Source organism: Streptococcus sp. A22, from assembly GCF_043674215.1.
Classification (GTDB): domain Bacteria; phylum Bacillota; class Bacilli; order Lactobacillales; family Streptococcaceae; genus Streptococcus; species Streptococcus suis_V.
In genome coordinates this window covers 57,672-113,515 of the sequence record NZ_JBIMJQ010000006.1, presented here as the reverse complement: position 1 = coordinate 113,515, position 55,844 = coordinate 57,672, and the positions used below count along the sequence as shown (strand labels likewise).

Sequence of the window (55,844 nt, the reverse complement as noted above, 5' to 3'; positions counted from 1 at the left end):
ATGAGTTTCTGGTAGAATGAGTGTTGGACATGTTCATCTGCTTTCTATACTGAGTTGGGGAATTCTAGTATATCAGATGAACATGTCTTTTTTGTTGCACTTCATTTTACAACGCGGGGTATTAACATATTCAGCATTTTGTGGAAAATAAATACCATCTCTATTTTTTAAAATTATCTGTACTAGAAGCTCAGAAAGATTATCAATATGAAACATACTTCTCGAATTTTAAAATTATGGAAAGATTGAAGTTCTCTGGGCCAACTTTGACAATTTAGAATAATTTCCCTTTGAACCTTTTCCATATATCATTGGTGGTCTTATTATTACGACTTTAAATGTATTACCTGAAAGCTTATTTAGTTTTTGCTCTGCTTGCCACTACTATCTCCATAAAAATCAGAAGCGTTCGGTTTGGTTAGTTTAGTAATGACCCGTTCACCACTTGTACTATCCCCATACACAATGATACTCCTCATAAATATAAACTGAACTACACCCGCTTGCTTAGCAATCTATGCAACATATTTCAACTTTAATAGTCTAGCTAGCACGCCTCCATAAATAACTGGTTTGATTGTATATGAAATAACTAAATCTGGTTTGATTTGTCTTAACAATTTATAATAGGCTAAAACAGTTGCAATATCACGAAACGGATTTATCCCTCGTCTATCTATAGGTGTATCAATAAATTTACAACCTTTTTCAACTAATTTTTCGATAAGTTTTCCATATGGTAATGAAATGAATACTTCATTCTTCAATAAAAGATTCTCAATCAATTCTTTTCTAAATTTGTATAAACCAACATCGTTATTTGCTAAAATTAATATCTTCATACTTTTCTTTTTCTCGCTGGAACACCTAAATAAATTCCTGACTCTATACAGTCTTTAACAACTACTGCACCCGCACCTATAAATATCTCATTTTTGATACTTATATTATTTACTATAGTCGCTCCAGCACCTATCCAAGTACAGGTACCTATATTAACACTACCTGCCACATGTGCTCCAACAGAAACATGTACAAAATCCCCAATTATACAATCATGATCCACCGAAGAGGCTGTATTTATTATTGAACCTCTCCCTATTGTTACATCAGAATTTATTACTGCCCCCGCCATAATAACTGTCCCAGCATTAACAACAACACGTCTTGAAATTACCGCTGAGGGGTGAATCAAAGTTGCAATTCTATCCTGAGGTAGTAAACTTTGTTTAGTTGCTCTAACTTTGTTATCACCTATAGCTATGATGAATTCAAAATCAGACAATTCTTCAATATAATGTGACGTACCAACAATAGGATAGCCTGCACATTCACCAGTAAAATAATCATCTAAAAACACAATTTGATTGTAGCCATTTTTTTCAGCAATATCCGCAACTACCTTTCCATGACCACTAGCTCCAATAATCGCAAGTTTTTTCATTTGTTTCCTTTAAATTCTTCCATTGTTGCCGATTCGGTGGAAGAAATACCACTTCTTTTTAAAACAGTCCGAACTGTTTGAAGAATAATTCTAATATCACCAATAAATGTAACGTTATTTACATACTCAACATCCATCACAAATTTTTCTTCCCAACTTAAAGAATTTCGACCATTAGCTTGAGCATAGCCTGTCAATCCCGGTCTAACTTCATGTCTTCTTGCTTGCTCTTCAGAGTATAGCGGTAAGTATTTGGACAGTAACGGCCTTGGACCAACTATACTCATATCTCCCTTCAAAATATTAACGAGTTCAGGCAGCTCATCTAAACTAGTAGATCTAAGCCACTTCCCAAACGAGGTTAATCGGACTTTGTCTGGTAATAATTGACCATGCTCATCTTTTTCATCAGTCATCGTCCGAAACTTATACATTTTGAAAATCTTTTCATCTTTGCCGGGTCGTTCTTGCTTAAACAAGACTGGTGAACCTAATTTAAAATATACTAGAACACTGACCAGAGCAATGATAGGGGATAGCAAAATAATCGCTATTAAAGATAAGATAAAATCTATCAAACGTTTAAAATATTTTTCGTATAATCCTTTATTCATTTTTCCTAATTTCTATTCAAAGCAAGCTCTTATGGTCTCAATAATAATATTCTGCTCTTCTACAGTCATCTTATTATCACTCGGAAGACATAGTCCGCGTTCAAAAAGATCTGTACCTACCTCTGAGTAATTTCCCTCAATATAAGCATTGGTTTGTGCTCTACCATTTCCATGCTTTGTAATAAATGGATTCATTCTAAAAATTGGTTGTGAGTGCATTGGTTTCCAGATTGGGCGACCTTCTGCATTGATTGCATTTAGTGCATCTAGTATTTCTGACGGAGTTGTTTTCCCTTTCTCAGATGTGTAGAGGACATCATTATCCGAACGCACCTGTTTTGCCATGGCTTCTGGATTAATAGTTAAGCAAGATAACCAATAATTCGGTACTGAATTAGTTGAATCAAATGGATTCATTTTGATCGGTATATCCTTCAATCCTTCTTGGTAACGTTCATAAATAGCTTTTTTCTGAGTAATATGGTCATCTAAATAGGGCATCTGTCCACGCACAACACCAGCTATAACATTGCTCATTCGATAGTTGTAGCCAATCTCTTCATGTTGGTACCAAGCAGCCTGCTCACGTGCTTGGGTAGACCATTTTCTGACTTTATTTGCCGCCTGCAAATCACTGGTCAATAAAGCTCCACCACTTGAACCTGTAATAATTTTATTACCGTTGAAAGAAATAATAGAATGGCGTCCAAAGGTTCCTGTTTGTTTCCCCTTATAAGTCGCACCCAGAGATTCCGCCGCATCTTCAACAAGAATTGCTCCGTGTTTATCACAGATAGCTTGTATCTCATCTATTTTTGCAGGTACTCCATACAAGTGAACCAAAACAACAACTTTTACATCCGGATAAATTTCAAATGCTTTCTCCAATGCATCCGGATCCATATTCCATGTTTCATATTCCGAATCAATAAAGATTGGGATACCACCTTCATATGTCACAGGATTAACTGTGGCAGAAAAAGTAACATCCGAACAAAAAACAAAGTCACCCTTTTTAATCTCTGCTAACTTCATTGCCAAATGCAGTGCAGAAGTACCAGACGAAAGCGCAATGACATTTTCACTCTTAGTGTAATCTTTTATCTGTTCCTCTAATGCATTTATATTCGAACCAGCTGTAGTCATCCAGTTTGTATCATATGCTTCCTTCATAAATTTCAGCTCTTCACCATGCATTGTTGGAGAAGCCAACCAAACTTTATTTTCGAAAGGTACTACATTTTTTGAAAAATCAAATGCCATTTTCAATCTCCTTTTTCTTAAAACTAGTTAAGTATTTAATACTCAATCCTAAAATATTCCAAGTAGATTTTGAATCTATCTTGAGCGGATAGAAAAGTATCTAGCAAGAAACCATTTTGGTTCCCCTATTTCGAAAGACCACGATAGTAATAGTACTTCATATCATCGCTGATAATAAACAGAACATAGTTGTGTTTCAAATATAACTTGAACAAAATTAGTCGTCCAACCCTGCCATTACCATCTTAAAGAGGATGGATACATTCAAAACGAACATGAATGTGAAGACTATCCTCAAAATCAATCGCATTAGTCTTATAGATATACCATGTCTGGTCATACATCAGTTGACTTCCGTCTAACTGCTTAGAAGTGAAAGCCAGCTCTATCTGAACCTTATGGTAAAGGCTACCTTTGACACTGTTTTCTTTTCTCTCAATAACGTATGACCTACCTCATGAACGTATTTCAACCTTCCTAGAATTTAAATCCCATTTAAACTCTAGGAAAGTAAAAATAACTTTTACTTTCTTAATCCTGTCGTGCGAAGTCAATCAAGACATTTTTCAACTCGACCTTGTCCAGGGACAATAGGCGATCGATAAAGTCTTGGACTCGTTCCTTATCCTGATTGGTCACTCGACCAACGAAGATCTTTTCATGAACTTGTTCACTGATACGCTCTTCTGTTGACAAAAGCTCCTCGTAGAGCTTTTCACCAGGACGAATTCCAGACTCTACTATCTGAATCTCTTCTTCTGTGTGTCCACTGAGCTTGATGACCTTACGGGCCAAGTCCAAGATGTGTACAGGGTCACCCATGTCTAGGACAAAGACCTCACCACCATTGGCCATGTAGCCAGCCTGAATGACCAAGCGACTGGCCTCCGGAATGGTCATAAAGTAGCGGGTCATGCGGTAGTCCGTGACCGTCACTGGCCCACCTTTCTTGATCTGTTCCTTGAAGAGCGGAACCACACTACCCCGACTACCTAGTACATTCCCAAATCGGACAGCTACAAACTGGGTCTTACTGTCTCCGTTCAAGCCGGTTACAATCATTTCAGCCACACGTTTGGTCGCTCCCATAACATTGGGTGGATTGACCGCCTTGTCCGTCGATACCATGACAAATTTGTCAACGCCTGCTTCTTTTGCAGCCTCTGCCACATTCTTGGTCCCAAAGATATTGTTTTTAACCGCTTCATGTGGATTGTACTCCATCAGTGGAACATGCTTATGTGCCGCTGCATGATAGACAACGTGGGGCTGAAATTCCTTCATGACTGAGAACATCAAGTCTCTGTCTTGGATATCGGCTATGACAGGAATGAGTTCTATTTCTTCTCCATAGAGACTTACCATCTCCCGATGAATCAGATAGATCGAATTTTCCCCGTGACCCACCAAAATCAGACGGTCGGGCTTGAACCGTGCCACCTGTCGACACAGCTCCGAACCGATAGAACCTCCGGCTCCAGTAACCAAGACTGTCTTATCCTTAAAATAGCTGCTTAATTCTTCCTGATCCAAAACAACCTCAGGTCTGCCCAACAAATCCGCAATATCAATCTCCTTGAGGGAGCTGACAGAGATATTGCCCGCAATGATATCTTCAATACTAGGCATGGAATTGACCTTAACGTTCACTGAATTACAGATTTCGACTAAGGATTCTCGCTCTTTACCGGATAATGATGGAATAGCGATGGTGACCTGCTCAATCTCCAAATCCTTGACCAAGGCTGGTATGTCGTTGCGATTTCCGATTACCTTGACATTGCGAATATAGCTATTGAGCTTACTTGGATCCGCATCCACAATACCTACCAAATCAAAATCCAATTTGCGTTCGATAACGGTATTGATGAAAAGCTGTCCTCCGTCACCGGCACCAACAACCAGGGTCCGAACTGGCCGTCGTGTATTTGACTTGGACTTGGATTTAGACTTTCCATCATGGATGGCACGCCAAGTTAGACGGGGTACCACCATCAAGACAAAGGTCAAAATACTTGAAGTGAGAATAAAGCGATAGGAAAACGTTTGCCAAAGGAAGAAGGATGAAAGCAAGAGAAAGCCATAGGCCATCACTACGCTCAATCCAATCTTAAAGAGTGACTCATAGTCAGTGTAGCGTGTAATGAGTGAGAAGACCTTCAAGTAAATAGATAGGGCTAGGTAGACAATGGTCACTAGAACAAATCCAACTTTCAGCTGTTCATTCGGCAAGTCTATAATAACCCCTAAAAAGAGATTACTCAATACAAAGGATAGGGCAATCGACATGAGATCGAATCCCAATAAAATGATTCGTTTTACTGATCGTGACATATCTCTGAATTACCGATTGATTCGGTCTATTTCTTTCCGTAATTTCCATAATTGCCATAGGCACCGTAAGCACCGTATGAACCGTATTTTTCCAACTTGGTGTCAAATTTATTTAAGATAACACCAAGGAATGGAGTCCCTGTTTGCTCGAGTTGCTCTTTGACCTTTTGTAGAGCTTTCCGTTTGATTCTTCCAGCTTCTGCCACTGTCAAAACGGCATCACACTTTTGAGCAATAATAGCTGCATCAATGACTACACCAAGTGGGGCACAGTCGACGATGACATAGTCAAAATATCGACGGAGGGTCGCAAGGAGGTTTTCGAAATTCTTGCTTTGCAAGAGGGCTGTGGGGTTAGGCGACACCTTCCCTGCCTCGATAACAGTCAGATTTGGAATGTCTGTATCACAGAGTCCTTGGGAAAGGTCCGTCGTTCCTGCCAAATAGTCTGTCAAGCCCGTAATCTTGGTTTTTGGCTTAAAGAAGCCAGACATGACGGAATTTCGAATATCGGCATCCACCAATACAGTCTTATAGCCCGCACGCGCATAGGCCACCGCTAAACTGGCTGATGTGGTCGACTTTCCTTCATTGGATTGAGCAGACGTAATGGCCACTACCTTGATATCCTCCCCACTCAACTGGATGTTGGTTCGGATTGCATTGAAATACTCTTCCGTCTTTTTTAATAATACTTTTTTATCTCTAGACGTTTCTAATACTGCCATGGTTCTCTCCTATTTCAATTTGGCTACATCTGGTACTACACCCAGCAATGGCAAGCCCATCTTTTCTTCAATGTCCTCTGGGCGTTTGATGCGGTCATCCAAGACTTCTTTCACCAGAACCAAGGCCACTGCCAGAAAAGCACCAACCAAAAATCCGAGGGCAATATTGCGTTTTGTATTTGGAGTCGACGGTGTTTTTGCTGGTCGAGCCTCTTCGAGTGTTGTTACATCACTAACCTTGGTAACGTCGATGATTTTCTGGGCAGCTACTGTACGAAGGCCGTTGGCTATGCGCGCCGCTTCATTGGCATCCTCATCACGTACTGTGATCGACACAATACGCGTATCAACTGGGATGCTGACAGAAACCTTGCTGGCCAAATTTGATGTGAGTTTTAGTTCTTCTGTTACCGTAGAGAGAACATCCTGGGATAGGATAATTTCCTTATAGTCTTTTACCAGATAGGTACCCGCTTGGAGTTCTTGTGCCGTCAAGTTTTGACCACCATCAGCCACCTTATTGACCACGTAGATTCGAGTGGTACTAACATACTGAGGTGTCTCTACGAAAACGGAGTAGGCAAATGTCACGGAAACCCCCAACAGGGCACTCAAAAGGATTAAAAACTTCTTCCGCCATAGATTTTTCAATAGATATAGAACGTCAATTTCCATAACATTCGATTCTTGGTTGTTCATACTGTCTCCTAAAGTTTAAAGTTTATTTTGCATAAGGGCAATTGGGTTTTCTATAAGCAAGGCCTTGGCACGGTCGTGTCCGTACTCTTTCTCAATGAGTTGGAAGGCCTGGTCCATATAGGGTGGCCGACTGCTTGTATTGTGCATATCACTTGCCACAAAGTGCACCAGTTCGTTGTCTAAGAAGTACTGGGCCCGTTGTTTATAGGTTTTGTGCCGATCTCCAAATAGTTTGGGTTTCAAGACACTAGAACTATTGATCTGCATATAGGCACCCATGGCGATGAGATCTGAAACTTTTCCACCTTCACCCGCCAAAACATCGTAACGTTCGATATGAGCGAGAATGGGAGTCAAGCCCAACCGCAAGATATCACGCACAGCTTCCTGAATTTTTTTGTAGCTAGTTGACCCGCTAAATTCAATCAAGACACTGCTAGAATTTCCATAGGTTGGTAGTTCTTTTCGTTCTAACTTACCAATGACATCATCGGTAAAGTAAATCTCCGCCCCGTAGAAGATAAAGAAATCTTCTGATATTGTTTTGGCCAGGGCCTGGACCTGCTTGAAGTTCTCTCTAATGACCGCCTCCGGAGTCTCAAACATGCCTTTTCGGCGATGAGAGGTGGCTACGATACCGCGCACCCCTTGTTGATAGCTAATCTTTAAAAGGTCCAAACTTTCTTCTGCAGTTTTTGGACCATCGTCCACACCAAATATGATATGTGAATGAATATCTAACATCCTATTCTCCTGACATGACTTCCTGCATAGCTGCTTTCATTTGGTTGAGGCTATCTGGATTGACCTCCATCATATACAATTGATAACCTGGCATTGCATAAGAAGGCAAGAGACCTGTACTTCCAGTACCCTGCAAGGCTTGGGATTGAACTGTGTAACTGCCACTGCTTTCCATCTGGGTATTGACCAATTTCATTATGGTTTCCAAACTCATATTGGTCTGGATCGAATCTTGTAGGTTGTTGATGATGGATTGGTAATTGGTTAAATTTTCAGGTCTGCTTAACTTTTGAATGAGAGCCGCAATGACTTTCTCCTGGTTTTTTCCACGGTCATTGTCGCCGCCCTGTAGCGAATAGCGTTCGCGTACAAACATTAAAGCTTTTTCAGAATCCAAATGGATGGTTCCGACAGGGAAATCATGACTTCCTTTGGTAAAGGCCTGGTCATTGACGACATCCACCCCACCTACGAGGTCAATTAATTTTAGGAAGGAGGTAAAGTTCACACGCGCATAGTAATGGATATCGATGTCATAGAGATTTTCCAAGGTATGCATGGAAGCTTCTACCCCGTAAATCCCTGCGTGGGTCAATTTGTCTTTTTGATTTTGCCCACCATCTGCAATCGCAACATAGCTATCACGAGGGGTGGTGGTTAAGAGTACCTGTTTGGTCGCCTGATTGATGGTCATGATGATATTGACGTCCGAACGGGAAACGGTCGAGATTGGTCCATAGGTGTCAATGCCGCTAATATAGATGTTCAAGACATCGCCAGTCGGTTGGTTGACTGCTGTTTCAACCTTTTTTGTCAAGGTGAAACTGTAGATCTTTTTGACCTTGGTGTCAAAGTCTGGGTCTTCCGCAGACAGGATATCTGCAAATACTCCGTTCAAGACCATGGCCTGACTCTCACCAGCAAGCATCTTCTGATAAGCATCCAGATAGGAATCCGTTTTAGTTGGTGTCAGAGATAGTTTTTTTGTCAGAGACAGGTTGTCCAACAAGGCTTGGATATTGTCGCCGTCATTTCCGGTAGGCGCCAACAATTCTGTCACTTGACTGATATCCGAGACCTGGCTATCTGCAGGAACCAGAACACTCATCTCATATTCAGAATAGGTGGCGTTTGAATTCAACTTGTTCGAAAGGTTGACGATACTCTGGACTCCATAGAGACCGACAGAACTAACGACAAGGCCTAGAATAAGCAGGAATGCGGTCACTACTTTAGCTCTTTTTCCTAAAATAAGGAACAAACAAACAAGTCCCAAGATAATGGCCAACCCAGCCAGGACCAGGTTGAGATTGCGAAAGGCAAGAATGTCATACCGAAACACTTGATACAGTAGGAAACCAACTGCTCCTGTGTAGAGGATGAGCAAGGTTAGGTTTGCCCAATGCAGCTGGTTTCTTCGGGATGATGTTTTTGTTCGACTCATGGTAATTTAACCCTTTCATTCAAAACTGTAACATTACTATTATATCACAAGTTCTGTGCCTCTTCTAACAAATTACTGCCCTAAGTTAACATTTTTGTTACAAAAGGCACATGTAATGGTTTTCAATTGGTCTTTCTGACAAAAACAAGATTCAATTGATCGGAAAGTTCTGCCTGATAAGAAAATCCATCAACGGTAACCTGTTGAAGAGCTTCCAATTCAGTAATCCCTTCCTTGGCCATCACAGAAACAAGGCGTCCTCTGCCCTTTTTTGAAATGGTTGAGTGTACCCTTCGTTTGCCATCCTTTTCCTCCATAAAGGTCACCCGGACTAGTTTTTTCTGAATCTGGGGAGAAAATACCTGTTCAAATTCAGAAGAAGCGAGGGATAGGATCCAGTCTTCTTCTTCAACGACTTTGTCAAAGGCCGGTCGCCAGTATTGCTTGAGGGATTTCCCTTCCACTTTGATCCCTGCTTGAAAATCAAGCCGATGGGGAGAAATAAGGTGGTCCGGGCTGATGAGCCCATACAAGGCTGTAGCTAGGAGGACATGTTTTTTTAGATAGACCTCCTCATCTATTGTCAGGTCTCTTCGGTCCATATACCGGTACATCAATCCGTCGTACAACAACCAGGCTGGATAGGTTTTAGCTTGCTTAGCTTCAATCCGCTTCCAGCGATCCAACTCCAATCCAGCACGGTCATGAGAGATTTTATAAAAGGAAGCTAATTCTTCCTGCTGGAATTGGCTACAGGTTTGAGCGACCGCTAAACTGGTTGGGTCCAAGGAGCGAAAGGAATGGTTTTCAATAGTGGTATTGAGTTCTTTTGCATTTGGAAGTATGATTTTCATAGTTCTAGTATACCACGAATGCTAGGGGCTGACACTTGAAAACACGCGCCACTTGTTCACAGAACAGTTTTATACTATACTAGGACCATAGATCTGTAGGGGGACAGTTGATGAGTAAATACAGGGACATCGTTGAAGACATCCTAGACGGAATCGAACGACAAGACTATAAGCGAGGAGAAAAACTACCTTCCATTCGCCAATTAAGTCTGCAGTACGAGTGCAGCAAGGATACTGTTCAAAAGGCTATGCAGGAACTCAAGTATCAAAACAAGATTTATGCGGTCGAAAAAAGTGGCTACTATGTTTTGGATGACCGCGACATTTTAGAAGAGTCCATTGATCTGGATCTGACTGATTTTGAAGAACTGCCTTATGAGGACTTCCGTATTTGTTTACACCAAAGTTTGATTGGCCGTGAAAATTACCTCTTCAATTATTACCATCAGCAAGCCGGATTGACAGAATTAATCACTTCTGTTCAACAGCTCCTAATGGACTACCATGTCTATAGCCGAAAAGACCAATTGGTCATCACTGCTGGCAGTCAACAAGCCCTCTATATCCTGAGCCAATTGGATTTCGGTCCCGACCGAACCCATATCCTCATCGAGTCTCCTACTTATTCTCGTATGGAGGAATTGATTCGCCAACAAGGCCTGCCTTACCTGACCATTCAACGCAGTATGGAAGGGATTGACTTGGACCGACTGGAAGGTCTTTTTCAGACTGGAACGATAAAATTTTTCTATACCATTCCACGTTTGCATAACCCACTGGGGACAAGCTACGATAGAAAAACCATGGAGAGGATCGTTCACCTTGCCAAGCGCTATCAGGTCTATCTCATCGAAGATGACTACTTGGCTGATTTTGATGGAAACCGTCAACTACCCTTACATTACCTTGACAAGAACGACTTTGTCGTCTATATCAAGTCATTCTCACCAACCTTATTCCCAGCTCTACGGATAGGTGCCGTTAGCCTGCCTCCCCGTCTCCTCGATGCTTTTTTAACCTATAAAGGATTGATTGACTACGATACCAACCTGATCATGCAAAAGGCACTTTCTTTGTATATCGATAATGGGATGTTCACTCGTAACACGCAGCAGCTGCGGGAGCAATCCTTAAATGAAGAAGTTCAAATACAAGATTTGATCAAAAAATATCCTCTTGCTTATCCCTATCAGGTAGTGCGTGACCAGTTAATCGTTCAATTTCCAGATAATCCGAGAACTGCAAGACTTGAAGGACGATACCAGCTTATCCGTAACGGTACCTTTGCCTATCTTCTCCTCCGTCTCCATCCACATCTTGAAGACACACTAAAAGAGCTTAGCACCTTCTACAAGGACTAAGCTCTTTATTCTTATTTTAAAGGATAGCTTCCTGCCTTTCCATCAAGGAAATCCAGTTAGCAATAAGCTGGCAAGTAAGATGCACTCTCTCTTGCTTAACCACCTACACATATTGTCCAGTGCTTCTATCTCTCATACCCCATCAAGAGGCCGCCCTCTTCTGCATAGAAAGAGCAAAGGCCGGAAGTCGCAACTTCTTCGATACTGGCTTCTGGATAGGTTTCCTTCACCAAATCCGAAAATTGTTGGAAGAACTTATCGTTATTACGATGAGCCATAATGATGCGTCCGCCCTTATAGCCAGCCTTTTTCATTTCTTCCCAAGCTGCGGTGACCGATTTTTTGTGACCACGAGCCTTTTGTAACAATTCCAACTTGCCTTCGCTGCTGGCTTCACCGACCATACGGATGTTCAACAAACCAACGACTGCTCCGACTAGCTTGCTGAGACGGCCATTTTTAACCAGATTGTCGACCTTAGCAAGGACAAACAATAATTTACTATTTTCTTGGTAGGTGGTAATAGCTGATACGACTTCTTCAAACTCTAAGCCTGAGGCAATCAAACGATTGATTTCCGTAACCAGTAAGTCCATCTCGCCTCCAGCTGATAAACTATCAAGCAAATGAATCTTAGCATCTGGATGCTCTTCCAAATACATATCGCGGGCAACACGAGCCGCATTAAAAGAGCCAGACAAACCACCGGTAATCGTCACAACGATAACATTTTCTGCACCTGCAAAAGCCTCCTCATAGGCCTGAGTGCTAGGACAGGCAGATGTCGCTGCCTCAGAAGTTGACTGCATGACAGAGACCATCTGATCAATATCTAGACTCGCATCATCAACAAAGGTCTGGTCCCCTATCTGAATACTCAGGGGAACACTGACAAACTCCGTACCCGGCGCAAGCTGAGCTAGTTGACGGTAATCACAGCCAGAATCCGCAACAATTTTCCATTTTGACATTTTCTTATCTCTTTTCTTTTGAATGATTTAATTAGTTGACAAGGTGCTCTATCTTACTCTACAATTATATCATTAAATCATTAGTTATGAAAGCATTTCCAATCGGATGTCACAGTAGAAAGGAAGAATATGACCGAGCGTAAAATTTCACCAAAATCCTTGAAAAATCTCTATCAATCCAACAAGGAGGCCAATCAGCTGACCAAGGAATCTCTCGAGACCGCTCTGCTATTTCTCCTTGAAAAAAAGGAACTCAAGCACATTTCCGTCTCTGAATTAGTGCGCAAGGCAGGTGTTTCGCGCAACGCCTTCTACCGCAACTACAAATCCAAGGAAGAAATTTTGGAAATCTACTACGAACGGACTTCCAGCAACCTTAAAAAGAAATGGCATGATTTGCAAGATAAGGTTCAAAAAGATGGCGTCAAACAAAGTTTTGCAGATTTTGTCCAAGAACAAAAACGCAAGGCAGAGCAAAGCAAAACCTTTTCCAATGTCAGTCAATGGATCAAAGACAAGACCAAACGAGATTAATGTCTCGTTTTTTCTTTCTCTCAAACGCAAAAAAACTTGACCAATTAGCCAAGTTTTTAAGGAGATTATGAAAAATATTTAGGATTGACTATAGTATACCCCAACTGCCAACCGTTTCCATCGGTCTTAGGACTGAAAAATACGTTGCAACCAAAAATTTTCTATATCTAATCTATTTTTTGCCTAATTTTCTAGTCTTTTTGAGGGCGGCGGCGACTGCCTTGATAATGGCGTAACGGAAGCCTTCTTTTTCAAGAGCCACTACGCCTGCAATAGTCGATCCACCTGGCGAGGTCACTTCTTGCCTCAACTGGGCTGGATGCTTGTCGCTGGATAATACCATTTGAGCAGTTCCAGCCAAGGTTTGTGCAGCCAAAATTTTCGCATCCTCCGCTGTAAGACCATTCTGCACACCCGCATCTGTCAGGGCCTCAATCATCTGATAGACGAAGGCAGGTCCACAGCCCGCGATAGCCGTCGCAGCATCTATCAACTTCTCTGGCACTTGCTGTACCTTGCCAGATTTTTCTAAAATTTGTTCCAATAGCGGAGCGAGTTCTTGATTGACCACGCTATAGGTTGTCATACCTTGGCCGATAGCGACCGGTGTATTGGGCATGATACGGATGAGTTTGTCTACCGATACAAATGCTGCCAGGCTGTCAAGGGTCACACCCGCTGCCATGGAAATCCAAATGGCCGACGGATTCTGGCTAATCTGGTCCTGTAAGCCTGACAAGACTGACTGAATCAGGTGAGGCTTGACCCCAAGGAAAATAATCTCAGCCTGCTCTGCTATTTCTTCATTAGATAAGAGCTGACCGCCTAGCTGAGTTTGTAGAGCCAGGGCCTTTGCTTGGTTGTGATTACTGAGGAGGAGCTGGGTGTCTGCTTGCTGGGTGTCTGCTTGCTGGCTGACTGCTTGTGCCAAGGCCGCTCCCATATTGCCCAGTCCGATAAATCCAATCTTCATCTTGTCCTCCTAACGAATATGGCCGTCGCCTGTGATGATGTACTTGTAGGTGGTCATCTCACGCAGGCCCATTGGACCACGGGCGTGCATCTTCTGGGTGGAAATACCTAACTCACAGCCCAGACCAAACTCGCCACCATCAGTAAAGCGAGTTGAGGCATTGACATAAACAGCCGCCGAGTCCACGTAGAGTGTGAACAAGTCTGCTGTCTGGCTGTTTTCCGTCACAATCGCCTCGCTGTGCCCTGTCGAGTGTTGAGCGATATGGCTGATAGCCTCTTCTACACTTGAAACGACTTTAACTGCCAAGATAAAGTCCAGAAATTCTGTATCAAAATCCTGCTCACCTGCTGGTCTGGCTTGGTTGAGTAGAGCCTGGGCCTTCTCGTCAGCCCGCAATTCTACCTGACCAGAAAGAGCTTCCTCAAGACGAGGTAGGAATTGGCTGGCAATTTCTTCATGAACCAATAAAACTTCAGCCGCATTACATGCTGAGGGACGATTAACTTTCGCGTTGACGGCAATTTGTAAAGCCTTGTCCAAGTCTGCATCCTTATCGACATAGACATGGCAGATTCCTGTACCTGTTTCAATAACAGGAACTGTTGCATTTTCAACAACAGCTTGAATGAGCCCTGCACCACCACGAGGCACCAATAGGTCAATCTTGCCTTTTGCGGTCATCAACTCTGTCGCAGAGGCTCGGCTAGTATCTTGGACTAGCTCAATCACCTTAGGTGATAGGCCGACCTCTTCCAGCCCTGCTTTTAAAGCTGAAACAATGGCCTGAGAAGAATGAAAGGCATCCTTACCACCACGCATAATGACTGCGTTGCCACTCTTGATAGCAAGTCCTGCAACATCTGATGTCACATTTGGTCGGCTTTCGTAAATCATCCCTACCAAGCCAAAGGGAATAGACTTCTTACTAATCTTCAACCCATCTGCCCGAGTGGATTCTTCCAAGGTCAAACCAACTGGATCTGGCAAGGTTATCAGGGCACGAAGACCCTCAGCCATAGCTTCAATCCGCTCTGCTGTCAGGAGCAATCTGTCCTGCATGACTTGGCTAATCTTGCCTTGGGCATTTTCCATGTCAATGGCATTGCCTGCTAAAATTGCCTCAGTTTGGGCAACCAACTGGTCTGCCATGGCAGATAGGGCCTGGTTTTTTTGTTCGGTTGTTGCAAGGTTGATAGAGGCCTTATGGGCCAATAAACTGTCTAATAATGCTTGTGTTGTTGTCATATTTTTCTCCTATTTAGTCTTTCAGTTTGCTTTTAGTACTAGGCAACGAGCTGCAGGCTGTACTAGGGTACGGCAAAGCGAGTTCAAACAATCCGGTGGAGTGTTTGAAGTTGGAAATAAGGAAACGACGTTTCCTCATGCGTCGAAGTAATAAAAGATAAACTGAACGACTATAAGCTAACCCAATCATTGCGGTGAATAAACACACCTTCCGCTCTGCCATTTGCCAACTGGTCCTGCAAGTCCCGGGACGAGAGTCTGACCCGCCCTTTACCAATCAAACGGTGATCTGCTTGACTGTAAACTTCCACGACCTGTCCTACCTCAAAGTCGCCTTCCAGGGCTTTGACACCAGCAGCTAACAAACTGCGGCCTTGGTGCAACATGGCCTCAACCGCACCAGCATCCACCTCAACTGCAGCATCTGTCCGAGCATAGAAGGCCATCCACTGCTTGCGTTGGTTCATGGCATGGTCATCTGCTAAAAAGAGCGTTCCACGATTGGCTTGGGTGACTGCTTGTAAGAGGGCCGTGTCCTCTTTTGAAGAGCAGATAAAGACAGGTACGCCCGACTTGGTTGCAATCTGCGCCGCCTGCAATTTGGTGGTCATGCCACCCGTTCCGTTGGACGATCCTGCTCCTGCTGCCATGGCAAATAAATCTTCCGTAATTTCCTTGATTTCAGGCAAGTGCTGGGCAGTCGGATCGCTGTTGGGATTGGCCGTGTAAAGTCCATCCACATCTGTCAAGAGCACCAAGAGGTCCGCTTTCAAAAGGGAAGCCACCTGGGCAGACAGGGTGTCATTGTCTCCTACCTTTATCTCCTCAATGGCAATGGTATCATTTTCGTTGATAATAGGAATAGCACGTTGTTTGAGCAAGACCTGCAAGGCCTGAGAGGCATTTTGATAGCGTCTGGCATCCGCAAAATCATCCTGGGTCAGCAAAATCTGAGCCGAAACAATGCCGTCCTTCATCAGATTTTGCGTATATTCCTCAATCAGCAAGCCCTGCCCAACAGCCGCAGAAGCCTGTTTCTCCGCAATTTTGGTCGGTCGCTTGTCAAAGCCCAATCTCCGAAAACCAGCAGCAATCGAGCCTGAGGTCACCAGTACGATCTGATAACCCTTCTGGTGTAACTGTGCCAGCTGATTGGTAATCCGAGCAATCTTAATGCGGTCCAAACTCCCATTTTCTTGGGTCAGAGAGCTGGTTCCTACCTTAAATACAATCGTTTTTTCTGTCATGGCAATCTCTTTCAAAATGAGTATATTTGAAAAATTATACCATAGTTTGCATGAATTTTCTATGTTCATGTTAGAAGAAAAGAGCCTTTCGGCTCACTCACTGAAAAAATAGCTCAGGGCATCCATGATTGCCGTCTCTTGCACCCCTTCTACCGGGTAGTCCTGCTCTAGAAAATCAATAACCTGTTGTCCATATTGCTTGGTCTGGAGGCGATTGTCCAGGAGAAGGACAGCAGATTCTTGGCGGTCATAGCGATTGGTCCGACCAATAGCCTGCTTGAGCTTTATCATCATCATAGGTAAATGGTAATCATAAAAAGGATTTTTCCCCTCTTGAATCAGTTTCCTATTTACCTTTTGAACAAAGGAATCCTTGGGATTTTCAAACGGCAGGCGGGGAATGACTTGAATCATCTGGTCCTGGTCGGCAAAATCTGCACCTTCCCAGAAGATGCCCGTTCCCAGAAGAATTTGACATTCTCCCCGTTCAAATCGTCGTTTTAAACTGGCATCTGTCCCATGTTTATGCTGGGCTAGATAGGGCAATCCTGCCTCTTCCAATAGATCCGCTACCTCCAAGAGCAGGGAAATAGAGGTAAAGAGAACCAAAATCGGTCGTCCCAGCTCTGCTATTTCCCCCAAACGCTCGGCAATAAATCCAGCATGCTCCTCCTTGGTCAGACTCTGAATATCCGGCAGCCCACGGGGAATGATAATCTGCTGGTTGGTGGTCAGTTGATGAGTGAGATGGTCAAACGTGACTTCCTGAAAGCCCAGCAAATCCGCCAGGTTGACCTTACTACTAATGTCCAGTGTGGCACTGATACAGAAAATCTTACCCTGGGGCAGGTAGCTACTGACATCTAGCAAATCCTCCTTGGTCCCACGCAGGTAGGTCAGTCGCTTGTCGGCCAGGCGATGGTCTTCCAGCCAAAAACGCTCATAGTAGGTCAACAAATCCGTCAATTCCTGCAAATCATAATCCTGCAACTCCAGCAGATTCTGACGCAACTGGTCCAAGTCTGTCCGAGTGATTTCGCGGTCAGCCTGCTTGCGGAAATCTGTCATCAGGTGCTGCAGCTCAAATTGGCAGGATTCATACAAGCGCTGGTCCAGCAGGTTGCTGGTCCTGTCTTTCTTGCTCTGCAGGGTTTGCAAAAGCTGGGTCATATTGACCTGCCCAGTGGCCAAATTCTCCGCTGCCAATAGCAATTTTTGCGCTTCATCAATGACCACAAGGCGCTGGTTCATCAAGGGGTCCTGGTCCTTAAGATGGCTCAAAAAATAGGCGTGGTTGGTGATTAAGAGCCGACTGTCTACAGCCCTTCTCTGCACCTTTCTCCAGAAATCCTGGTCCCAAAAAAGGCTATCCTCCGACAACTTGCCATCATGGGCAATTTCATCAAAATAGGCCTGGTAACGCTGTTTCTGCTTGAGCTCGTCCAAGTCCCCTGTCTGCGTCTCACTAAGCCAGACCAGGACCTGCATCTTAAACTGATTGACCAGACGGTTGTCATCCTGGCGTTGCAGGGTCTGCCAATAGTTGTCTAGCTTAATAAAATGCTGGGGTGCCTTGAGGGAACTAATAGAAATGTGAAAAACTTCTGATAAGCGCTTGCCTTCCTTGGACATAATCTGTTCCTGCAAGAGCTTGGTTGGCACGGAGACCAGTAATTTTTGGTCAGTTTTAGCCAGGAGCGGCAAGAGATAACCGTAGGTCTTCCCAAGACCAGCCTGAGCCTGGATAAAATGAACCTGTTGTTCATCACTTAATCGTTCCTCAACCAAGCCTGCAAAGGCCGTTTGCTTTTTCCGCTCATAGAGACCCAGCAGTCCCAGATTGGTCACAAAATCATCCGAAAACTTGCGCGAAACCGGAACTTCAATAGATCCTTGCAAAAATAAGCCGTGGCGGTAAACCAGGTCTAACGAGACCTGCTCCGACAGCTGTGGTAGCAATTCCTCAATGACTAAGCGAGACTCGTAGAGCAGGCAATCAGATAACTGCACTAGTTGTTCCACCATGGATTTGGGCAGGGAGAGGATTTTTTCCTGGATTTTCAAGAGCAAGTTGGCTGTCGCAGTAGCATCTGCCAAGGCCGTATGGGCCTGATCCAAACCCAGGTCCAATTTATCAGAAAGATTGCCCAAGCTGTACTTGTCAATGGTAGGGAAAAATACCTGGGATAGCTCGACCGTATCTACCCGCGGTGTGCGGAGTTCATAACCCTCAAAAAACAAGGCTTCCGCCAGCAAATTGGCATCAAAGGTCACATTGTGGGCGACAAAAATAGCATCAGCCAGCAATTCATAAATCTGACCGGCCACCTGGCCCAGACTAGGTGCCTGGGACAATTGCTTGTCCGTAATCCCCGTCAAATCAACAATATGTTCATCCAGGGGCTCATAGGGATTGATGTCCGTTGAAAAAGTTTCGACAATCTGACCATTTTCAACAATGACAATTCCTATTTGAATAATTTTAGCCTCAATACCCGTACCCGTTGCTTCCAAATCAACAACAGTATACCGATTGCTTGATTTCGTCTCTTTCATAAAAACATTATAGCATAGATAGGCCATGAAAAACAAAATCCATGAAGGATGCCCCATTTTCTGTTAGACTATTAGATAGAATAAGGAGAGAAAGCGAGCCCCCATGAAAATCCACAAATCTGTCAATCAAGTTGCCACCCAAAACACTTATTATATCGAAAACGATAGCCATCTGCTGGTGGTCGATCCAGGCAGCGATTGGAATAAAATTCAGGCCACTATCGAAAAAATTGGCAAGCCTATCACAGCCATCCTGCTTACCCACACCCACTATGACCACATCCTAAGTCTAGACATCCTGCGTGAGACCTACGGTTTTCCACCCGTTTATGTGGCCGAAAGCGAGGCTAGTTGGCTCTATACTCCGGAGATGAACCTGTCTGGTCTACCCCGTCACGATGATATAGAAAATGTCGTCTGCAAGCCCGCAGAGCAAGTTTTCCAATATCAGCAAGACTACCAGCTTGACGGCTTTCATTTCAAGGTTGTTCCTACGCCTGGCCACTCGATTGGCGGTGTTTCTTTCATTTTTCCTGAAGCCAAAGCTGTTGTCACCGGCGACGCCCTCTTCCGGGAAAACATCGGCCGCACAGACCTTCCAACCAGCAATTTTGATGATTTGATTGCCGGCATCCAGGAGCATATTTTCACCCTCCCCAACCACTACACAGTCCATCCAGGCCACGGTCAAAACACTACCGTTGCCCACGAGAAAAATTTCAATCCCTTTTTTAGATAAGCAAAAATCCTAGGAAGCCAAACTTCTTAGGATTTTTAGTATTCTTAAATTTTTAAATAGCGGTTCATTGAGATAACCGATCCGATTGAACCAATCAACACACCGATGACAACCAGCGCTCCCACCATGATGGGAACAAAGATATCAACCGGAAGTAGGGATAGGTCTTGACTAGCCAAGCTCGCATTCACGGATTTGTAAACCATTTGATAGAGGAAATAGACCAGAGCTGCTGGAAGAGCCGCTCCCAGCAAACCTACCCAAGCTCCCTCCCAGAGGAACGGACCACGGATGTAGGAATTTTTCGCTCCAACCAGTCGCATAATCTGAATTTCACGACTGCGGGAAATGATGGTAATCCGAATGGTATTGGAAATCAAGAAAATTGCTGTAAAGAGAAGCAAGGCTGCTGCAGCCAGACCCCAGGTCCGAACCATCCCAGCCAACTTAAATATACGCTCCGTCTCAACCTCTCCATCTCGAACCTCTGTCACACCGTCAATTTTGGCAATTTCAGCCGCCACAGACTTGACATATTGTGGCTCAGTCGTATCAATGATATAGGCATCATAGAGCGGATTGGCATCCCCCTGGAAGAGATTCCAGGTATCACCCAAGGTCGCTGTCAACTTCTGCAACTGCTCATCCTTGCTAGAATAAGTCACCGTCTCAACGTTTGGCAGGGCTGTGATTTTATTGTAAACAGCCTTGAAGTTAGGATTGGCAACTGTCTTACCTTCGTCATCTACAATGGTTTCAGCCTGGTCTGTCGAATTGGCCCGCAAGAATACATTGATGCGGACATTGTTTTCCAAATCCGAAGCCAACTTAGCGGTATTGATAATGACAGAAGCAAAGATTCCCACCAAGGTCAGGGTAATGGCCACAGAAGAAACCGCCGCAACCGTCATCCAACCATTTCGTTTGAGACTCTTGAGCGACTCCCATAGATGTCTAAAAAATCGTCTAATCATCGTATCCGTAGTCTCCTTCCGCTTCGTCACGAACCACTCGACCATCCTCAATCGCAATAACGCGATGACGGAGAGTGTTTACAATCTGGCTGTTGTGGGTAGCCATGAGAACTGTTGTCCCCTGCAGATTGATGCGCTCCAGCAAGCTCATGATTTCCCATGAATTTTCCGGGTCCAAGTTACCTGTCGGCTCATCCGCAATCAAGACTTTGGGATTGTTGACAATGGCACGCGCAATGGCAATCCGCTGCTGCTCACCACCTGAAAGCTCATTCGGGAAAGTACGGATCTTGTGCTTAAGTCCCACCAGGTCCAAAACTTCCATGACACGTTTTTTGATGTTACGCGGTTTTTCACCGATAACTTCCATGGCATAGGCGATATTCTCATAGACCGTTTTCTTAGGCAAGAGCTTGTAGTCCTGGAAGACAACTCCCACACTACGGCGGAGGAGGGGAACATCCTTTTTCTTGATCTTAGCAAGGTTGAAATTCCCAACCGTCAAGCTACCTTTATCCAATTTTTCTTCACGGTAGAGGAGTTTGATGAAGGTAGACTTCCCTGCTCCTGATGGTCCAACGATGTAGGCAAACTCGCCCGCATCGACATTGATGGACACTCCGCGAAGAGCAGTCGTTCCGTTACTATATTTCTTGGTAACGTCCTTCATTTCAATAATACGTCTTGGAGCGGCCGGCTGGTCTGAGTCCAGATGGCGACCACTCGCATTTCTTCTATTTTTCTTTTTAAAAATTCCCATAGAATTTCCTGTCTGTGACAGTCCTTTCTGTATTCTTAGCTAATCCGCCATTTGAGATAGGCATCGATGAAACCTTCAATGTCTCCATCCATGACCTTATCGACTTGAGCCACTTCAAATCCCGTCCGATGGTCTTTGACCATAGTATAAGGCGTAAAGACGTAAGAACGGATTTGGCTTCCCCAAGTGATTTCTTTCTTGTCACCCTTGAGCGAGTCGACCTCAGCCGCCTTCTTCTCCTGCTCCAATTGATACAATTTAGCCTGCAGGAGTTTCATAGCCCGGTCACGGTTGCCATACTGGGTACGATCCACGGTTGATTGGGTCACAATTCCTGTCGGAATGTGGGTCAAACGCACACCGGTCGACACCTTGTTGACGTTCTGACCACCGGCACCACCCGAGCGGAAGGTATCCATCTTGACTTCATCATCACGGATTTCAATTTCAATAGTATCGTCCAACTCAGGCATGACTTCGACAGACGTGAAGGAGGTATGGCGACGCTTGGCTGAGTCAAAGGGAGAGATCCGCACCAAACGGTGGACACCCATTTCTGACTTAAGCAACCCGTAGGCATTTGGTCCTGTGAAACTAAGCGTCACAGACTTGATACCAGCCTCGTCACCCGCTTGATAATCCAGCGTTTCGACTGTAAAACCTTTGGCATTTCCATAACGCTGATACATGCGCAAGAGCATCTCACCCCAATCCTGTGCTTCTGTTCCACCAGAGCCCGGATGGATTTCCAAGATGGCATTGTTGTGGTCATAGGGCTCTGACAGGAGCAAGGTCATCTCGTAGCTGGTCATGAGTTTGTCCAGCTCTGCCAATTTTTCAACCAATTCTTCACGAACCGACTCATCCTCCGCTAGGAAATCCAAGAGAATTTCAGCCTCGTCGTAGAGGTCAATCATCTGATGGAAATTTCCATAGGTATTTTTCAGTTCGTTTAATTCTTGAGAAGTTTTCTGAGCCGCCAAATTATCATTCCAAAAATCTGGCTCCGTCATCTTATTCTCAAGAATGGCAATCTCCTCTTCCAGACCTTCTAAGTCAAAGAGACCCCCTAAATGATGTTAATTTGTTACCAAGCTCTTCCAGCTTTTGGCGAATTTCTGCTGTATCCATAAGTACCTCGTTCAAAATTTTATCTTTTCATTATATCATAGTTGCCTAGATTTCACCAGTTCTAAGAAAGCAGCCTGCTCCGCACGCACATCCTCATGATCAGAAGTCAGACTTGCGATAAAGTCTACCAGCTCCTGATTGGGTTGCTTAACCAGCTGGCTCAGAGCCCAAATCGCTGTCGCCATGTGGATCGGATTTTGCTTCTTATCAATGATTTCAATCAGTTTGGGAATGGCAGAGCGGTCATTTGCATTGGCCAGTGCAATAATAGCATTGCGCTGGAGAATATTTTTCCCCCGCCAAGAGCCTGCAATCATGCCAAATTTTTCCTTGAATTGCCCATTGGACAAGTCCAGAAAGGGAATTAACTCCGGCTCAGCCAAATCGGGATCCACTTCTACTACAGGGGGACTGGAAATTCCCTTGTTGTAAGGACAACAAATCTGGCAAATATCGCAACCGTAGATAACGGTCTTGATTTTCTTGCGAAATTCCAAGTCCATCATGCCCTTGTCCTGAGTTTGAAAGGACAGACATCGTCGCGCATCCATGGTCGAATCTCCAATCAGGCAGGAGGTCGGACAGACCTCAACGCAGCGGTTGCAATCACCACAGTCATAATCAACTGGCTGGTCGGGTTCAATGTCTAGATTGGTCACTAATTCCCCAAGAAACATATAGGAACCAAATTCCTTGGAGATGACCAAGCCATTTTTGCCGATAAAGCCAATACCTGCCCGTCTGGCTACAGCCGTATCAACGAGGGCGCCCGTATCTACCATGGCCTTGTATTCCAAGCCCTCGGTCAGTTGTTCGATGCCACGAGCCAAGCGCTCCAACTTATCTTGGAGAATATAATGATAATCCAAGCCCCAAGAATTGGGCGTAATCTTACCGCGCTTGTACTGGGTTTTGACCGGCTTGACCGGCAAGTGACGTGGATAGGCTACAGCAATTGAGATAATGGTCTTGGCGGATTCTAAACTTAATCTTGGCCGAATCCGTTCCTCAATATTCTTATGCTCAAAACCTGTTGTTCGCCCCTCTTCGACTCCAGCCCTCAGGGATTTTTCCAAATAATCAAAATCATCCGCTGTGGTGAAGCCAATTTTAGAAATGCCAATTTCTTGGGACAATTTGATAATTTCTTCTTTGATTGTCATTATGTCTATTGTAACAAATTTAGTATATGTTTTTCAAGCTAGTAGATATAAAAATAAGTTAAAAGAATGAAGAAAATTGTAGCCAGGCCAGCAAAAATAGTCATTCTCCAGTAGGCCTTTTCCCGCCAAACAGCCGTCGCCTGGTACATGAGGTTAATCCCAATGGCTCCGCCCAGACCATTTGCCAGCAGGTCCGTGATGTCTGCCACCCCCAACAGGAGCAGGTATTGCACCACTTCAAAGCCCAGACTGGCCAGCAGAATGACAGCTAAATTTCGCTCCCACTCGGCCTTCCGAAAGATTATTTCCATGTAGAACCCAAAGGGAATAAAGCTGGCAATATTAAAAATGATTTCTGGATAATCCAGAACACCATTATAAACAGCCGTCCCAGCAAAAGGAATGAGATTGAGACTGGCATAGCCATAGCGACCGTACAAAGTGGACAAATCCATCTTAAAAACGATGATCCAAATCAGCACCAGCAGATAGATAATAAAAGAAATTCGTGCTATCTTTCTTGTCATCATGACTCCTCCCTTCAAGCTACATATCAAACCCGAGTTCACCGTTAACTGATATAAAAGTGTCCATCTTTGAACACAAGCTCTATCATTATACCACAAATAGAAGGTTCAAAAATGACACTTCTGTGACAAAATCAGCTCAAACTTTCCACACCTGTAAAGAAAGAAAACCCGGTCAGACCGAGTTTCGCTAAATATGATGCCCTTCTTGAAAGGCCTTAAATTCATAAATCTGTTTCATCAGACGCTGGTAATTGGCCTCCTTACAAGCCTTCATAATCAAAAAGCAGTCGATTAGTTTCCAGAGGTAAATCAAAGGCAAAAGTAGAAAACCAATCAAGACAAACATAAGGACAAAGGTAATGCCCATGGCAGCCAGCTTGAGAAATCCTAATTCCTTATTTCCAACATAAAAACGGTCCACTCCCAATTCACCAAAGAAAATAGCCAACAAGAGAGCCACCAGAGGATTCTTCAAGGGTACCATCATCAAAGCATTGAGAGCTGAATCGTCAAGACCAGCCAGTTCCTGCTGCAAGAGGGGCAATTTTTCACTAGGGAAAGACGAGCTGTTGTTCAAAACATAGGTTTGTGGGTAATTCATAAAAACTCCTTTCCTCTAGTTTACCACTCCCTTATGCCAACTTCAACAAAAAAACTAACCCAGTTTCCTGAGTTAGCTCATTCTATTCAAATCAGATAGCTTTTTCATCCAAGCCCATTTTACGTTGTACAAATTTGACAATTTCAACAACGACAACCATGAGTCCTGAACCAATAATTGCTACCAACCATTGAGTTGGTGTCAAGATTGAAACCTTGAAGAAGGTATTGAATCCTGGAATTACCAAAGTTGCCATCAAGAGCAAGAAGGCAGCTACGATAGACCAGTTAAAGAGTTTGTTCTTAAATGGACCAACGGTAAAGATAGATTGGTAAACAGACTTAACGTTGAAGGCATGTACCAACTGGATCAAACCAAGTGTCAAGTAAGACATGGTAAGCGCATCTGCGTGAATTTCTTCATAGGTGCTGTGTTCTGGGAATAACAAAGCATATCCGTAAACACCCAAAACAAGTACAGTTTGAAGGATACCTTGGTAAACGATAGAGCTCAAGACACCACCTGAGAAGAAGCTTGAGTTACGACCACGAGGTTTGTGCTGCATAACACCTGGCTCAGCAGGTTCAACACCAAGGGCGATAGCTGGAAGTGTATCTGTTACCAAGTTAATCCAAAGAAGATGAACTGGCTCCAATACGTCCCAACCAAAGAGGGTTGCAAGGAAGATACACAATACCTCAGCCGTGTTAGCTGACAAGAGGTACTGGATAGTCTTTTGAATGTTTGAGAAGACCTTACGTCCTTCTTCAACCGCAACGATGATGGTTGCGAAGTTGTCATCAGCAAGGACCATATCAGAAGCACCTTTCGAAACTTCCGTACCTGTGATACCCATACCGATACCGATGTCGGCAGTCTTCAATGATGGTGCATCGTTAACACCGTCACCAGTCATGGCAACAACCTTACCATCATTTTGCCAAGCCTTGACGATACGAACCTTGTGTTCTGGAGATACACGCGCGTAAACGGAGTATTGTTTGAAGACTTTTTGGAATTCTTCATCCGTCAATTCGTTGAGCTCTGCACCTGTAAATACATGGTCTTCTGTATCGTTTGGATCAATGATACCAAGACGTTTGGCAATCGCTTCGGCCGTATCTTGGTGGTCACCCGTAATCATGATTGGACGGATACCAGCTTCCTTAGCAACACGAACAGCTTCTGCTGCTTCAGGACGCTCAGGGTCAATCATACCAACCAAACCTGAGAAGACAAGGTCGTTTTCAACAACGTCAGATTCCAATTCAGGAATAGCATCAACATACTTGTATGCCATCATCAAGACACGAAGGGCTTGTTTAGCCAAGTCCTTGTTAGTGGCAAGAATGGCTTGTTTATCCGCATCGGTAATCGGACGGATTGTACCGTTTTCTTCAATTTGCGTTACACGTTTGAGCAATTGGTCTGGGGCACCTTTAACAGCTACAAAGAAGTTTCCAGCAGCTTGTTGGTGAACAGTTGACATCAATTTACGTGTTGAGTCGAATGGCAGTTCAGCCACACGAGGCTCAGAAACCAAGACTTCACGAACATCAAAGTTTTGATCCAAACCAAATTGAACAAGTGCCGTTTCAGTTGGGTCACCGATTAATTTACCAGTTGGGTCAACTTTTGTATCGTTGGCAAAGTTCATTACACGAAGCGTTGTATTGCTTGCATCCAAAGTTTCTTTTGCATCAATCAATTGACCATTTGTATAAACCTTTTCAACCGTCATTTGGTTCATGGTCAAAGTACCAGTTTTATCTGAAGCGATGATTTCTGTTGAACCAAGTGTTTCAACCGCTGGCAACTTACGGATGATAGAGTTTCGCTTAGCCAATACTTGAGTACCAAGTGAAAGAACAACTGTAACAATAGCTGGCAAACCTTCTGGAATCGCCGCAACCGCAAGGGCAACGGATGTCATAAGGGCTGGCAAGATACCTTCACCACGGACAAATACAGATACCAACATGGTGATAACTGCAATAATCAAAACGGCGTAGGTCAAGACCTTAGACAATTGGTGCAGGTTTTGCTTGAGTGGTGTGTCTGTCTCATCAGCATTTGCCAACATGCCCGCAATGTGACCAACCTCAGTAAACATACCTGTATTGGTTACCACACCAAGACCGCGACCGTAGGTCACGTTTGAGTTTTGGTAGGCCATATTGACACGGTCACCGATTGGCGCATCTTCTGCCAATTCAGCACTCAAGTCCTTATCAACAGGAACAGATTCACCAGTAAGAGCGGCTTCTTCGATTTTGAGGGAGTTAGCCTCCAAGAGACGCATATCGGCTGGAACGACATCACCTGCTTCGAGCAAGACGATATCACCTGGAACCAATTCTTTTGAATCCACCTCAGTGACATGGTTGTCGCGAAGGACACGCGCCACTGGGCTAGACATGTTTTTAAGAGCTTCGATGGCTGCCTCAGCTTGACCTTCTTGGTAAACACCGAAGGCTGCGTTGAGGATAACTACGGCCAATATGATAATGGCATCTGTCAAACCGTGCGAACCTTCAGTGATAACTGTAAGAATGGCTGCACCGATCAAGATGATAATCATCAAGTCCTTGAACTGGTCTAGGAATTTAGCCAGAAGGGTACGTTTTTCACCCTCATCCAATTCATTACGACCATATTCTCCCAGACGCTTACCAGCTTCGTCGCTGGTCAAACCGTCCAAGGATGAGCCTAAGCTAGACAATACTTGCTCTTCGCTTTGAGTATAAAACAAATCGCGTTTTTGTTCTTTTGACACTGTTTTTCTCCTTTTCGATCCCCTTTTTACTTAAAGAAATAAAAAAGAGACCTGTTTTATTAAAACAAGTCTCGCTATTTAAGATAGTGCCGGAAACGATTTTCGGATTGACGACACTATCACGGACAAGTCCGTTAGCTACTCCCTCGATTTATCCTCTATTATACCAAAATTTTTTGACAGGTCAAATAGATTTACACTTGAAAACGTTTTATTTCCAAGAAATTTCCATTTGATAGGAAGCAAAGAGTTGTTGGTTCTCTAGTCCCTTCAAATCGTAAGCCAGTAAAACCGATTGATTTTCCCTATCCAGCTGGTATCCTTTGGTATGGGTCACAAAATGCTGGATACCCAAGGGCGTGGGAATGGTCACGATAGCCTCACCATCCGCCAGAAAGCGCATAATGGACTTGGGATTGGAAAAGCGCGTCATGGTTAGCTCGGCCTCACCACATTTAATTGCTACTTTTTCCTTCTCGTCATTGGTATAGAGCAGATAGAGGGAACCGTCTTTTTCCTTGACATCTACCGGAAAGACCTGATCTACCACTTCTAGCTGACCGTCCAGGTCAATTTCATTTCTCAAGCGAATCTGCATATACTTTCTCCTGTTTGGCATTTTTGATAAAGGATGAGCGGAGCAACATGAGGCCTGTATAGGCTGCGATGAAAACAACCAGCACTTTCAGCTTATTTATATCGAGATTGGACAGGAAGAAGGCCGCTGTCAGAACGCCAAGCACTCCTCCCAGGATAATTCCTGGAACGCCTGGCCAATTGACACGACCAGACTGAATAAATTGTCGTGCACCTGCTGATAACATGACTGCCGCATTGAGCATCATAACAGGCAGAGCTACTGCTGGACTGATACCCATCAGGGAAAAGAAAATCAATTCCGGTGCATAATTTCCAAGGCCCATGCTAAGCAACATGCCAATGAAAAAGTCAAAGATGATGCCGACCAACAATTTCCAGCCCGTCAAACCACGAACGGCGTTATCTAGGTCAGCACCAGGATTAGTTATCATACGATAGACCATGATGCCCGCCGCCACTAGCAACAAAATCCCCAAGACACGCTGAACCTTGCAGGTATCCCAATCTTGACTCACCCGTGCACCAACCGAGGCTCCAGCAAAGGCTGCTATAGCGAGAGGTACTAGGGTGGTCATTTCCACCTCAACAATAGTGATGAAAATCAAGGACTCTATCAAAATTGGAATAATGTGGGCCGTGGTCATAGTTGCTGGAATTTTCCGGTCGTCCTGGATGATTTTGGTCGCCTTGAGGAGACTGGTGGTCGTCGCAAAGGTTCCAATCCCCAAGGTATCCAACAAGTCCGTCACAAAGCCAATACCAAACCCTGTCCAAAAACGGTCTGTTATAGATATTTTATGCTTGCAGATATGGGAAAAAATCAAATAAAGCATGTAAATAATCAAGCTCATCAGCAAGAACTGAATGGCACGCAAAATAAGTTGATCTGTCATTCCTCCATTATACTCAAAAACTGCACCGGGGTACATCTCAATATCCTTGTAGTGTCTCAAATTGAAGAAAAAAATCTATTTTTTTGCTATAATGAAGGTTATGATTGAAAAAGTTTTTCGTGATCCGGTTCATAACTACGTCCATGTGGACCATGAACTTATCTACAAACTAATTAACAGCAAGGAATTTCAACGACTGCGCCGCATCAAGCAATTGGGAACCACTTCCTATACCTTCCATGGTGGTGAGCACAGCCGTTTTTCCCACTGTCTCGGTGCCTACGAAATTGCCAGACGGATTACCCAAAAATTTGAAGACAAGTATGCCGAACTCTGGGACCCGTCTGATTCTCTCCTGACCATGGTGGCTGCTCTCTTGCATGATGTGGGCCACGGGGCTTATTCCCACACTTTTGAGCGCCTCTTTGATACCGACCATGAGGAAATGACCTGCTCCATCATTAGCAGTCCAGAAACAGAAATAAACAGCATTCTGAGGCAGGTATCCCCTGATTTTCCAGATAAAGTAGCCAGCGTTATCAACCATACCTATCCCAATAAACAGGTGGTCCAGCTGATTTCCAGCCAGATTGATGTGGACAGAATGGACTACCTCCTGCGGGATTCCTACTTCACAGGAACCAACTATGGGGAATTCGATTTGACCCGCATTCTCCGAGTTATTCGTCCGACTGAAAATGGCATTGCCTTTAAGGAGTCGGGGATGCATGCGGTGGAAGACTATGTCCTCAGCCGTTACCAGATGTATATGCAGGTCTACTTCCACCCAGCCAGTCGCTCTATGGAGGTCCTGCTGCAAAACCTGCTCAACCGTGCTAAATTGCTCTATACTAGCGAGCAGGATTTCTTTGCCAGAACCTCTCCACGACTGCTGCCATTTTTCGAACATCGCATTACCCTAGCAGACTACTTGTCCTTGGACGACGGGGTTATGAATACCTACTTCCAGTCTTGGGTTGACGGACCAGACCGCATTTTGTCGGACCTGGCCCAGCGCTATATCAATCGTAAGGTCTTCAAGTCCATTACCTTTAAGACCGAGCAAGAGGCTCAATTAGACTCTCTTCGCAGCCTGGTGGCCGATGTAGGCTTTGACCCCGAATACTATACAGCTATCCACCATAATTTTGACCTGCCTTACGATATCTACAGGCCCAATGCCGAGAAAAAACGGACCCAGATTGAAATCCACCGCAAGGATGAGATTTTGGTAGAACTATCTGCCCTATCTCCTATCGTCGCTGCCCTATCTGGAACCATTCATGGAGACAGCCGTTTCTATTTCCCCAAGGAAATGCTGGATGAGTCTGGGATTTTCTCCCAACAAACAGCGGCATTTATCAGCCATGTTCACAATGATCAATTTGTAATTGGAGACCAACATGACCATTAAACTAGTTGCTATCGACATCGACGGCACCCTCCTAAACAGCCAACACGAAATCACACCTGAGGTCTTCCAGGCTATTCAGGATGCTAAAAAAGCAGGTGTCAAAATTGTTATCGCCACAGGACGACCTATTTCTGGTGTCCGTGCAATCCTAGACCAGCTCAACCTGACAGAGGCTGGTGATTACGTAATCACCTTCAACGGTGGCTTAGTCCAGGATGCAGCTACCGGCGAGGATATTGTCAAAGACACGCTTTCATACGATGATTATTTGGATATTGAACTGGCTGCCCGCAAGCTCAACTTGCCTATGCATGCCAGCACCAAGGAAGGCATGTACACTGCTAACCGCAATATCGGCAAGTACACTGTCTATGAGGCCATGTTGGTGAGCTCGCCGGTCTTTTATAGAACCTCAGAGGAAATGGTGGGCAAGGAAATCATCAAATGCATGATGGTCGATGAGGCTGAAGTACTAGATGCTGCTATTCCACAACTACCTAGCAACCTGACAGATAAGTACAATGTCGCAAAATCAGCTCCATTTTACTTAGAAATCACACCTAAGACAGTCAATAAGGGCCAAGCTATTATTCAGCTGGCTGCTAAATTAGGCCTGACTATGGATCAGACCATGGCCATCGGCGACCAGGAAAACGACCGCTCTATGCTAGAGGTGGTTGGCAGTCCTGTTGTCATGGAAAACGGTAATTCCGAATTGAAAAAAATCGCCAAGTACATTACCAAATCAAATGACGAATCGGGCGTTGCCTACGCCCTTAGAGAGTGGGTATTAGACTAATGTTTACATATAAAATCGGCATCTCCGCCGAGGAACACGATCAATTTGTAAAAATCCATGAACAGGTCAACCTCCTGCAAAGCAGCTCCTGGGCAAAGATTAAGGACAACTGGGGAAATGAGCGCTTGGGATTCTACCAAGATGACAGTTTAGTGGCCGTTGCTTCTGTCCTAATCCGCCCCTTACCTGCTGGCCTTAGCATGCTCTATATTCCACGTGGTCCGATTATGGACTACTCAAACCAAGACTTGGTTCAATTTGTCCTTGCTTCTCTAAAAAAATTCGGCAAAATCAAGCGAGCCCTCTTCATTAAATTTGACCCAGCCCTCCTACTCAAACAGTACAAAATTGGACATGAAGTTGAAGAAAACCCTACAACCCTTGCACAACTAGCCATTCTCCACAAGGCAGGTGCTGAATGGACAGGACGGACTCAGGATATGGCACAAAGTATCCAACCCCGTTTTCAAGCTAATATCCACAGGGACTACTTTTCCGACGAAACTCTGTCGAAAAGCACACGCCAAACCATTCGCACATCCTTGAATAAAGGACTTGTAGTTCAAGTTGGAGGCGTCGAATGGCTAGATGAATTTGCTGCACTCATGAAAAAAACTGAGAAACGCAAATCTATCTCTCTGAGAGATAAAGCTTATTATGAAAAAATACTGACAACCTATCCAGAACATTCCTTTATAACCATTACGCAGTTGGATTTAGATAAACGTTATAGCACACTCCTTGCTCAAAAAGAGAAATTGACACAGGAAGCTCTTAAATTTACAGAAAAGACTAAGCCAGGTAAGCGATCCCAAAATAGTGAAGATACAGAAAAAACATTAGAAGAACTGGCTTTCCTGGAAAAGAAATTAGCTGAGGGGCATCACCTTGCCTCTCTTGCTGCAACACTTTCAGTTGATTTTGGCCCAACTTCTGACAATCTCTATGCTGGAATGGATGAAGAATACCGCCGTTACCAACCTGCCATTCTGACTTGGTATGAAACAGCAAGACAGGCGTTTAATCGCGGTGCCTCATGGCAAAATATGGGAGGGATTGAAAACCAACTAGATGGTGGGCTCTTTAGTTTTAAATCAAAATTCAACCCTCTCATTGAAGAGTATCTTGGGGAATTTACCGTCCCAGTAAATCGCTTCCTCTACAAATTAACAACCACCGTCTATACAATCCGAAAACAATTAAGGAACCGACACTAATGCAGCTAATTGAACTGAATTTAGTAGATTATCAGAAACATGCCAATCAAGTTTCACAGCGTTCATTCATGCAAACGGAGGAGATGGCTGAACTCCTAAGAAGACGTGGCATGGATGTTCGCTATATCGGCCTGACTGACAAAGGGCAAACTCTTGTATCTGCTATTATCTATGCAATTCCGATGACCGGTGGCCTCCATCTGGAAATTAATTCTGGACCTGTTTGCCAAGACCCGGCATACTTGCACCACTTCTACCGCTTGCTCAAAACCTATGCCAAAGAACGCGGTGCCTTGCAAGTCTTAGTCAAACCCTATGACAGCTACCAAACCTTTGACAGCGACGGAAAGGCTACTGGGCCTGAACAGCCAGATCGTATCAAAGACTTGACCGACAACGGATTCTTACACGACGGACTTTTGACAGGTTATCCAGGAGGAGAACCAGACTGGCACTATGTAAAAGACCTGTCAACCTTGACTCAAGATAGCTTGTTTGCGTCCTTTAGTAAGAAAGGAAAAACACTCGTCAAGAAAACCAATAGTTTTGGACTAACGATCCGTGAGTTGGACAGAGACCAACTGGAACGATTCAAAGCCATCACTTCCGCCACCTCAGAAAGAAGAGAATATCCAGATAAATCTCTAGACTATTACCAAGACTTTTTCGATGCCTTTGGCGAAAAGGCTGCCTTCACTATGGCTAGCATTAACTTCCGCGTCTATCTCCAACACTTGGAAGATAGCCAAAAGCAGGTCCAACAAAAATTGGATGCTGTCCAAGAAGAACTAGATAAGAATTCAAATTCTAGAAAAAAACAAAACGAGCACCGCGAGTTGACCAGCCAGGTAATGAGCTTTGAAACCCGCAAAGAAGAAGCCTTGAAATGGATTGACCAGTATGGCGAAGCTGATATCGATCTAGCAGCCAGCCTTTTCGTCTATACCGACCATGAACTTGTCTATCTCTTCAGCGGTTCACTGACAGAATTCAATGCTTTTTATGCCCCTGTTGCCCTTCAAGAATTCGCTATGCGAAAAGCCCTAGATAAAAATATCCCTTTCTACAACCTTTTAGGCATTCGTGGAGAATTTGATGGCTCCGATGGCGTTCTCCGTTTCAAACAAAACTTTAATGGGACAATCATACGAAAAATGGGAACCTTTCGTTACTACCCACATCCTATAAAATATAAACTCATTCGCTCCTTAAAAACTATTTTAGGCAGAAAATAAAGGAAAACTATGACATTAAGAGTAATCACTGAACAAGAATTTCAAGCCCACATTGATCAAGCAAAATCCCAACTTTTTGAGCAATCTCCAGAAATGGCCAGTCTGTTAAAAAAGCGGGGCTATGAAGTGACCATCCTAGGTTATGAAGTAGAAGGAGATTTGAAAGTATCCGCTATCTTATTTAGCACTCCAATTGCTGGTGGACTCCATATGGAACTTCACAATGGACCTATTTGTACTGATGAAACCTATCTTCAGGATTTTTATAAGGGGTTACAACACTTCGCAAAAAAAATGCAGGCAATTGAACTCAAGGTAAAACCCTACCAGTCCCTCCAGGAATTTGATACCAATGGCAATCCAACTACGGACATCAATCATACCATCATTGACCAATTAACCTCTATTGGTTACCATCATCAAGGATTACATGTCGGCTATTCTACAGGGGATTGGTACTACATCAAAGATTTGACCGGTCTAACTCAAGAAAATCTATTTCAATCTTTTAGTAAGAAAGGGAAGCCACTCATAAAGAAAGCTAAAACATTTGGCATCTCCATTCGTAAGTTAGAGCGGGATCAATTGGCACTTTTCCAAAAAATAACAGTTGCAACTTCCGATAGACGAGATTTTAATGACAAACCGTTAGAATATTATGAGTACCTATATGATAGTTTCGGTGATAAGGCAGAGTTTCTTGTCGCTAGCTTGAATTTCAAGAACTATTTAGACAATTTGGCTCGAGAACAAGGGGGGCTATCAGGCAAGATCGATCAACTCCAAGCTGACCTGCTCCAAAATCCAACTTCAGAAAAAAAGCAAAATCAATTACGCGAACTCAAGAGTCAGTATGAAACATTTGAAATCCGTAAAGAAGAAGCACGAAACATGATAGAAAAATATGGGCAACAAGATGTCCCACTTTGTGCAAGCCTTTTTGTCTACCTAAAAAAGGAAGCCTACTATCTCAATAGTGGTTCCTATCCTGAATTTAATAAATTCTATGCGCCAGCAATACTTCAAGAACATGTAATGCTTGAAGCTATCAAGCGCGGATGCCAGTCCTATAACTTCTTAGGGATAAGTGGACAGTTTGATGGAAGCGATGGTGTGCTACGATTTAAGCAGAATTTTAACGGCTATATTAAACGTACACCCGGAGTATTCATGTACTATCCAAATCCACTTAAGCACAGTCTCATTCAAGTTGTCAAGAAAGTTTTAGGTCGATATTGATAAATCTAGGAGGACTCCTATGTCTTTAGAGCTAATAACTGACGAATTGTTCCAGGAACATATCAAAAAAGCGAATCGTCAATTTTACGAACAATCACCCCAAATGGCGACTCATTTACGGAAAAGGGGATATAGGGTACAAATTCTTGCCTACGTAGTCGAAAAGGAGATACAGATTTCTGCGATTGTGTACAGTCAGCCAATTGCAGGTGGCTATCGAATGGAGCTACACAATGGTCCCATTGTAACCGACAGCGCCTACTTGCACGATTTTTTTAAACAACTAATGGAGCTACACAATGGTCCCATTGTAACCGACAGCGCCTACTTGCACGATTTTTTTAAACAACTCCAGGATTTTGCAAAAACAAACAATGTGATTGAATTGGTTGTCAAACCCTATATCCCATATCAATACTTTGACAGTCAAGGTACACCAACTTCTGAACCAAATGATCTCTTCATCGAACAACTGACTAGCATTGGTTACACACACTCGGGTTTGCAGAGAGGATTTGATAGTGGCGATTGGTACTACCTTAAGGACCTTTCTCAACTTGATTCTAAAACCCTGCTGCCTTCCTTTAACAAAAACGGTCAACAGCTAGTAAAAAAAGCTAGAGGGATGGGAATTCAGATTGAAAAATTGCCAAAAGAACGGTTAGAACTTTTTAAAGCGATCACTAATGAAACAGCCGAACGAAACGGCTTTTTAGACAAGGATCTAGAGTATTACCACTGTATTTTTGATGCCTTCGGAGAAGATGCCTCATTCCTAAGCGCCTCAATCGATTTTCAAGAATACCTCAACATATTATTAAACGAAAAAGCAGACTATGAACAGCACCAAAACCAAATCATATCTGATTTTGGTGCTACCCCAACCGGAAAAAAACAAAAAAGTAAACTAGCTAATCTTAACGAGCAACTTCGTAAAATCAAAGAAACTATTGAAGAGGTCAATCGTATTATTGAGAAACATGGAAATGGAGTGACCCCACTAGCAGTAGGACTTTTCGCTTATCTCGACAAGGAAGCCTACTATTTACATAGCGGATCCTCTCCTGAATTTTGTCATTTTCCTGCACCTTCCCTTTTACAAGAATTCGTCATGTTGGAAGCCATAAAACGCGGTTGCCAAACGTATAATTTTCTTTGTTTTAGCGGTCAGTTTGACGGTAAAGACGGCGTCCTACGTTTTAAACAGAATTTTAATGGCTATATCATGAGAACACCTGGTGTTTTTACTTACTTGCCTAGACCCTATAAGTATCACTTCTATCGATTGGTCAAAAAACTATTGCGACGCTTGTAACCCCTAGTAGAAATTTTGAGAAAACACATGTCACAAACACAAAAACAACTTACACAAAAAGATCAAATGCTCCGTGGAACTTTTTGGTCCACAATCAGTGATTTTATTAGTAGATTGCTCGGAGCACTTTATATCATTCCATGGTTTTATTGGATGGGTCAGTTTGCAAATGAAGCCAATGCCCTCTTTTCCATGGGGTATAATATCTATGCGACTATCCTACTTTTTTCAACATCAGGTATCAATGTCGCGCTTTCTAAACAAATTGCGCGCTACAGTGTACAGAATCAAACCGAAACAATTGCAGCATTGATAAATGGCTTTTTGAAACTAATGGTTGTCTCTGGCCTCTTCTTTTCCACCTTGATGTACTTCACTTCTCCACTATTATCTGAAGGTATGGGACTCGGGCACGATTTAGTTCCAATTCTCCATAGTCTATGCCTTTCAGTCCTTGTATTCCCAGCAATGTCAACGATTCGTGGGATATTTCAGGGCTATGCCAATTTGAAACCAAATGCACTTAGTCAAATTTGGGAACAAATTATTCGCGTCATCTGGATGTTACTGACCACATATATGATTATGCAGGTAGGCAATGGAGACTATAAAGTTGCAGTTATGCAATCAACATTGGCAGCATTTATTGGTATGGTCGCCAGTGTTATCGTATTGCTTTATTTCCTAAAAAAAGAAGGACTTTTTCACCTTCTAAAAAAACCAAAAACGTCCACATTGGAAATTGATGTTACATCCTTAGTAATTGAAACCTTTAAAGAAGCTATTCCATTTATCATTATCGGATCTGCTATCCAAGCCTACCAGTTGATTGATCAAATGACCTATATACGAGTGATGGAATCCGTAACAAACTTTGATGTCAAACGGTTAATGGTTCTCTACTCCTATATGTCGGCCAATCCCAATAAAATTGTCATGATTTTAATTTCAATTGTCAATTCAATAGGTGGTATTAGCATCCCACTTTTAACAGCTAATTTCTTGAAAAAAGATCACGAAGCTTCTGCTAGTTTATTGCAACACAATATAAAATTGATGAATCTATTCATCATCCCAGCTCTTACTGGTGCCCTGCTCCTTTCAAATGAACTGTATACTATTTTCTATTCCCAACCGGAATCGATCGCCCTGCAATTATTCAACCATGCACTAATTCAGACATTATTCTTATCCGTGTATGGACTTTTATCACCAACTCTATTAGCATTTTTCGAAGGCAAACGAGCGATTAGTTACTTCCTTATTGGTTTCATCGTAAAACTTATTTTACAGATTCCATTCATCTACCTATTTCATTCAAATGGTCCACTTGCAGCAACTAGTTTGGCTACCTTAACCGCCATCATTCTTATGTATCACCGTATCCACCAGTTGGTGGGACTTGATCAAAGCCTACTCATAAAACACCTTATCCAAGTTCTATTTGCCACAATCCTAATGGGAACACTTGTCTTCCTTGGGAGAATTGGTCTGGATTTATTCCTAATCGGTACTGGAAAACTAACCATGTTGATTAAACTAGTGCTCTTATCTGGTATTGGTGTTCTTACTTACGGCTACCTAACTCTAAGATCACAGATTCTTGATGATATTCTTGGGACGAAGGCAAATTCTCTACGAAGAAAATTCAACATTACACCCAAATAATAAAAATAGGATTTCCCACCATCACGTCGTAGGAAATCCTATTTTTTATTTTATTAAAAATTTAATAATGCCAAGAAGCTTTCAGCTTCAAGTGAAGCACCACCAACAAGGGCACCGTCAACGTCTGGACAAGCCATGTATTCAGCAACGTTTGATGGGTTTACAGAACCACCATATTGAACACGAACCTTGTCTGCCACTTCTTGACCAAAGTCAGCAGCAACAACGTCACGAACAGCTTTACACATGTTTTGTGCATCATCTTTAGTAGCTGATTTACCAGTACCGATTGCCCAGATTGGCTCATAAGCAATAACAAGTGATGCAACTTGCTCAGCAGTCAAGTCTTTCAAGGCTGCAGAAACTTGAGCACCTACGAATTCAACTGCTTTACCAGCTTCGTAAGTTTCAAGTGACTCACCACAACAGATGATTGGTGTCAAACCATTACGGAAGATAGCGTGTGCTTTCTTGTTGATATCTTCATCCGTTTCATGGAAGTAATCACGGCGCTCTGAGTGACCAATAACCACATAGTTAACTCCCATTTCAGCCAATACTTTTGGAGAAGTTTCACCAGTGAAGGCGCCAGCATCTTCAAAGTAGCAGTTTTGAGCAGCAACTTTCAATTCAGAATCTTTAGCGAACCACAAAAGAGCGTTCAAATCTACAGCTGGAGCTGCGATAGCTGCTTCAATTTTGTCGCCAGCAGGCAATTTGCCTGCAATAGCCTCAACGAAAGCTTGTGCTTCTTGAGGATTTTTGTTCATTTTCCAGTTTCCTGCAATGATTGGTTTACGTGACATTTCACATACCTCTTCTTTTTTATTTTACAAAGCCCATTATAGCATAAAATCAGGCAAGGATAAAGCATTTCCGTGCATTTTATGAATACTTACAGAAAAACTCTCTACCCGAAAGTAGAGAGTTACAATTTAGTTGTCTGACTATAATTGTTATTTCTGGGAACTCAATCGAATTAAGCTTCGATTTCTGTAACCATACCTGAACCAACAGTACGTCCACCTTCACGGATAGAGAAAGTAGTACCTTGTTCAACGGCGATTGGGTGGATCAATTCAACGTCGATAGTAACGTTATCACCAGGCATTACCATTTCAGTACCTTCTGGCAATTTGATTGAACCAGTTACGTCAGTTGTACGGAAGTAGAACTGTGGACGGTAGTTGTCGAAGAATGGAGTGTGACGTCCACCTTCTTCTTTAGTAAGGATGTAAACTTCACCTTTGAATTTAGTGTGTGGGTTGATAGAACCTGGTTTAGAGATAACTTGACCACGTTCGATTTCATCACGTTGAACACCACGAAGAAGCACACCAACGTTATCGCCGGCAAGACCTTCGTCAAGTTGTTTACGGAACATTTCAACACCAGTTACAACTGCTTTAGATTTTTCTTCTTGAAGACCAACGATTTCGATTTCATCGTTGACACGAACAGTACCACGGTCGATACGTCCTGAAGCTACAGTACCACGACCAGTGATTGAGAATACGTCCTCGACTGGAAGAAGCAATGGCTTGTCAGTATCGCGTTCTGGTTCTGGAATGTACTCATCAACTGTGTTCATCAATTCCATAACGATGTCTTCGTACTTAGCATCACCTTCAAGGGCTTTAAGAGCTGAACCTTGGATAACTGGAAGATCGTCACCTGGGAAATCGTATTCTGAAAGAAGGTCACGGATTTCCATTTCAACCAACTCAAGCAATTCTTCGTCGTCTACCAAGTCAACTTTGTTCATGAAGACGATAAGGTGTTTAACACCAACCTGACGTGAAAGAAGGATGTGCTCACGAGTTTGTGGCATTGGACCGTCAGTAGAAGCTACTACAAGGATCGCACCGTCCATCTGAGCGGCACCAGTGATCATGTTTTTAACGTAGTCCGCGTGTCCTGGAGCGTCGATGTGAGCGTAGTGACGTTTTTCAGTTTCGTACTCAACGTGTGCAGTGTTGATTGTGATACCGCGCTCGCGCTCTTCTGGAGCAGCATCGATAGACGCATAGTCTTTAGGTTGGTTAACTGATGAAGGCAAGCGACGTGCCAATACAGTTGTGATAGCTGCAGTCAAAGTAGTTTTACCGTGGTCAACGTGTCCAATTGTACCAATGTTAACGTGTGGTTTACTACGATCGTATTTTTCTTTTGCCATTTTGGTAAAAGCCTCCAATAAAATATATTTTATAGATAGACAGTAGGCAATACGGTCTAACTTTACCTTACTATTCTATCAAATTGTAGCAGAAATGCAAGCATTTTCTATTTTTTTTGTGATTTATTCCATGTAGAGCTGATAATAGGGCTGATTTTGGATGGAAGCACCGATGCTTGAGGATGCAATCCAAGTTTGATTTTCTAAGGAAACAAAGTTTTCTGCCGGTCCTGTCAGGATGACACCAGCAAATTCTAGCTTGTCAATTTCCTCCTGCTTGGTGAAGTCTGTATCGCCGAATTTAGCAATGTAGTCTTCTACATCATTGAGAGGAAATCGGTCAAAACTTCCCTTATCTTTTTTTGAGAGTTCAATATATTTCTTCATCATCTGAATACCAGACTTGAACTCCACCTGGTGTTCTGCTGGAATATCAGCTGGAAAACTTCTCATACTCTGCTCTTTGAAGCCGAACAGCTCATCCGGGGTCACCAAGGTACGGTCCCTGTGACAGGTCCCAATCCAGTACCAATTTTGCTTAAGATTTTCTGGAATCATCTGCTTAATCTGACCCAGTGTGTACTTCTTATCAAATCGAATGGCAACTTCTACCAGCTGACCGTCCATGTCCTTAAGATATTTGAGCTGATTCTTTTTCTCCACATTCCGTAAAAGTGGGAAGCTTGGTATTGCTTGAATAATCATAGAGAAAATCTAAACTAGCCCCTGGGGAGTTCTAAGTAGGGTCATAGTGCATACTAAAGAGGGTAAAGTAGACTTCCCTTTGACCAAAAGAAATAGGGACACCAGCTATATCCTTGCTCAAATTATAGTAGATTTTACCTGAAAAAAATCCCGTTTCTTGTATTTTTATCCCATCATGGCGAATGTTGGGATAGGCGATTTCTGTCAGCAAATTGTACCGTTCTCGCTCGCTATTAATGCGTGCACCGTAAATCATTTTAACCATCCAAGAACCAATAAAAAGGAAAACAAAACCAATGAGCAGGGATAAGCTGATTGTTTTTAGCAGGTGTTTCCTTCTACTCTTCTTGGTTGCAATTTCAAAAGTCTTCATAGTGATACCCCTTTTCTGTCAAGGTCTTGGCCAATTGTTTCCGTCCTCTGTGGAGATTGATTTTAACTAAGCTTTGAGATTAACCTAAAATTTTGGCAATCTCCTTGGTTGTCATCTCCTGAAAATAGTAGAGGTCCAAGACTAGCTGATACTTGCTCGGCAGCTCTGCTATTGCCCGATAGAGCGGCTCATAAGACCTGTCGTCAAATTTTGTCCAACCATTTTGGTGGAAAAATTCCTTCTGTAAGATGTCATGATAATGTTTGTCTCTCCTGTATTTGTCAATGTAAGTCCGAATTGCTGAGCGGTAAAGCCAGGCTCTTAGTTTTTCGAAAGGAAGGACAATATCGGAGGTGAGAATTTTGACCAGGACATCCTGGGCAATATCCTGGCTATCTGCAGGATTGGCGCCTGACTGTTGCAGATAGTAGGAAATTTCCTCAGCTATAGCAATGACTTCTTTTTCATAATCATCTAGTTTGATACTGCTCCCCTCCCTTCACTAATATAACGAATGAATCTGCAATCGGTTACACAACTTTTCTATACCCATTATACATTTTTTGACAAGCAAAAAACAACCTCCGCAGAAGTTGTTTTCGTCTCTTATCCTGAATTTCGGAGGCCTGTCGCCACACCGTTAATGGTGATGTGAATCAGGCTTTCCTGCTCCTTGCTGAGCTCCCCACGACGGAGGCGGTTAATGAGCTCGATTTGGATATAGTTAAGAATATTGAAGTAAGGCATGCGGTAGTCCAGACTGGCCTTGAGGAAAGGCAGTTCGTCTAGCAACTCTTCATGTTGCTCAATAGACAAAATCATGTCTTTAGTCAGCTGCCACTCATCTAAAATGGCATGGAAGATATTGCGAACTTCCTCTGTCTCACACATTTTGGCGTATTCAAAGGCGATGTTCATGTTGGATTTAGATAAGACCATGTCTACATTTGACAAGAGTGAACGGAAGAAAGGCCAGCTCTCGTACATTTTTTGTAGTTTAGCTAGATTTTCAGGCGCCTTGTCAATATAGCGTTTGAAACTAGAACCAACACCATACCAACCTGGCAGCATGACACGGTTTTGTGACCACGAGAATACCCAAGGAATGGCACGGAGCCCACCGATTTCAGTAATGGTCTTACGGGCTGCTGGACGAGAACCGATATTCAAACTGGAAATCTCACGGATTGGCGTCGCGGCAAAGAAGTAATCGTAGAAACGAGGATTATTGAAGACCAGGTCGCGGTAAATAGTATAGCTATCCGCCACAATCTCATCCATGGTTTCACGGTAACTACCAATTTCATCCGGATCCGTAATCATCTGCGTTACCATACGATCCAGCGTTGCAGACACCAGCATTTCCAGATTGTAGTAAGCTGCGTCCTTGTTACCATATTTATTACCAATCACCTCGCCCTGCTCGGTCAAACGGATACGGTCTTTGATAGAACCGAATGGCTGGGAGGTAATGGCATCATATGATGGACCACCACCACGACCAACCGTACCACCGCGGCCATGGAAGAAGGTAATCTTGACACCATTTTCTTGACCGATTTGGGTCAATTCATTCTGGGCCTTGTAGAGGGTCCAGCCTGATGACAGATAACCACCGTCTTTATTGGAATCCGAATAGCCCAACATGATTTCCTGGTAATATTTATTGCCAGCAATCCAGCGTTTGGCCAGGTCTAATTTCAGATAATCTCGCATGGTAGCAGCAGCATTGTCCAAATCTTCAATGGTTTCAAAGAGTGGAACAATCTGAACACGGGCCTTGTCGACATCAACCAGACCAACCTCCTTGAGCAAGACTGCCAATTCTAGCAAGTCTGATACGCTCTCTGAGTGGGAAATGATGTGCTGTTTGATGACCTCTTCACCTAGCTTATCCTTGAGTTCACGCGCTGTAGCAAAGATTGCCAACTCTTTTTCCAACTGCTCTGACTTGGCTACATGGGTTGCTGACAGGATGCGTGGGTCTGTTTCCAATTGTTTGAGGAGCACATGGCACTTAGCCTCTTCTGACAGGCTTGAATAATCTTCAACGATCCGTGCAGATGCTAGGAGCTCTGCTACACTTGCTTCTAAGATAGATGAATCCTGACGCATGTCGATGCTGGCCAAGTAGAAGCCGAAGGCTTCAATCGCTTCTAAAATCTCTGTCAAATCTCCCTTAATCAGTGCCGCTGTTTTATTTTCTTTCAGGGATTTCTTGATAGCCAGCAGGTCAGCCTTGAAAGCAGCAACGTTTTCATAGCGATCATCAGTTGGTTTGTTGTGCACGAGGTAATCACGCGTGTTTGCCAACTTCATCTGGATATAATGGAAGGCACGGCGGTAGGGTTCGTTTTCACGATAGACAGACTGATCCTGTGACAAATCAGCCAATTGCTGAACTGCCGGACTGACCTTGACAATAGTGGTCGACAGTGAGAAATTACGGTAGAGCTTGTAAAGCTGCTCATCGTAATAGTTCATAATCACTTGGCACTGGGTCAGGGCTGATAATTTCAAGGTTTCGGCCGTCACAAATGGGTTTCCGTCACGATCACCACCAATCCACATACCCATGGTAATAGGACGCGGATTATCCAACTCAATGCCCTTCTCGGCAGCCAGACGCTTGTACTCTCCTTGGAGCTTGGTCACTGCCTTAATGAAGGAGGAATTGTAATACTCCATGACATTGGTAATTTCATTGGTAACCTTGAGTTTCTTCTCCCGTGTCATATCCGTCTGCATGATGATTTCGATATAAAGACGCAGTTGGTCTTCCCACTTGGTCCGGTTCATCAAGCCCAATTTGACATCGCGGTAACGACGGAGCAATTCGTGGATATGCTTGGTCAAATCCAGCATGGACTGGCGTTGAACCTGAGTTGGGTGGGCCGTCAAGACAGGAACGACATTGAGTTTTTCAAGGATTTCAGCCGCATCTTCATGTTTGGACACCATATCAATTGTTGTGGAAATTTTTCCTAGATAATCATGACCAATATTATTTTGATGGTTGATTTCATAGGCCAAGTCCACATCTTCAGAGATGTTAATCAAGAGAGGTAAGATAGCGAAATAGCGAGAAATCACAGCCAATTCGTCATTGTCTAACTGGCCGATAATATCAATCAAGGCCTGGTAATCATCCTCATGTGAGAGCTGAGAAAGCTCCAAAATCTTCTGAAAGGTATCTGCAGACATCATCTGTCCAGCTACCTCTTCAAGGATAGTGGTCAGGATAGCAACTTCTTCCTTGATAGCATCCTTGTTGTTGTAGTTTTCTAACTTCTGAATTTTCATATTTCTCCCTAACTTTCTGTTTTAGCCATAGTCTGCTCTATTTCCTCTTCCCAGAGCTCCCGTTTCTCATTTGCATCAACATTTAAAACAAAGGCAATTCCTATAGAAATAACCAACAAGCTATTCCCCCCTTGTGATAGGAAGGGGAAGGTCACTCCCGTAGCAGGAATCAAGCCGGAAATACCACCGACATTGACAAAGGTCTGAATCAGCATCATCCCTGCTACTCCCAAAGCCATCATGGAATTGAAGGGGCGTCTAGCCCGGATACCCACCACAATAATTCTCAATATCAAAAAGAATAAGAGGGCGAGAATCAGGGAGGCTCCGACAAAGCCTAATTCTTCGATGACAATGGAAAAGACAAAGTCTGTATGGGCTTCTGGCAGATAGCCATTTTTCTCAATAGAATTTCCCAAGCCTCTGCCCAGCCAACCGCCATTACTCATGGCGTAGTAAGAATTGGTCAGCTGCAAACCTGATTCTGTCGCGTTTTCAAAGGGATTGAAGTAGGCTGAGAAGCGACGGGCAATATAGCCAAAGACGGGAATCCGTGCCACCAAATCAACCCCTAAAATCCGAATGGAGCCCAACAAAATGGTTGCTCCCAGGACCAAGCCCATCAGGACTGTTGAGAACCAGCGATAAGCCACACCACTGACCGTTACCATGACCAAAATAATCAAAACAACAATCGTAGCATTCCCCAAATCGGGTAGGCTGGCTACCAACCCCAGGAAAAACAGGCTGACAATCCGCCAATCATTAAAGGCCTTGGGCATCCAGCTTCCCTTAATCAAGGCCTGGTAATCATAGACCTGGATATCCCTCTGCATAGCGGAAAATCGTGCCGCCAGGTACCAGACAATCAATAATTTCAAGTATTCCGCCGGCTGGAGACCGATGATTCCCCCCGGTCCCAAGCGAATCCAACCGTGGGCACCATTGACCGGATCAAAGAAACGCGACGCGACCAACATGGCTACTTCTAAGAGGAGAAAGAAGCGAATCAGCCCCTTCTTCTTCAGGACCGTCAATTTCATCCGGTAGATGATAAACATGGCTACCAAACTCAGAATCCAGAAAAGTCCCTGGCTAATGACCATGCTAAAAGGATTTCCGCCCTTTTGTATTTGTAGGGCACTGGTTGTTGAATAGACAATAATCAAGCCGATCACTGAAAGAATCAGATAGGGCAAGAGAATAGAATAGTTCAGCAAATGCCGTTTATCAATCTTCATTGGTCCTCCTATAAAAAACAAGTTCTATGCTGTATATTATTTCTATTATAGCATAGTTTCATCAAAAAACGAGAGAATAGCCAAGCAGATTCAAAAATAAGGAACATTATTCTGTTCACTCAATTTTAATAAAATATACCGGCCTATTTCTCTGCAAAATCAGGAATGTCAATTGACCATTTTCACAACTATAATTTGTTTTTCAAAGCATATAAAAAGCCAGAGGCAATCCTCTGACCTAGTTTGTTTAAGTGCTCTAGCTATTTGAGTTTATTGAAAGCTTTCAAGGTAGAATTCAACATCGTCGCCTTCTTGTAGAATTTGTTCTGCAGCACCTTTTTCTGCCAAGCTACCATTGACCTTATACATCCAGTAGGTATTGCTGGCTGGATCCTGACTTTTTCCGTCGATGACCGTAACCATGCCGTTTTCTTCCTCGATATCGTGGTACTCTTCCAGGACATCCATGACAGAATCACTAGCTTCAAATCGGACATTTTTGGTAGAATTCTGACCATCAGTCGTAATCCTCAAAGTGGCCTCAAGTGGCTGACTAGTTTCCTCTACCTGACTGCTAGCTGTAGGCTGGTTACTCGTTGTCGAACACCCTAGCAAAACCAAGACAGATAGGACACTAACACAAATTCTTAGTAACCGTTTCATTTTATAAACCTCCGAAAAATCCCGTCAATAATTGGGTAAAATAAGGCAGTTGATACTGCATGGGCCACATCAAAACTTAAGCCATTTAGCCAATAGACCCATGGATTGACCCCAAATTGTAGGGCTGACAGAAGACTAATGACCAATCCATATAGAAAGGTGACTACAGCAGCTAACAACATAGGTATGAGGACTGAATTCCAAGAGCTCAACCGCAGGCCGGACCATACCCATTTCCACACTAGCATGATAGCTGCAAAACTGAGAATCTGCCACAAAACAACTATCCCAAACCCCATATAAATAGCCGTCCCAACCATGGTCAAAGCCATGATGAAGAAAGCATCTGCCATGGGCAAAAAAAGGCTGGTGACTAAAAATATAGCTGTAATGGGCTTGATATTAGCAAAAGGAAAAAAGGTAAATCGAAGTGCTATGCAAAGGCTGGCTAAGATAGCAATTCTACTAATTTTCTGGGCAGTCATGCAACTCCTACTTCATTTTTAGGACCTGTATTCTCATGCAAGAAACTTGTTGGACAAACTCGCAACGGAGAAAGGTTCCGTCCTCTAATGACAGGTTCTTATATCCATTAGTAGCATACCCCAATAGCCAGGATATGTCAAGCGGATGAAAGTTAGCTATTTCCTGCATAAATGAGACTATTTTTTTTGATTTTTCCAGATCTTTGAGTTAAAATAAAAAAGATGAGAAAGAGAATTAAACCTATCATTGTGATTGTTTTCTTTGCTCTATTCACTTCCTTGATTCTCTTGACTCGGACCATGGCTATCCAAGCTGAAAAACGGGCGGCAGCAATTCAAGAAGCCCAAATAGAAAAAGAAGCAAAGAAGATCACAAGCGCAAGCTCTACCTATGTCATAGAGAATGCTTTAGAAATGAAGCCAATCATTGATGTTTCCGCATGGCAACGACCTGAGGATATCGACTACGATACGCTCAGCGAACAGATTTCTGGAGCTATTATCCGGATTCAGAGTGGTTCCCATACAAAGAAAGAAAACTCTGCCACCGATAAAAATGGAATTGACAAGTCCTATAAGCAGCATATTGAAGAATTTCAAAAGCGGGGAGTTCCCATCGCTGTCTATGCTTATGTGACAGGAAATTCTATAGAAGCCATGAAAAAAGAAGCCCAATCCTTCTACAAGCTGTCTTCGCCTTACAAGCCAACCTTCTATTGGATGGACGTTGAGGAAAAGACCATGGGCGATATGGATGCCGGCGTCGAGGCTTTTAGACAGGAGTTGGTAGACCTTGGTGCTAAAAATATTGGACTCTATATTGGCACCTATTTTATGGATGAACATAGCATCACAGTAGATAAGTTTGATGCCCTGTGGATTCCAACCTATGGGACGGACTCGGGTTACTACAATGCCGCTCCCAACACTGATTTGCCCTACGACCTTCACCAATATACTTCACGAGGTTACTTGAATGGCTTTAAATACCATCTGGACCTCAACCTCATCACTAGCTTAAAAGACCCTAACGAGGTCTATCAAAAGCTCTTTACCGTTCCTGAGTAACAACTAAATAATTTCACAAAGGAGTGCTTCGGCTGAGATCGCATCTGCGAAATCCTCGAACCTGATCTAGGTAAGACTAGCGTAGGGATTGTGTTTTATGGATAGCATAAAAAACCAAACCTCCTTTCATTGCAACCATAAAGGAGGTTTTTATGTCCCATACTAAATTACGTACCCTGGCTGAAGTAGCCATCTTCTCTGCCATTGCCCTGGTCTTTGACAAACTACCGCTCTTCACTATGCCTCAAGGTGGATCGGTTTCCTTGGTCATGCTGCCCATTCTCTTTCTGGCACTCAGACATGGCCTGGCTATCGGTGTGCTAGCAGGTGGAATTGTCGGTACCATCCAACTCTTCTACGGCGGCTACTTCCTCAATCCCTTCCAGGTCTTTCTGGATTACGCCCTATCCTATGCTGGAATTGGGTTGGCAGGGCTATTTACAAGACCTTTTAAAGCCAGTAAGACCAGCACAAGTGCAATCAGCTGGATTGGACTAGCCAGTCTACATGGAGGCAGCATTCGTTTCCTAGCCAACTTCCTGGCCGGAATCATCTTCTATGCTGACTACGCTACACCTGGTATGCCTGTCTGGCTCTACTCTCTTCAATACAATCTCAGCTATATTCTGCCATCGACCCTGATTGCAGCAGGTCTGTTGATTGTTCTCTACAAATCAAGACCTGCCTTCTTTAAGGTAAAATCATCCTAAGTCTGTCCGTTTTGGCAGGCTTTTTTCGACGAAATTCGGTCTATGTGCTATAATGGGTCCATTACATAATTTTGGAGGAATTTATGTCATCTTGGATTTCAAGAATTATCAAGGGAATGATTATCGCCCTTGGATTTATTTTGCCTGGTGTTTCGGGTGGTGTATTGGCTGCGATTTTGGGCATCTATGAGCGGCTCATTGGCTTTTTAGCCAATATTCGCAAGGATTTCAAAGAAAATTTGCTCTATTTTATCCCTGTTGGAATCGGGGGAATTTTGGGTATTGCCCTCTTCTCCTTCCCGGTTGAATTCCTGCTCAAGCACTTCCAGGTCCCCGTTCTCTGGGCCTTTGCCGGTGCCATTGTAGGAACCGTTCCTAGCCTGCTCAAGGAATCTACTCAAAAAAGCCAGCGTGACAGCATTGACTGGATTTGGCTGGTTGCAACCTTTATCGTCTCTGGTCTTTTGCTCTACAATTTGAACAGTTTGGTCGGAACCCTGCCAGCTAGCTTTGCTAGTTTTGTCTTGGCTGGTGCTCTGATTGCTCTGGGGATTTTGGTACCTGGGCTCAGCCCGTCTAATTTGCTTTTGATTTTAGGGATTTACGCGCCTATGCTCAATGGATTCAAGTCCATGGACCTGCTTGGCACTTTTCTGCCTATTGCTATCGGTGGGGCCCTAGCTATGGTGGCATTTTCTAAGTCCATGGACCATGCTCTCAAGGTCTACCACTCCCGCGTTTACCACTTTATCATCGGTATCGTCGCTTCATCCACCATTCTCATCCTTATCCCACAAGCTGGCAATGAGGAAGCCATTTCCTATGCTGGAGCTGGCATCGGAACCTGGCTTGCTGCCCTTGTCCTCTTTGTTCTTGGTGCCTGGCTAGGCCTATGGATGAGCAAACTCGAGGAAAAATACAAGTAGGAGGTCATCCTATGGCAAAGAAAGAAAAAATCAAGAAAACCTTGGTCGACCAGATTCTGGACAAGGCCAAAATTGCCCACGACAGTCTGGTCATCAATGCCCTTGAAGGCAAGGTACCTGAAGGTATCCAAATGGAACAAATCTACAAAACCCTGGCCCTAAAAGGCGATAAGACAGGGCCCATTATCGGAATTGTTCCCATTACCGAGCACCTGTCTGAGAAGAAATTGGCCAAGGTCTCTGGCAACAAGAAGGTCGCCATGATTCCACAAAAGGATCTGGAAAAGACGACCGGCTATGTCCACGGAGCCAACAACCCTGTCGGTATCCGGCAAAAGCACAATTTTCCTATCTACATAGACCGGTCAGCACTGGAAACGGGCTACATGATTGTCTCTGCTGGTGAAGTGGGCCGTTCCATCGGCATTGATAGTCAGGTCCTGGCTGATTTTGTCAAGGCTAGTTTTTCCGATTTGACCGAGGGAGACTAGCATGAGGATTTACTTTATCCGCCACGGCAAGACCGAGTGAAATCTGGAAGGTCGTTTTCAGGGTTATTCTGGCGACTCTGCCCTCCTGGCTCAATCCTATGAGGACTTGAAAAGAAACTATTTATCAAGTCCGTCAACGTTCGGTCGATTTTGTCAAAAATCTGGAAGATTCCCAGCTGTCGACTGTTCTCATCGTGTCACATGGTTCAATCTTAGTCGCTGGAATCATGACGCTGCTGGGCCATCCTGCCCACGAGGTTTGCTCTCGCGGTGGCTTGGACAACGCCTCCGTGACTATTCTTGAAACGATTGATGTTGAGCATTTTATGGAAATTTGCTGGAATGATACATCTTATAAACAGTAGAGAAATCTGCTGTTTTTTGTTTCCCTGGCTATTTCCTGCTGATTTTTTAGGCTTTCTGTGATAAAATAGAAAGAACAGACTTTGGAGGAATGAAAATTTTATGTCTACTGAACATTTTGAAGAATTGAATGACCAACAGCTTGTCCGTCGTGAGAAAATGGCAGCTCTTGCAGAACAGGGCATTGACCCCTTCGGTAAGCGATTTGAACGCTCTGCTGATTCTGCTCAGTTGAAGGAACAATACGAAGACAAATCAAAAGAAGAATTGGAAGAGCTGGGTCAAACGGCTATTATCGCTGGTCGTATCATGACCAAACGCGGTAAGGGTAAGGCTGGCTTTGCCCATATCCAAGACCGTGAAGGGCAAATTCAAATTTATGTCCGTAAGGATGATGTTGGCGAAGAAAATTACGAAATCTTTAAAAAAGCAGACCTTGGGGACTTTGTAGGTGTCGAAGGTGATGTCATGAAGACCAATGTTGGTGAATTGACCATTCATGCTCGTAAATTAACTCACTTGTCTAAAGCGCTCCGCCCGTTGCCAGAAAAATTCCATGGTTTGACTGACGTTGAAACTCGCTACCGAAAACGATATTTAGACTTAATTACCAATCGCGAAAGTTTTGAACGCTTTGTAACACGTTCAAAAATCATTTCTGAAATCCGCCGTTACCTGGACGGACTTGGTTTCTTGGAAGTGGAAACGCCCGTTCTCCACAATGAGGCTGGTGGTGCTGCTGCCCGTCCATTTATCACCCACCACAATGCACAAAACATTGATATGGTACTTCGTATCGCAACGGAACTTCACCTCAAGCGCTTGATTGTCGGTGGTATGGAACGCGTTTATGAAATTGGCCGTATCTTCCGTAATGAGGGAATGGATGCTACCCACAACCCTGAATTCACTTCTATCGAAGTTTACCAAGCCTACGCTGACTATCAAGACATTATGGACTTGACCGAGGGTATTATCCAACATACTGCAAAGGCAGTTGTCGGCGACGGCCCTGTAACCTATCAAGGAACTGAAATTGCTATCCACGAGCCATTCAGGCGTATCCACATGGTCGATGCAATTAAGGAACAAACTGGTGTGGACTTCTGGGCGGACATGACCTTTGAAGAGGCAAAAGCTGTAGCAGCTGAGAAAAAGGTTCCTGTGGAAAAACACTATACTGAGGTTGGTCACATCATCAATGCCTTCTTTGAGGAATACGTGGAAGCTACTCTCATCCAGCCGACATTTGTCTACGGTCACCCTGTGGCAGTGTCCCCATTGGCTAAGAAAAATGACCTGGACCCACGTTTCACGGACCGCTTTGAGCTCTTCATCATGACCAAGGAATACGGTAATGCCTTCACCGAGCTCAATGACCCAATCGACCAATTGGAACGTTTTGAAGCCCAAGCTAAAGCTAAGGAACTGGGTGATGACGAGGCGACTGGCGTAGACTACGACTATATCGAAGCCCTTGAATACGGTATGCCACCAACAGGTGGTCTAGGAATCGGTATCGACCGACTCTGCATGCTCTTGACAGATACTACTACTATTCGGGATGTACTCCTATTTCCGACTATGAAATAATCAGCTCTAAAATCGTTGATTAGATTGAATTTCTGACTGGTAAACTTACTAATTTACCAGTCTTATTTACAAGTTTGTAGAAACTATAAATAGTAACGTCTTCTCTTGGATATGTCCAAGGGAAGATTTTTTTGATTCTGAACACAAAAAATGACAGCATATTTTCTACTGTCATTAGTTTATTGTCGAAAAATATGTCTTTTCTAAAAAGATAAAACACATCATTTTATATTTAGCATATCTGCCATTTTATCATAAAATACCGTAGCTAAATATCTTCCTCTCTTAATGATCTCTAAATCTGCATCGCTAGAATCGAATTTTATTACATCCCACTCCAACAAATTATTTTTACGTTTTCCATTAGAATATGTCCTATATTTTTTATAAAAACTCTTCATCTGTGGATATGAAGAGTTTTTATACTTAGAAATTTTGTCCGCTACAGGCTTATCATCCAAATCATGATTAATACTTTCCTCTAAAACAACAACATTTCCAATAGAAAATTCTGGTGAATTTGAATCATCTTTATTTCCCAAGCTATGTGGTCTTATATGCTCCAAACTATAATTTATATCATCAACAATTCTGTATTTTAGTTGAGGGGCATGATTGTTCTCATCTTTATTTCCATAGTTTTTCTCCCGAATTCTTGATTAGACGATTTTCCAACCTCTTCATATATTGTTCCATAAAATCAAAATCTGGTTTTCCTAAATGAGAAGGTAATTTTATTATTTGTCTTTTTATGCGGTGTCCATTAAACTTATAGCCATAAGCATACTTTTGGGCCTGTTTTTCAATGATCTGTTTTAAAAATAATAAACATATGCAAATAACAGTATTTCAAAATCTGGTGACTCAGCATATTTATATACACCACACTTTTTTAGATCCACACTACTATATGTTTCAATATCAATGCTTAATATGTTCAACAATATTTGTTCTTGAAGTCTTAAATAAATCAGCCATCTGCTGTTGACTAAGCCAGACTGTTTCATTTTCAAACTTCACTTCTATATTAGTAGCTCCATCATCGGACTGAAATATCAATATCTCACCATGAATTTCCATAAGATATTCTCCTACAAATTCTTATTTTGCTAATATTTTCCCAAAAATAAAATATGCAATACTCCACAGAACTACTCCTGTAAATAAAAATATGCCAAATACTTTTATATAGTCTGAAATATTATTTAGTATAAACCAACCACTAAAAAGTAAACACGGGAAGATGGTTACTAGCATAGTTACAAAATGTACAACCGATTGCTTAATCAATGACCAGCTTTCGATTTCATACATGACAGAAGCTCCTGCTACTAAAGTTACGATAATACCAACCAAAAATGTACTTTTCACTTGAAAAGTATCCGTCCCTTGATAATACATCATTATTGATATTGAGGTCATGATGATGAAGGGAATTATTCCTCTGATTATTGCTTTCTTTATTAACATTATATCATCTCCATAAATTCTAATTTGTCACTTTCTTGATACCCATATTGTACCATTGCTTAACTGTTATACAAATCAAAACTTATCAAACTCAGCTTGTCCTGCTACCTTGCTATACTTAACTCCATCATTTGATTTCTCAGTCCATATATCAAGTACCATACCAATTGTAAGTAAATCCAGTTCAGAAATGCTTATCCCTATTTCTGTACATCTAAGTAGAAATAGGGCTGCTGTCATTTTCCTACTACTTTTTGGAAGTTTTTTTTAGATTCAACTTCCGTTTCAAGGTTTGCTCCCTAAAGCTCTAGTATTTCAGGAAGAACCTCATATGTAGAAAACATCTCAAACTGATCAAGCCACTCCTCTATGCTTGCAGGTGTACTTTTATCTGCATGAAATGCCATGATATATGCGACATTTTCAAATATCTCAAGGTCATCTATTTCAAAAGTACCATCCCTATTAAAAGACTTTTCAAGTCTAGATAAATCTTTAAAACTATCCCTTTTAAACTTAATTCTATATAGTCGAGGTACTGTAGCTGATGACTTAAACTTTACATCAACCTCTCCTAGACTTTTCAAGATCTCCTACCATATGTGGTGGTACTCTAAAAATTCTAGCTATCTCATTGATTTGAAATTTTCTAGTTTCTAAAAACTGTGCTTCATTAGGCGATATAGAAATCGGTGTATACTTCATACCTTCTTCAAGGATTGCTATCTTATGGGAGTTACTTCCTGAAAATCCTCTAGACCAGCTTTCTCTCATAGCCTCAGGATCTTTTACTGTTCCTGGATACTCTAAGATTCCACTTGGCGTTGCACCATTAGCAAAAAACTTAGCTCCATATTCTTCTGTAGCTATTGCCATACCGATAGCATTTTTAGCCATTGCAATCGGACTATATCCAACAAGTCCGTCAAATCCAAGTCCAGGTATATGAAGTACATCAGACTGATTTAGTTTGATACTTCCCTGTTTTCCTATATTTCCATCTGAATCACTGACTAGATACTCATAATATATTTGACCATTATCATCTCTATCCACCTTCATTCTATCCGGCATCAGTGGATAAAGTGCAAGTACTTCTCCTTTACCATTTCGAATAATCTGTGCGTAGGCATTTCCCCACAAAAGTAAATGTGTCATTAAAGTTTCTCTAAAAATAAAACTTGTCATTTCACTATTTGGTTCATCGTGTAGCACTTTATATAAAGGGTGATTAACTGCCTTTTCTGTTCCACTATCTGTTCTAAGATAAACATATCTTGCATTATTATATCAAAGATATTAACAAAGCGTAATAAAATTTTCACTTTTTAAAAATCAAAAAATGATGAAAATAGCACATCTTTGATTCATTAAAGACGGCAAGCATAATAAACTCTCCTTCTCTCTCTAACAGATAAAAAACCAAAACTATTCCATGATGAGAGTAATTCTGAATCAAGCTTCTTATTTCTATCAATACCATAAAAAAGCCCGACCACACGGTCAGGCTTTTAAGGAGATTATGAAAAATATTTAGGATTGACTATAGTATAACCTAGCTTCTTCCTTTTCTCATCAGTCTTGGGAATGATTTTTTTCTTTATTGGCAAAGTATTCTCGCACAATCGGTGCGACTTCTTTACCATAAAGCTCGATAGCACGGAGGACATCCTCATGTGGCATAGAGCCAATTGGCAAGTGGAGGAAGAAACGCTCCAAATCCAAGGTTTCGATAGTTTGGATAATTTTTGCAGCGACGTGCTGTGGATCGCCAACAATGCTTGCTCCTTCATCTGTCAAAGAATAGAGGTATTGGGCCTTGGTCATTTCAGACCAGTGTGGCCGGTCCTTTGCGATATTGTTAGTGACCACTTTAGTTGGGTGGAAGTATTCCTCAACAGCCTTGTCATGGTCGTCTGCTATCCAACCCCAAGAATGGGCTGCAACCTTAGTTTTCTCAGGTGAGTGACCGGAATTGCGAGCCACCTTTCGGTAGGCATCTACCAGCGGTTTAAAACGATGAGCCCCTGCTCCAATGACTGCATAAACGATTGGCAGGCCTTTTTGGGCAATCTTGATGGTTGACTCGACATTGCCACCAGTCGCTACCCAGATAGGAAAATCTTCCTGAACAGGTCGCGGATATACAGGCTTATTGTCCACCGACTGGGTGAATTTACCACCCCAATTCAAGTTGGTAGCCTTGTCA

53 protein-coding genes, 2 pseudogenes and 1 riboswitch (1 of these 56 only partly in view) are annotated in these 55,844 nt (G+C 43.1%); of the genes and pseudogenes, 16 read left to right on the top strand and 39 right to left on the bottom strand.

The window, feature by feature from the left end; all coding sequences use genetic code 11:
* Window positions 1–515: 515 nt before the first annotated feature.
* From ACHBHN_RS04050 to yaaA, 10 genes are all read right to left on the bottom strand, one after another.
* Window positions 516–842 carry a glycosyltransferase gene (locus tag ACHBHN_RS04050; RefSeq protein ID WP_394733658.1) on the bottom strand — a complete coding sequence of 109 codons (327 nt, stop codon included), beginning with the start codon at window positions 840–842 and terminating at the stop codon, window positions 516–518.
* Window positions 839–1,444, bottom strand: coding sequence for an acetyltransferase (locus ACHBHN_RS04045; protein ID WP_394733657.1), 606 nt, complete (start codon window positions 1,442–1,444; stop codon window positions 839–841). The genes ACHBHN_RS04050 and ACHBHN_RS04045 overlap by 4 nt, the downstream gene beginning before the upstream one ends.
* On the bottom strand, window positions 1,441–2,058 hold the full coding sequence (locus ACHBHN_RS04040) for a sugar transferase (protein WP_394733656.1): 618 nt from the start codon (window positions 2,056–2,058) through the stop codon (window positions 1,441–1,443). Before ACHBHN_RS04040 ends, ACHBHN_RS04045 begins: the two co-directional genes overlap by 4 nt.
* A 12-nt stretch (window positions 2,059–2,070) precedes the next feature.
* Window positions 2,071–3,321, bottom strand: coding sequence for a DegT/DnrJ/EryC1/StrS family aminotransferase (locus ACHBHN_RS04035; RefSeq protein ID WP_394733655.1), 1,251 nt, complete (start codon window positions 3,319–3,321; stop codon window positions 2,071–2,073).
* 531 nt (window positions 3,322–3,852) lie between these two features.
* On the bottom strand, window positions 3,853–5,655 hold the full coding sequence (locus ACHBHN_RS04030) for a polysaccharide biosynthesis protein (protein WP_394733654.1): 1,803 nt from the start codon (window positions 5,653–5,655) through the stop codon (window positions 3,853–3,855).
* Window positions 5,656–5,681: 26 nt separating this feature from the next.
* Window positions 5,682–6,383: a tyrosine-protein kinase gene (locus ACHBHN_RS04025; RefSeq protein ID WP_394733653.1), complete on the bottom strand. Its 702-nt coding sequence runs from the start codon at window positions 6,381–6,383 to the stop codon at window positions 5,682–5,684.
* Between the two features lie 9 nt (window positions 6,384–6,392).
* Window positions 6,393–7,082, bottom strand: a complete 690-nt coding sequence (locus ACHBHN_RS04020) for a YveK family protein (protein WP_394733652.1) — start codon at window positions 7,080–7,082, stop codon at window positions 6,393–6,395.
* Between the two features lie 15 nt (window positions 7,083–7,097).
* A complete protein-coding gene (locus ACHBHN_RS04015) occupies window positions 7,098–7,826 on the bottom strand; it encodes a CpsB/CapC family capsule biosynthesis tyrosine phosphatase (protein ID WP_394733651.1) in 729 nt (242 codons plus the stop codon).
* A gap of 1 nt (window position 7,827) precedes the next feature.
* On the bottom strand, window positions 7,828–9,270 hold the full coding sequence (locus tag ACHBHN_RS04010) for an LCP family protein (protein ID WP_394733650.1): 1,443 nt from the start codon (window positions 9,268–9,270) through the stop codon (window positions 7,828–7,830).
* Between the two features lie 122 nt (window positions 9,271–9,392).
* Window positions 9,393–10,124: a peroxide stress protein YaaA gene (yaaA, locus tag ACHBHN_RS04005; protein WP_394733649.1), complete on the bottom strand. Its 732-nt coding sequence runs from the start codon at window positions 10,122–10,124 to the stop codon at window positions 9,393–9,395.
* Window positions 10,125–10,234: 110 nt separating this feature from the next.
* Here yaaA and ACHBHN_RS04000 point away from each other — a divergent pair, with 110 nt between their 5' ends.
* Window positions 10,235–11,485 (top strand): PLP-dependent aminotransferase family protein, encoded by a 1,251-nt coding sequence (locus tag ACHBHN_RS04000; RefSeq protein WP_394733648.1) that lies wholly within the window; start codon window positions 10,235–10,237, stop codon window positions 11,483–11,485.
* 125 nt (window positions 11,486–11,610) lie between these two features.
* Here the strand turns inward: ACHBHN_RS04000 and ACHBHN_RS03995 are convergent, their stop codons facing one another.
* The gene (locus ACHBHN_RS03995; RefSeq protein WP_394731697.1) at window positions 11,611–12,456 is read right to left on the bottom strand and encodes a DegV family protein; all 846 of its coding nucleotides are present in this window, start codon (window positions 12,454–12,456) and stop codon (window positions 11,611–11,613) included.
* A 129-nt stretch (window positions 12,457–12,585) separates the two neighbouring features.
* On the opposite strand from ACHBHN_RS03995, the gene ACHBHN_RS03990 reads away from it, so the two are divergent.
* Window positions 12,586–12,990 (top strand): TetR/AcrR family transcriptional regulator, encoded by a 405-nt coding sequence (locus ACHBHN_RS03990; RefSeq protein WP_105110309.1) that lies wholly within the window; start codon window positions 12,586–12,588, stop codon window positions 12,988–12,990.
* Between the two features lie 172 nt (window positions 12,991–13,162).
* Here the strand turns inward: ACHBHN_RS03990 and proC are convergent, their stop codons facing one another.
* The 4 genes from proC to ACHBHN_RS03970 all read right to left on the bottom strand — a co-directional run bounded on the left by proC (window position 13,163) and on the right by ACHBHN_RS03970 (window position 19,014).
* Window positions 13,163–13,963 carry a pyrroline-5-carboxylate reductase gene (proC, locus tag ACHBHN_RS03985; RefSeq protein WP_394733647.1) on the bottom strand — a complete coding sequence of 267 codons (801 nt, stop codon included), beginning with the start codon at window positions 13,961–13,963 and terminating at the stop codon, window positions 13,163–13,165.
* A gap of 9 nt (window positions 13,964–13,972) precedes the next feature.
* Window positions 13,973–15,211, bottom strand: coding sequence for a glutamate-5-semialdehyde dehydrogenase (locus ACHBHN_RS03980; RefSeq protein ID WP_394733646.1), 1,239 nt, complete (start codon window positions 15,209–15,211; stop codon window positions 13,973–13,975).
* Window positions 15,212–15,381: 170 nt separating this feature from the next.
* On the bottom strand, window positions 15,382–16,458 hold the full coding sequence (gene proB, locus ACHBHN_RS03975) for a glutamate 5-kinase (RefSeq protein ID WP_394733645.1): 1,077 nt from the start codon (window positions 16,456–16,458) through the stop codon (window positions 15,382–15,384).
* Between the two features lie 93 nt (window positions 16,459–16,551).
* On the bottom strand, window positions 16,552–19,014 hold the full coding sequence (locus ACHBHN_RS03970; protein ID WP_394733644.1) for a bifunctional DnaQ family exonuclease/ATP-dependent helicase: 2,463 nt from the start codon (window positions 19,012–19,014) through the stop codon (window positions 16,552–16,554).
* Window positions 19,015–19,117: 103 nt separating this feature from the next.
* Here ACHBHN_RS03970 and ACHBHN_RS03965 point away from each other — a divergent pair, with 103 nt between their 5' ends.
* Window positions 19,118–19,753: an MBL fold metallo-hydrolase gene (locus ACHBHN_RS03965; protein WP_125265765.1), complete on the top strand. Its 636-nt coding sequence runs from the start codon at window positions 19,118–19,120 to the stop codon at window positions 19,751–19,753.
* Window positions 19,754–19,797: 44 nt separating this feature from the next.
* On the opposite strand, the gene ftsX is transcribed toward ACHBHN_RS03965, so the two are convergent.
* From ftsX to ACHBHN_RS03920, 9 genes are all read right to left on the bottom strand, one after another.
* Window positions 19,798–20,727: a permease-like cell division protein FtsX gene (gene ftsX / locus ACHBHN_RS03960; RefSeq protein ID WP_125265766.1), complete on the bottom strand. Its 930-nt coding sequence runs from the start codon at window positions 20,725–20,727 to the stop codon at window positions 19,798–19,800.
* Window positions 20,720–21,397, bottom strand: a complete 678-nt coding sequence (gene ftsE, locus ACHBHN_RS03955) for a cell division ATP-binding protein FtsE (protein ID WP_105110314.1) — start codon at window positions 21,395–21,397, stop codon at window positions 20,720–20,722. The genes ftsX and ftsE overlap by 8 nt, the downstream gene beginning before the upstream one ends.
* A gap of 125 nt (window positions 21,398–21,522) precedes the next feature.
* Window positions 21,523–22,618 (bottom strand): peptide chain release factor 2 gene (gene prfB, locus ACHBHN_RS03950; protein WP_105161083.1). Its coding sequence is split into 2 segments (ribosomal slippage): window positions 21,523–22,545 and window positions 22,547–22,618, totalling 1,095 coding nucleotides; the frame shifts between segments, so codons are not numbered across the junction.
* 35 nt (window positions 22,619–22,653) lie between these two features.
* Window positions 22,654–23,781, bottom strand: coding sequence for a tRNA epoxyqueuosine(34) reductase QueG (queG, locus tag ACHBHN_RS03945; RefSeq protein WP_257118005.1), 1,128 nt, complete (start codon window positions 23,779–23,781; stop codon window positions 22,654–22,656).
* A 38-nt stretch (window positions 23,782–23,819) separates the two neighbouring features.
* Entirely contained in the window at window positions 23,820–24,311 is a 492-nt protein-coding gene (locus ACHBHN_RS03940) for a VanZ family protein (RefSeq protein ID WP_172022525.1), read from the bottom strand.
* 187 nt (window positions 24,312–24,498) lie between these two features.
* Entirely contained in the window at window positions 24,499–24,912 is a 414-nt protein-coding gene (locus ACHBHN_RS03935) for a TM2 domain-containing protein (RefSeq protein WP_105110300.1), read from the bottom strand.
* A gap of 91 nt (window positions 24,913–25,003) precedes the next feature.
* Window positions 25,004–27,688 carry a cation-translocating P-type ATPase gene (locus ACHBHN_RS03930; protein ID WP_394733643.1) on the bottom strand — a complete coding sequence of 895 codons (2,685 nt, stop codon included), beginning with the start codon at window positions 27,686–27,688 and terminating at the stop codon, window positions 25,004–25,006.
* Between the two features lie 211 nt (window positions 27,689–27,899).
* The gene (locus tag ACHBHN_RS03925; RefSeq protein WP_105110298.1) at window positions 27,900–28,286 is read right to left on the bottom strand and encodes a DUF1934 domain-containing protein; all 387 of its coding nucleotides are present in this window, start codon (window positions 28,284–28,286) and stop codon (window positions 27,900–27,902) included.
* Complete coding sequence (locus ACHBHN_RS03920) at window positions 28,264–29,181, bottom strand: TSUP family transporter (RefSeq protein WP_394733642.1); 918 nt, start codon at window positions 29,179–29,181, stop codon at window positions 28,264–28,266. The genes ACHBHN_RS03925 and ACHBHN_RS03920 overlap by 23 nt, the downstream gene beginning before the upstream one ends.
* A gap of 100 nt (window positions 29,182–29,281) precedes the next feature.
* On the opposite strand from ACHBHN_RS03920, the gene ACHBHN_RS03915 reads away from it, so the two are divergent.
* From ACHBHN_RS03915 to ACHBHN_RS03885, 7 genes are read left to right on the top strand one after another with little or no spacing between them, the layout of a single operon-like run.
* Entirely contained in the window at window positions 29,282–30,595 is a 1,314-nt protein-coding gene (locus tag ACHBHN_RS03915) for an HD domain-containing protein (RefSeq protein WP_394731689.1), read from the top strand.
* On the top strand, window positions 30,585–31,394 hold the full coding sequence (yidA, locus tag ACHBHN_RS03910; RefSeq protein ID WP_105123098.1) for a sugar-phosphatase: 810 nt from the start codon (window positions 30,585–30,587) through the stop codon (window positions 31,392–31,394). Before ACHBHN_RS03915 ends, yidA begins: the two co-directional genes overlap by 11 nt.
* Window positions 31,394–32,611 carry an aminoacyltransferase gene (locus ACHBHN_RS03905; protein WP_394733641.1) on the top strand — a complete coding sequence of 406 codons (1,218 nt, stop codon included), beginning with the start codon at window positions 31,394–31,396 and terminating at the stop codon, window positions 32,609–32,611. Before yidA ends, ACHBHN_RS03905 begins: the two co-directional genes overlap by 1 nt.
* Complete coding sequence (locus tag ACHBHN_RS03900) at window positions 32,611–33,846, top strand: aminoacyltransferase (protein ID WP_394733640.1); 1,236 nt, start codon at window positions 32,611–32,613, stop codon at window positions 33,844–33,846. The genes ACHBHN_RS03905 and ACHBHN_RS03900 overlap by 1 nt, the downstream gene beginning before the upstream one ends.
* Window positions 33,847–33,855: 9 nt before the next feature.
* Complete coding sequence (locus tag ACHBHN_RS03895; protein ID WP_105123095.1) at window positions 33,856–35,085, top strand: aminoacyltransferase; 1,230 nt, start codon at window positions 33,856–33,858, stop codon at window positions 35,083–35,085.
* Between the two features lie 19 nt (window positions 35,086–35,104).
* Window positions 35,105–36,400 carry a peptidoglycan bridge formation glycyltransferase FemA/FemB family protein gene (locus ACHBHN_RS03890; protein WP_394733639.1) on the top strand — a complete coding sequence of 432 codons (1,296 nt, stop codon included), beginning with the start codon at window positions 35,105–35,107 and terminating at the stop codon, window positions 36,398–36,400.
* A gap of 27 nt (window positions 36,401–36,427) precedes the next feature.
* Entirely contained in the window at window positions 36,428–38,068 is a 1,641-nt protein-coding gene (locus ACHBHN_RS03885; RefSeq protein ID WP_394733638.1) for an oligosaccharide flippase family protein, read from the top strand.
* A 53-nt stretch (window positions 38,069–38,121) separates the two neighbouring features.
* Here ACHBHN_RS03885 and tpiA read toward each other — a convergent pair whose 3' ends face one another.
* From tpiA to ACHBHN_RS03840, 9 genes and pseudogenes are all read right to left on the bottom strand, one after another.
* Window positions 38,122–38,874 carry a triose-phosphate isomerase gene (tpiA, locus tag ACHBHN_RS03880; protein ID WP_004298713.1) on the bottom strand — a complete coding sequence of 251 codons (753 nt, stop codon included), beginning with the start codon at window positions 38,872–38,874 and terminating at the stop codon, window positions 38,122–38,124.
* 173 nt (window positions 38,875–39,047) lie between these two features.
* On the bottom strand, window positions 39,048–40,244 hold the full coding sequence (gene tuf, locus ACHBHN_RS03875; protein ID WP_024531546.1) for an elongation factor Tu: 1,197 nt from the start codon (window positions 40,242–40,244) through the stop codon (window positions 39,048–39,050).
* A gap of 123 nt (window positions 40,245–40,367) precedes the next feature.
* On the bottom strand, window positions 40,368–40,949 hold the full coding sequence (locus ACHBHN_RS03870) for an anti sigma factor C-terminal domain-containing protein (RefSeq protein ID WP_394733637.1): 582 nt from the start codon (window positions 40,947–40,949) through the stop codon (window positions 40,368–40,370).
* Window positions 40,950–40,980: 31 nt separating this feature from the next.
* On the bottom strand, window positions 40,981–41,322 hold the full coding sequence (locus tag ACHBHN_RS03865; RefSeq protein ID WP_238595427.1) for a sigma factor regulator N-terminal domain-containing protein: 342 nt from the start codon (window positions 41,320–41,322) through the stop codon (window positions 40,981–40,983).
* Window positions 41,309–41,806 (bottom strand): annotated as a pseudogene (locus tag ACHBHN_RS03860) (RNA polymerase sigma factor). Before ACHBHN_RS03860 ends, ACHBHN_RS03865 begins: the two are co-directional and overlap by 14 nt.
* A 122-nt stretch (window positions 41,807–41,928) precedes the next feature.
* Entirely contained in the window at window positions 41,929–44,625 is a 2,697-nt protein-coding gene (ppc, locus tag ACHBHN_RS03855; protein WP_394733636.1) for a phosphoenolpyruvate carboxylase, read from the bottom strand.
* Window positions 44,626–44,633: 8 nt separating this feature from the next.
* A complete protein-coding gene (locus ACHBHN_RS03850) occupies window positions 44,634–45,866 on the bottom strand; it encodes an FtsW/RodA/SpoVE family cell cycle protein (protein ID WP_172067573.1) in 1,233 nt (410 codons plus the stop codon).
* A 270-nt stretch (window positions 45,867–46,136) separates the two neighbouring features.
* Window positions 46,137–46,529, bottom strand: coding sequence for a DUF4430 domain-containing protein (locus ACHBHN_RS03845; protein ID WP_394733635.1), 393 nt, complete (start codon window positions 46,527–46,529; stop codon window positions 46,137–46,139).
* A complete protein-coding gene (locus tag ACHBHN_RS03840; protein WP_172062282.1) occupies window positions 46,526–47,014 on the bottom strand; it encodes a hypothetical protein in 489 nt (162 codons plus the stop codon). Before ACHBHN_RS03840 ends, ACHBHN_RS03845 begins: the two co-directional genes overlap by 4 nt.
* 222 nt (window positions 47,015–47,236) lie before the next feature.
* Between ACHBHN_RS03840 and ACHBHN_RS03835 the strand changes: the two genes are divergently transcribed.
* The 6 genes from ACHBHN_RS03835 (at window position 47,237) to lysS (ending at window position 52,165) form a co-directional block, all read left to right on the top strand.
* Complete coding sequence (locus tag ACHBHN_RS03835) at window positions 47,237–48,082, top strand: glycoside hydrolase family 25 protein (RefSeq protein WP_105123086.1); 846 nt, start codon at window positions 47,237–47,239, stop codon at window positions 48,080–48,082.
* A 9-nt stretch (window positions 48,083–48,091) separates the two neighbouring features.
* Window positions 48,092–48,187: riboswitch (TPP riboswitch) on the top strand.
* 47 nt (window positions 48,188–48,234) lie between these two features.
* Window positions 48,235–48,792, top strand: a complete 558-nt coding sequence (gene thiT, locus ACHBHN_RS03830) for an energy-coupled thiamine transporter ThiT (RefSeq protein WP_105160547.1) — start codon at window positions 48,235–48,237, stop codon at window positions 48,790–48,792.
* Window positions 48,793–48,875: 83 nt separating this feature from the next.
* The gene (locus ACHBHN_RS03825; protein WP_394733634.1) at window positions 48,876–49,718 is read left to right on the top strand and encodes a DUF368 domain-containing protein; all 843 of its coding nucleotides are present in this window, start codon (window positions 48,876–48,878) and stop codon (window positions 49,716–49,718) included.
* Window positions 49,719–49,729: 11 nt separating this feature from the next.
* Window positions 49,730–50,209, top strand: a complete 480-nt coding sequence (locus ACHBHN_RS03820; protein ID WP_394733633.1) for an aminoacyl-tRNA deacylase — start codon at window positions 49,730–49,732, stop codon at window positions 50,207–50,209.
* 119 nt (window positions 50,210–50,328) lie between these two features.
* The gene (locus ACHBHN_RS03815) at window positions 50,329–50,574 is read left to right on the top strand and encodes a histidine phosphatase family protein (protein ID WP_394733660.1); all 246 of its coding nucleotides are present in this window, start codon (window positions 50,329–50,331) and stop codon (window positions 50,572–50,574) included.
* Between the two features lie 100 nt (window positions 50,575–50,674).
* Entirely contained in the window at window positions 50,675–52,165 is a 1,491-nt protein-coding gene (lysS, locus tag ACHBHN_RS03810) for a lysine--tRNA ligase (RefSeq protein ID WP_394733632.1), read from the top strand.
* Between the two features lie 221 nt (window positions 52,166–52,386).
* Here lysS and ACHBHN_RS03805 read toward each other — a convergent pair whose 3' ends face one another.
* From ACHBHN_RS03805 to ACHBHN_RS03780, 6 genes and pseudogenes are all read right to left on the bottom strand, one after another.
* Entirely contained in the window at window positions 52,387–52,818 is a 432-nt protein-coding gene (locus tag ACHBHN_RS03805; RefSeq protein WP_394733659.1) for a DUF1524 domain-containing protein, read from the bottom strand.
* A 268-nt stretch (window positions 52,819–53,086) separates the two neighbouring features.
* Window positions 53,087–53,245, bottom strand: a complete 159-nt coding sequence (locus tag ACHBHN_RS03800; RefSeq protein ID WP_394733661.1) for a hypothetical protein — start codon at window positions 53,243–53,245, stop codon at window positions 53,087–53,089.
* 21 nt (window positions 53,246–53,266) lie between these two features.
* Window positions 53,267–53,635: a DUF3021 family protein gene (locus tag ACHBHN_RS03795; protein ID WP_394733631.1), complete on the bottom strand. Its 369-nt coding sequence runs from the start codon at window positions 53,633–53,635 to the stop codon at window positions 53,267–53,269.
* Between the two features lie 299 nt (window positions 53,636–53,934).
* On the bottom strand, window positions 53,935–54,222 hold the full coding sequence (locus tag ACHBHN_RS03790) for a hypothetical protein (protein WP_394733630.1): 288 nt from the start codon (window positions 54,220–54,222) through the stop codon (window positions 53,935–53,937).
* A pseudogene (locus tag ACHBHN_RS03785) lies at window positions 54,212–54,898 on the bottom strand (phage portal protein); the annotation flags it as partial. The gene ACHBHN_RS03790 and the pseudogene ACHBHN_RS03785, both read right to left, overlap by 11 nt.
* Window positions 54,899–55,210: 312 nt before the next feature.
* Window positions 55,211–55,844, bottom strand: partial view of an LLM class flavin-dependent oxidoreductase gene (locus tag ACHBHN_RS03780; protein WP_394733629.1) — the 3' portion only. 431 nt of this gene lie beyond the right edge of the window; 634 of the gene's 1,065 nt are visible here — the last part of the coding sequence; its start codon lies off the right edge, out of view; it ends in the stop codon at window positions 55,211–55,213.

Bases quoted from the DNA above. Each gene is read 5' to 3' on its own strand.
- ACHBHN_RS03905 (WP_394733641.1), top strand. From the start codon at position 31,394: ATGTTTACATATAAAATCGGCATCTCCGCCGAGGAACACGATCAATTT.
- ACHBHN_RS04040 (WP_394733656.1), bottom strand. From the start codon at position 2,058: ATGAATAAAGGATTATACGAAAAATATTTTAAACGTTTGATAGATTTT.
- ACHBHN_RS03890 (WP_394733639.1), top strand. From the start codon at position 35,105: ATGTCTTTAGAGCTAATAACTGACGAATTGTTCCAGGAACATATCAAA.
- lysS (WP_394733632.1), top strand. From the start codon at position 50,675: ATGTCTACTGAACATTTTGAAGAATTGAATGACCAACAGCTTGTCCGT.
- ACHBHN_RS03850 (WP_172067573.1), bottom strand. From the start codon at position 45,866: ATGAAGATTGATAAACGGCATTTGCTGAACTATTCTATTCTCTTGCCC.
- ACHBHN_RS03895 (WP_105123095.1), top strand. From the start codon at position 33,856: ATGACATTAAGAGTAATCACTGAACAAGAATTTCAAGCCCACATTGAT.
- queG (WP_257118005.1), bottom strand. From the start codon at position 23,781: ATGACAATCAAAGAAGAAATTATCAAATTGTCCCAAGAAATTGGCATT.
- ACHBHN_RS03920 (WP_394733642.1), bottom strand. From the start codon at position 29,181: ATGACAGATCAACTTATTTTGCGTGCCATTCAGTTCTTGCTGATGAGC.
- ACHBHN_RS03840 (WP_172062282.1), bottom strand. From the start codon at position 47,014: ATGACTGCCCAGAAAATTAGTAGAATTGCTATCTTAGCCAGCCTTTGC.
- ACHBHN_RS03935 (WP_105110300.1), bottom strand. From the start codon at position 24,912: ATGAATTACCCACAAACCTATGTTTTGAACAACAGCTCGTCTTTCCCT.
- proB (WP_394733645.1), bottom strand. From the start codon at position 16,458: ATGACAGAAAAAACGATTGTATTTAAGGTAGGAACCAGCTCTCTGACC.
- ACHBHN_RS03845 (WP_394733635.1), bottom strand. From the start codon at position 46,529: ATGAAACGGTTACTAAGAATTTGTGTTAGTGTCCTATCTGTCTTGGTT.
- ftsX (WP_125265766.1), bottom strand. From the start codon at position 20,727: ATGATTAGACGATTTTTTAGACATCTATGGGAGTCGCTCAAGAGTCTC.
- ppc (WP_394733636.1), bottom strand. From the start codon at position 44,625: ATGAAAATTCAGAAGTTAGAAAACTACAACAACAAGGATGCTATCAAG.
- ACHBHN_RS03925 (WP_105110298.1), bottom strand. From the start codon at position 28,286: ATGCAGATTCGCTTGAGAAATGAAATTGACCTGGACGGTCAGCTAGAA.
- ACHBHN_RS03990 (WP_105110309.1), top strand. From the start codon at position 12,586: ATGACCGAGCGTAAAATTTCACCAAAATCCTTGAAAAATCTCTATCAA.
- ACHBHN_RS03885 (WP_394733638.1), top strand. From the start codon at position 36,428: ATGTCACAAACACAAAAACAACTTACACAAAAAGATCAAATGCTCCGT.
- ACHBHN_RS03820 (WP_394733633.1), top strand. From the start codon at position 49,730: ATGGCAAAGAAAGAAAAAATCAAGAAAACCTTGGTCGACCAGATTCTG.
- ACHBHN_RS04045 (WP_394733657.1), bottom strand. From the start codon at position 1,444: ATGAAAAAACTTGCGATTATTGGAGCTAGTGGTCATGGAAAGGTAGTT.
- yidA (WP_105123098.1), top strand. From the start codon at position 30,585: ATGACCATTAAACTAGTTGCTATCGACATCGACGGCACCCTCCTAAAC.
- ACHBHN_RS03870 (WP_394733637.1), bottom strand. From the start codon at position 40,949: ATGATTATTCAAGCAATACCAAGCTTCCCACTTTTACGGAATGTGGAG.
- tpiA (WP_004298713.1), bottom strand. From the start codon at position 38,874: ATGTCACGTAAACCAATCATTGCAGGAAACTGGAAAATGAACAAAAAT.
- ACHBHN_RS03970 (WP_394733644.1), bottom strand. From the start codon at position 19,014: ATGAAAGAGACGAAATCAAGCAATCGGTATACTGTTGTTGATTTGGAA.
- ACHBHN_RS03940 (WP_172022525.1), bottom strand. From the start codon at position 24,311: ATGATGACAAGAAAGATAGCACGAATTTCTTTTATTATCTATCTGCTG.
- ACHBHN_RS03865 (WP_238595427.1), bottom strand. From the start codon at position 41,322: ATGAAGACTTTTGAAATTGCAACCAAGAAGAGTAGAAGGAAACACCTG.
- ACHBHN_RS03825 (WP_394733634.1), top strand. From the start codon at position 48,876: ATGTCATCTTGGATTTCAAGAATTATCAAGGGAATGATTATCGCCCTT.
- thiT (WP_105160547.1), top strand. From the start codon at position 48,235: ATGTCCCATACTAAATTACGTACCCTGGCTGAAGTAGCCATCTTCTCT.
- ftsE (WP_105110314.1), bottom strand. From the start codon at position 21,397: ATGAAGGACGTTACCAAGAAATATAGTAACGGAACGACTGCTCTTCGC.
- ACHBHN_RS03900 (WP_394733640.1), top strand. From the start codon at position 32,611: ATGCAGCTAATTGAACTGAATTTAGTAGATTATCAGAAACATGCCAAT.
- ACHBHN_RS03995 (WP_394731697.1), bottom strand. From the start codon at position 12,456: ATGTCAAAATGGAAAATTGTTGCGGATTCTGGCTGTGATTACCGTCAA.
- ACHBHN_RS03795 (WP_394733631.1), bottom strand. From the start codon at position 53,635: ATGTTAATAAAGAAAGCAATAATCAGAGGAATAATTCCCTTCATCATC.
- ACHBHN_RS03915 (WP_394731689.1), top strand. From the start codon at position 29,282: ATGATTGAAAAAGTTTTTCGTGATCCGGTTCATAACTACGTCCATGTG.
- ACHBHN_RS04000 (WP_394733648.1), top strand. From the start codon at position 10,235: ATGAGTAAATACAGGGACATCGTTGAAGACATCCTAGACGGAATCGAA.
- ACHBHN_RS04010 (WP_394733650.1), bottom strand. From the start codon at position 9,270: ATGAGTCGAACAAAAACATCATCCCGAAGAAACCAGCTGCATTGGGCA.
- ACHBHN_RS03980 (WP_394733646.1), bottom strand. From the start codon at position 15,211: ATGACAACAACACAAGCATTATTAGACAGTTTATTGGCCCATAAGGCC.
- ACHBHN_RS04030 (WP_394733654.1), bottom strand. From the start codon at position 5,655: ATGTCACGATCAGTAAAACGAATCATTTTATTGGGATTCGATCTCATG.
- yaaA (WP_394733649.1), bottom strand. From the start codon at position 10,124: ATGAAAATCATACTTCCAAATGCAAAAGAACTCAATACCACTATTGAA.
- ACHBHN_RS03800 (WP_394733661.1), bottom strand. From the start codon at position 53,245: ATGGAAATTCATGGTGAGATATTGATATTTCAGTCCGATGATGGAGCT.
- ACHBHN_RS03835 (WP_105123086.1), top strand. From the start codon at position 47,237: ATGAGAAAGAGAATTAAACCTATCATTGTGATTGTTTTCTTTGCTCTA.
- tuf (WP_024531546.1), bottom strand. From the start codon at position 40,244: ATGGCAAAAGAAAAATACGATCGTAGTAAACCACACGTTAACATTGGT.
- ACHBHN_RS04020 (WP_394733652.1), bottom strand. From the start codon at position 7,082: ATGAACAACCAAGAATCGAATGTTATGGAAATTGACGTTCTATATCTA.
- ACHBHN_RS03965 (WP_125265765.1), top strand. From the start codon at position 19,118: ATGAAAATCCACAAATCTGTCAATCAAGTTGCCACCCAAAACACTTAT.
- ACHBHN_RS04015 (WP_394733651.1), bottom strand. From the start codon at position 7,826: ATGTTAGATATTCATTCACATATCATATTTGGTGTGGACGATGGTCCA.
- proC (WP_394733647.1), bottom strand. From the start codon at position 13,963: ATGAAGATTGGATTTATCGGACTGGGCAATATGGGAGCGGCCTTGGCA.
- ACHBHN_RS04035 (WP_394733655.1), bottom strand. From the start codon at position 3,321: ATGGCATTTGATTTTTCAAAAAATGTAGTACCTTTCGAAAATAAAGTT.
- ACHBHN_RS04025 (WP_394733653.1), bottom strand. From the start codon at position 6,383: ATGGCAGTATTAGAAACGTCTAGAGATAAAAAAGTATTATTAAAAAAG.
- ACHBHN_RS04050 (WP_394733658.1), bottom strand. From the start codon at position 842: ATGAAGATATTAATTTTAGCAAATAACGATGTTGGTTTATACAAATTT.